Genomic DNA, 41687 nt, shown 5'->3' with positions numbered 1-41687 from the left:
GGGACTGTTCTAAATTTTGTGTAAGTACTTAATTTTCATTTATCCTTCAGAGGATAATTACAAAAGGTACTTCACATGGATGAAGCAACAATCAAAAGTATGGCTGCCGAATTGGCTAAAGGTCTAAAAACACCAGAAGACTTAAACCAAATGACAGCAGTCTTTAAAAAATTCATGATTGAAACTGCACTCAATACTGAACTTTCAGACCATCTCGGTTATGAAAAGCATCAGCCCAAGAAAGGCTCAAATAGCCGTAATGGGTTTAGTTCTAAAACCATTACAACTCAAGATGGACAACTGGCTTTAGATATTCCCCGTGATCGAGAAGGTTCATTTGAGCCACAAATTATCAAAAAGCACCAAACACGCATCACCAGTATGGATGACCAAATCCTCTCACTGTATGCAAAAGGAATGACTAATAGGGAAATTGTAGCCTTCTTCAAAGAAATGTACGATGCCGATGTGTCAGCATCTCTCATCAGCAAAGTTACCGATGCTGTGATTGAGCAAGTGACTGAGTGGCAAAATAGAGCCTTAGATAGCCTTTATCCTGTTGTCTATCTTGACTGTATTGTTGTCAAAGTCCGTCAGCACTCCAATGTGATTAACAAGTCCGTATACCTTGCTTTAGGCATCAATATGGATGGGCAAAAAGAATTACTGGGTATGTGGATTGCTCAGACAGAAGGTGCCAAATTCTGGCTGTCAGTCATGACAGAGCTAAAAAATCGAGGAGTACAGGACATTCTTGTTGCCTGTGTAGATGGATTAAAAGGCTTCCCTGACGCGATAGCCTCTGTTTACCCTCATACTGATATTCAACTGTGTATCGTGCATGTTGTACGCAATAGCCTGAGATTTGTAAGCTGGAAAGACTACAAAGCTGTTACGTCGGGTCTGAAAGCGATTTATCAGGCAAGTACAGAGGAAAATGCTTTAAAATCCCTAGACATCTTCTGTGATCAATGGAATCACCAGTATCCCAAAATTGGAGAATCCTGGCGGGCCAATTGGGAAAATATCCGAACGATCTTTAGCTATCCAGCCGAAATACGTCATGCAATTTATACAACAAATGCGATTGAGTCGTTGAATAGCGTAATACGCCATTCAACGAAGAAAAGGAAAATCTTTTCATCTGATGACTCAGTAAAGAAGGTCATTTACTTAGCAACATCAAATGCTGCGAAGAAATGGACGATGCCAATTCAAAATTGGCGTTTAGCAATGAATTGGTTTACGATTCAGTTCGATGATCGATTAAAAGATCATTTATAAAAAATGGAACTTACACAAAATAATTTACAGGCTCTACGAGTTAGTTCGTAATAAAGATCCTCATCTTCAATAATCTTTTTGGCTAAACCCAAAGTGTCTTTAATTGGCAAACCAAATTGAGAGCTTCTGAACGTGCTGCTTTTAATCCACCTAAGCTATTTACTAAATCAACCGCCTCCACCAGACGCTTGAGTTCTGGATACGTGAACCCATTGCTCGTACGTTGCCACATACCGTTAATTACAGTGATTTTCATATCATCTGGACAGCCAAGCTTATGCAATTGATCCAATAAATCTCTCGCCTTATCCACCCCGTACTCACGAATAAACTGTTCTGGTTTCATACCGCTTCCCTCACATCTAAATGGCGAACATCTCCGCCCCACTGCAAAGCCATTGCTTCAGCAATACCAGGATAAGTTCTTGAACGTTCTTTCCAGCGATTAGGACCAGGTGGCAAGTAATGCAGGCGTTCACGTTGATTCTTTGGCAACAACATCATTTCTTCTTTGACGTTGTTAGTTGGTGTTAATGGCTTTAATCCTTCCAACCATAGGCAAGTAGCTTTCTGCTCTGTGTGGCCAAACATCCACGGCTGAATAACCTGGCTTTGCTGCACACCACCAATTAAAGTTTTTGCATACTTGTGCATGATCGGGTTTTCAATTGCACGCATTGGAATATGAGTTGCATTTAAGAAGAGCTTGAAGAACTCAGCAGCCTCAAAAAGCTTAGGCCAGCGGCTAGGGTCCTTATGCAAGTGACATACGCCTGCATTTGTTAAGTAAGTACATTCCGGATGAGCAATTAATAAATCCCAACCTTCATTAAGTACATCCCGAACATCACCTTGATAGTGATTACCTGGTGCTTCTGTTGGGAGTAAATCACAAGACATAGCATTATGACCAAGAGCGGCAAAAGCATCACGAACACGGCCAGAGTATTCACAAGCAACTAGTACGTTTAATCGTTTCATACCGCCTCCTTGTCATGTCCTGTCATGATTAGCTCTTGCTCTACAAGCGTTGCGTAGCCCGCTATGTCGTGCCAGTTATCGATGTAATTAGGATCACCATTAACGATGCGAGCCATCTTGTTTGTCATCATGACCAAGGCGAAATGCTGCGAGTCAGATAATGATTGGTTGTAGTTAGGAGTAGCTTGAAGTAAGCGCATCAAGTCATTACTCAACTGAGCAACGTCTTTAAACTCCCCGTAACGCTCACCACGTTGTTGCAATGTGTTTTGAATGCTCATGCCGCTTTCCCCTTATACAAACAATTAGCCACTGCCCACGCATCAAGACATGTATCGCCTTTGAACTCTTCATCCATCATTGAGAGCCATTCTTCCTTAGCGCCTTTCCAGCCTTTGGTTTTAAGTCCTTGCCCTTTGTTCACATAGCAATCTGAATAACCATTGATGAACTCTGATAGCTTCATTGGTGTATCGATACGGAAGCCGCGCTCTACAATTCCTTCCTCGCCTGAATCTTTCTTGATTTTTGCGAAGAAAGTCACACCATAAGTCTGATGATTCGGAATAGTCCCGAACTGCAATGCTGTAAGTAATGACCCTTGATAAATCTTCATTAGCACTGGTAAAGGCAATTGACCTGTCGTATCACCTGATTGCTTTTCGTATTGCTCTACGATTTCAACTGCATTGAATACATTCCAAGAGAGTTGATAGTGCTGAGCTTTATTCTGTTTACGCTTTCTCATGCTTTCAGCTCCCCTTTAACATTCAGCAAGTCCTTTGCAAATTGAGTTGCCTTGTAAGTTGCGTATGAGTCCTTTTCCAAGTAGCCGCTTTTAATTAATTCCTGCACATAGCATTGGATAGTGTTGTTAGGTGCATCTAACACATGGTCATGCAAATCCTTCATCGTGAAAGGTTGTGTTGCATGTGTAGCGAATAACAAAATGTCAAAAATGTTTTGGAATGCTTTAACTCGTTTTATTGCTTTCACGCTGCACCTCTCTCTTCCATAGACTGGTAATACTCAGGGCTTAAGTCAGCGAATGTTGCGCGTGACAAGTCTGTAGCTAATCGAACTGTGCCAATTGAGCCGTTACGAGCCTTACCTATGATGATTTCTGCTGTACCTGCTTCTTTAGAATCCTTGTTGTAGATTTCATCGCGGTAAATAAACATGATGATGTCTGCGTCTTGCTCTAAGTCGCCTGATTCTTTTAGATCTGCGTTTACAGGGCGTTTGTTTGGGCGGTTCTCTAAGTTACGGTTAAGCTGTGCTAGTGCGATCACAGGACAATCAAAGTCACCTGCCATACGCTTAAGCTCATTAGATATTTCACCGATATCTTTGTCAGAACGACCAAAGTTGTTTTTAGTGAGTGGTGTTACTTTCTGGATGTAATCAACAAAGATTGCGCCAATCTTTCCGTATTTGGCTTGAACCTTCTTAGCTGATCTGCGGATAGTTGCCACAGTTGCGCGGTTGTTGTCGTCGATCATCAAAGGTGCTTTCTCAAGTACTAGAGCAGCGTTATTGACCTTCTGCGTATCGTCGCTATTTGGGTCGATATGGCCTGTTAATACTTTGCGTAGCTCTACTCCACCAATGCCGCTAATTAAGCGCTGTGCGATCTGTCTACCCTTCATTTCGATTGATATGAATAGAACCGGTAAAGATTGGTTGATCATCATGTCTGCTGCAATGTTTTGAGCAAACGTCGTTTTACCCATTGATGGGCGTGCACCGATGATGACTAGATCACCCTTACTGATTTCACCTAGTTTGTTGTCCAGAGCAGTAAAGCCAGTCTTGATACCGCCCTCATAAGGCATTTGGTTATGAATTGCCATGTGGCGATCAAGGAACTCTTTCACAGCTTGCTTAGAGAATTCATGAGCATGTTTAAGCTTGTCCTCACCTGCACCAAAATCTAAGTTTTGAACTAATGACTGAGCCTTGCTTACAGCAGATTCAGCAGTATGCGTCACCAAGTCATTTGCAATTGAGTTGATCAGCTTACTAGTCTCTTGAAGCTTTCTGCGAGTAGAGAAATCTTTTAGCTTTTTGATGTGAGTAACCAACAAACTTGCATTGCTTACACGGCTCATCAAGTTAACAATGAACTGCTCGTCAATCTGGTTAATCTCTAGGGGATTCGCCTTGATCAATTCAAATACAGTCACTTCATCAAACGACTCACCCTTGCTCAATTGGTTTTTAATGTGTGCAAAAATGATTTGATGTTGTGATGCAAAGAAATCTTGAGCATCGATCTGTGAGATAAACTCATCAGCAGCTTGGTCAATCGTCATGAGCGTAGACAGAATGCTTTGCTCAACCGGAATAGAATATAGTTCGATCATTAATCCATCCCCTTAAATTTCTTAGCAACGCCTTTGAACTGTGTTGCTGGTTGTTCAGGGATGGCTTGATGCTGCTCAACAACTGGATTTTCTAATTGCTCAAGCTCTGCATTTGTCTCCTGCCAATTCCAAGCTGCTTTGAAAGATTCCCAACCACGAACAACGATAATTTGGAATACACGCTCATTACTTAGTTTTGCTTCCTGAGCTTGTTTGAAAACAAGTTGTAAAGCTCGTTGAGTTACTGGTTTTTTCTTCTTGTTGCGAAGATCAATATATTCAGTTGCTGTTTGCTCAGATACTCCGTTTTTCAACAAGAAATCTTTTGCTTTGAATTTTTGTGTTTTTGGTGCTGATTCAGCACAAATAATATCTGTAGTATTCTCTGTGTATTCTCTGTATGTATTCTCTGTATTAGATGGGCGGATTTGTGCATTCAGTGTGGCGGAATTGTGCATACAGTCTGGCGCATTTGTGCATTCAGTATGGCTGTTCTGTGCATTCAGTGTGGCGGAATTGTGCATACTATTAATATCAATGCTTTCAGAGTATTCGATCAAAGCTTGATAAAGGTTTTCATGCTCTACACGGTAGTAAACACGACGAGGCACACCCATCTTTTTTTCAGAGATGAATTTAAGTGATTTAAGTGTTGCTCTAGCCGTATCTTGCTCACGACGAGTAAGACCAGTTTCTTGAGTCCACTCATGATGTGTTTTGAAGATCCAACCTTCACTGTCTTTAGTGCGAGAAGTCCAGTAGACCAATTGAGAGAGCATCAAGGCTCCATTGATCCCACATCCTAAAAATACATAGTGCTTGTTGAATGCTATTGGCTGTTCGTTCATAGCTTCAATCAACTTAATAATTGGAATTGATGCACCCATCAAACACCTCTCAATACAAATGCAGCTAAATCAGCTTTCGCTTTAGCCAATGCCATAGAGTTTTCGAGAGTTCGATTAAGCACATAAGCCTCAACCGCTTTTTGAAACAAACTAATCTTCCGATTTAGTTCAATGTCTGCTAATATTGAATAGTTCATATGACTTACCTCGTTTGAACATTGAGCCTGATTGTCACCATCAGGCTTTTTCTTTATATCCAAGCTCAAAACACATGCCGAAATCTTCAATGTCATCTTGAAAAAGATCGTCAATTGTTTGTTTGCTTTCCATCCACGCTTTTGACATCACAAAAAGCGCATTTAGTTTTTCCTCGCTAATCATTCGATATTTCTTGAGGACAGTCTTAAATCCAAGAATGTCCAACAGCACTAAACAGTTCTCAAGCTCAGTCAAGCCATTGGATTTTCTATCATTTTTCATTCGTGATAATGTGCTTGGATCAATCCCCAACTGTTCAGCAACCTGACTTTGATTGCTTGATGCAAGGGCTTGCAAAACTCTAGAAACTTCATTTCTAGCCCTTGCACTCAATTCGGTTGATACTTTGCTCATGGTTTAGTTCCTAAGCGGTTAATGCTTGGCTGCGGACATAATCGAAATCGACATCAGGACAAAGTTCATCACAAGGAACTTTTCCTTCACTTTCTTTATCAATTCGAATAGCTAATGCAGCACCACATTTTTTGTTGACATAAATAATTTGTTGAAGATTCCCTAAAGTCGTTAGGCATGCTTTTGCAAAGGCTTTTCGTTCTTCAACAGTCATCTTCGATAAGTAAGCTTTAAGCTGTTCTGTGTTTGAAGAAGACATAGTTATCTCCTTTAGTGAATTTATTTAGTAAATACTAATTTTAATCACTAAACAAGTCAACAGATATTTAGCGAATACGAATTTACTTTTTACTAAAAACTATATGAAATAGAGCTTATGGATACTGTTGCAAGAAGACGCAGAAATCTGCGAAAAGCTATTGATGCTTTAATCGAATCTGGGAAATTTAAGAGTGATGCAGCTTTTTGCGAACATTACGACTTAAGTACGAGCCATATTTCACAAATGATTAATGGTCACGGTAGTTTTGGCGAGAGAGCTGCTAGGAACTTAGAGAAAAAAGTAGGCTGGCCTAATGGTTATTTAGATCTTGAAAACCAAGAAGATCAAAGCCCTATTGTGTCTGAAAGTAATGTTGGACCAACCAAGAATAACCTTCGAACAATTCCCCTATTAGATTATGTCCAAGCAGGTCTATTCCATGATGTTGGCTATGATGGAATAAACCCTATTGGAGAAAGCTACACAACATATCAAGGATATAAGCCAGAGTGCGTTTTCTCTCTTAAAGTTGAAGGAAATAGCATGTCACCAGAATTTAAGGCTGGCGATGAAATTGTTGTTGATGCATCTCTTGAACCTAAACCTGGATCGCTTGTAATTGCTCAAGAAGTCCAACATGGAATAGCAAGAACAACTTTCAAAAAGTACAGAGTGATTGGTATTAATGAATTTGGAGTTGATGTTGTTGAACTAGTACCACTAAACCCTGATTACCCAACCTACAACTCAACACAAATTGAAATATCAATTATTGGGGTTGTGGTGAGACACAATAGGGAAATAACTCATTAAAGGATTCGGGACACCTAATCCCGAATTGCAGCCTAGGAAGCTGCTAAAGGTGATCTAAAGATACGTTGCTCAGGGAGCAGGACAAGGTCCAGTGTCAATAGTGAGCTGACGCCCCTACGGTGTGCGCACACTTTCAGGGCAAGCGCTAGGCATAGCGCTATATAAGTTACCAATTATATTGGTAGGTGCCTACCAGCAATTACAAGGTTTATGCCATGTTTTTACTGGAACTGCGAACTAAGAATGGATTTAGATTAAAGATAAAAATCGACTTTTTATCGATATTCAAATTCTTCACTTGGTAAGCACCGAGGGGGAGGTTCGAACTCCCCCTCACCCTTATTTTTAAAAATACATAAACTGATAATTAATAGCAAATACCATGAGCAAAAAATACAAGCCACCGGAACTACACGAATATAGAGGCTTAACAAGCTCTGAGCAGACGGCAATACACCAAATGCTCATCTCCTATGTTCGTGAGGAAAATTGTCGCTTTAACATAATCATGTCTGGCAAAGCAGAACCCTATAATCTGGTAAAACTAACTAGTATTAATTTTGAGAATGAAGCATCAGCAATTTGGGTTAATTTTGAAACCATCACAGGAGAGCAAATAGCTTTACCCATTGGCTTTCTTTCAAGAATTGAGTTTTCAGGGCAGCAAGAAATTTAAACTGTGAACCCGACACAGTCTTAACAACAGATCGGGTGGAGAAATGTAATGACAGATAAAGTAGTTTTAAATGGACCATTGGAATTAAAAAATAACTCTGAAGCTCGTGTTGCTTATGAATTGATGGTATTAATCGCCAATAAGGAAGTTGGTTTTACTATGGCTCAAAATAAAAATGTAGCCGACGAACAGAAGTCTAGAGATTACTGGTTAAAACTTTATTCACAATGCCATAGCGTTGCTAGAGGAAATGAGCACGTTCCTCAGGAAAACTAGAATACTTTTTCTGAAATAGTTTTGATAGTGCTAACTATTTCATCAGGATCTGTGCAACCTTGCTGAATTAAAGCCAGGATAAGCTGGAATACTTGTTCTTGATTCATAATAAACTCCATCTAACCCACCCCGTGTGGGTTTTCTTATTTTTAGTGTATACGAAATTTTTCACCAAATAAATTCACTAAAGTTCTTGACTAAATATTTAGTAAATACTAAATTATATCTCACCAACCAACAAAAAAGTCCCAGACATTCGACCGACGGGACTTTTACTCAATGAGTGAGAAGATTATGACAGAAAAAGCATTAATAGCAAAGCTGATCAAGAATCAGAACCGCAAGCAGACGATTAGACATTCTAACTCTGGCTTGGTAATGGCAAGCGTATTTGTCCTTTTGGCTTTCAGCGCCTTTGGTTACTTCAAATACCTTTCAGATGATGTGCAGAAACATGATGAGTATGTGCGTGTGCAAGTGGAAGGAGATAACTAATGGATACAAAATCAGTTGCAACCGTTTCAGTTGTGGTAATTGAAGCCCTAATGATGCTTGTTGAACATGAAGGCATAGAGCTTCCAAGCATCTCATTGAAGCTTAAATCTGAAGATGGTTCAAGAATTAGTTATGAAGTTGATTTCTCACACTTAGTTGAACAAACCCTTAAAGGACTTAAAGAGCTTAGTGAGGGTGAGCAAGACAAGGAGCTCTCTCATGGATAACTACATAGCACTAACTAGTTTCATTGGGTTCTTCAACCTCATCTTGGCGGTTCACTGGGGGATTATCTAATGAATATGTTGGCCAATATCTCGTTTGATGCTGCTAAATCAAAGCTTTTGAAGGACTTAAGCAAACATCCTGAGCTTCTAGCTGGCGCAGTTGAATATGCCTTCCAACGTGGCGACATCGACTCGAAAGAATACCATTTGTGGCGAAGCAAGATTGCAGAAATGGAGCGCCGACACACTGCAAACCTTTTAGCAACTATTAAAGCGTGAGGTGTGTATGGGCTTTTTCTTCAATGCAGAATTTCTTGAGCAGTTTGGTTTCAGTGTTGGTGAAGAAGATGAAGCAACTCACTACAGCACTTTTGGTGGCAGTGATTGGAAGTTGAAAGCAAATAAAGACCAGTTGTTTTACTGGGATGCCCTCTCAAAGTCTTGGAAAAGATGGGCTTTGACATTGGAGCACTGCACTCCAATCGGTGAGAAAGAACCAAATTACAAATGCGGACCAGTTAATCAAGTCGTAGTTAAGAAAGATCAAACGACTCGTGAATTGTCTCCTATTTATTCAAATTCGAAATATAAAGGTGATTAAAGATGAATGCACAAGTTAATGAATTACAAGTAGTAGAACAAAACATGATTGTGGCAGCATTCGGCAAAGAAAATGGCATTCAAGAACTATTCAATCGTATGGCTGAGCAAGCACGATCAATAGTTCCTGATGTTTCAACTAAAAAAGGTCGTGATGCTATTGCTTCACAAGCTTATAAAGTAAGTAAGTCTAAAACTGCTGTAGATAACCATGGTAAAGATTTAGTTGCTGGCATTAAAGCGCAGGCTGCTGTGATCGATCGTGACCGAAAAGCATGGCGCGATCAATGTGATGCTTTACGTGATGAAATTCGTAAGCCACTAGATGAATGGGAAAAAGCTGAAGAAGATCGAATTCAGTCAATTAAAAATCGAATCTCTAATTTTGATGCTGGTCGCGTTGATACCTTCTCAACTAGCGAGCTTATTCAGACAATCATAAGTGAAGTTGAGGCAACGGCAATTGATGAAAGCTTTGCTGAATTTGCCAATGAAGCAGCAATCAAAAAAGATGCGGCCCTTAGCTCATATAAAAAATCACTTGAAATTGCATTAAAACGTGAAGCTGAACAAGCAGAGTTAGAGCGCCTACGCAAATCTGAACAAGAACGTTTACAACGTGAACACGAAGAACGTATTGCACATGAAGCAGCTGAAAGAGCCCGTCTAGAAGCTGAGCGTAAAGCTAAAGAAGAAGCCGAACGTGTAGAACGTGAAAAGCAAGAAGCTATTGCTAAAGCAGAGCGTGAAAAACGCGAAGCTGCTGAACGTGAAGCCCGTTTAGTTGCTGAAAAAGAAGCTGCTGAATTACGTGCACAACATGCAGCAGAAGCAGAACGTAAACGTATTGAAGCTGAGCAAGCCGCAAAGCTAGAGGCCGAACGCCAAGCAGAAGAAGCGCGCCAAGCTAACCAAGCTCACCGTAAAAAAATATGTAATGAAGCGCTAAAAGGCTTATTAGCTTTGGGTATTGATGAAGCAAAAGGAAAAGAGATTTTGCAAGCCATCAATAAAGGCTTAGTTCCACACGTTTCTATTAAGTTTTGAGGGTTAAGTCATGAATGCTCAAATTAAAATAGCAAGTGTAAATACTGAAGAAAACATGAATTTATGGAATCAGGTTTTCATCACTGATCCATTGGCTGTTAAACCCATCACTGGTAAAGCTTACAAAGGAAGCTCACCTAAACCATATTGGCTTATTGAACAAGCTACTCGTGTTTTTGGCCCTGCTGGTTATGGATGGGGTCATGACATTATCAATCAAGGCTTTCAACAATGTGGGCCTGAGGACATGATTCATTGGGCAATTGTTGAGTTCTGGTACATGAAAGGAGATCAACGCTGTGCTGTTCAGCAGATGGGCGGCACAAAGGCCATGTACAAAACCAATAACGGAAAAATGATTGTTGACGAAGATGCGCCTAAAAAATCAGTAACTGATGCCTTGGTTAAAGCTATGTCATCTATTGGGTTTGCGGGCGATATTTTCTCTGGTCGATGGGATGACAGTAAGTATCAACAAGAAGCCTATGTCCATCACCACAACCCACAACCAACTGATGCTGATTTCCACAGTGCACTGAAAGATATTGAACTTGCTGCTAATAGAAAGGCACTTGGTGAGATATACAAGCGGTTTGTCGGCACTCAATACCAAAAGGAAATCGAAACACAATGTGGTGCTAAGTCTGATAAGGAAGGATGGTCAGCATGATGAAGTTCATACCCGACACAATGTCTTTCCCCTTCACTGTTTGGATGAGTGAAAACGGATTCTATCCATCTCATAAGAAAGGTTTCATTGTGCTTAAGAAAGGCAATGAAGTAGCAAAGATTTCAACTCAAGAAACTAAACATGGCTTTGCAATGAATGAAGTATGTCAAAAGAAATTCGCTTCATTTTGCAGAGCTTGGATGAATCGAGATAAACATTTTGTTGATCAACTGCGTATGCGCGGCATGGCGAAAATGAATCAACTTAGTTATCAGCAGGTGGCAGCATGAAACAAATCGAATTAAACACAATTAGCGGTACTTCTGACCAGATCGCAGAAGAGATTTTTAAGAAAATTATTGGGCCTATGGTTGATGAAATGAATAGCCAAGATAAAGACTCAGCAAAGGTTTTCACATTCTCAGTAATGTGGCTTGGTATGGCTCTATATGCTGCTCAATTTGAACCGCACAATGCCAAGAAAACAATTCAATTTAGTGTTGATCAGTTCATGCAAACGTTCGACAAATTCAATAAAAGACCGAGCTAAGGAGCAGCAGCATGACAGATTTGAATAAGTTAAGAAGTGAGTTTGAGGCTGTAACAGATATCTATCACTGCATTTATAACGCAGATTTAGATTACTACTTTAGTGGTTCTAAATTCGCTTCTGATAAAGCTGAGATCGAAGTAAATGCAGGTTGGAAGTCGTGGAAAAAAGCCAAAGCTCAGGCGGTGCCAGAGGGTTATGTTCTTTTACCAAGAGTACCAACTGAAAAGATGTTCCAAGCATATGAACGATATTCAGTCGCGCCGATGTCGACGCTGAGTAAAACTGGATATAAGGCAATGGTTGAAGCAGCAGGTGATCAAAATGAAAACTCTTAAAATTACTTGGCTTGATGCCTGCTCTAATTGTGGTTTTGGCGACTATGCAGAAGTAACAACTGAACGTGGCATTGGGTGCTACTTGTGGGATGGGGACAAGGTTCAGTGTCCTAATTGCAATCACAAGGGTGAAATAAAATGTGATTCAGGGGTTGCCTTTGTCAATTGGGATGAAGTTGAAGAAGCAAGCGAATCGGGAGCTGAGGGATGAGCATAACTCTTAATGGTCACCAATTAAAAAGCCTTCTCGAATTTGTAAATCCAGATGGTGAAAATGATTTAGATCAACTTGAAACTGAACTAACTATTAAATTTTTTGAAGATGGGCACAGTGGCAAAGGCTATTACTTTTGGATGACCGAATATCCAGAGGAAGGCAGCATGTTGTTGGATGTTGAATCGGGAGCTGAGGAATGAGTGAAAAAGCATTTAAAGATTTAAAAATTCGATTTCATTTAGCTATTGGTTTGGCTAACGCGCATCGTGAGGACATTGGGAAATTATCCGATTGGATCGAAGAGGAATGTTGGGAAGTGATGGATGAAAGAGAGCAAAAAGAGACTCTTTCGGAAATTGCAGAGGAATGGGCACAGCAGTATTTAGATTTAGGAGCGACAGTTGAATGAGTATTTTAGATAAAGAATATGTCGTGACTATGCCAGACGAAAGCAAATGGGCTGTACCAGTTCGCATAATTGCTGAAAGTCGCGCCAAGTATTTTGCAGGTGTTGATGAAGTGTCTTTTGAAGAAAGTCTAAATGATGACACTATCCCTCTCTTTGAATCTGACGATTATGAAATTCATGATTGGGCTGTAAACAATATGAATTGGAGAGATGTTAAAGAACATGCCATCCAAATTGAACGCCCAAGCTTAGATTATGAAGATGGCTGGGTAAATGGAAAATATGAGGTTAAATCGCAAAGTAAGGAGGGGTGAAATGTTATTGACTACTGATGAAGTTGAACTAATCAAAACATGTGATGAAAGCCCTGAACAATATATTGCAGTTTTTCAAGGTCAACAGATTGGATATCTCCGCTTAAGACATGGTGAATTTAGAGTTGATTATCCTGATTGTGGTGATGAGACAATTTACTATTCACAAGAAATGCTTGGTGATGGGAAGTTTGAAGATAGTGAACGTGAACACTTCTTATTGAAAGCTAAAGAGGCAATCGTTAAGAAGTTTAATGAAATGGAGGGGTGAATGGGGATTGATCGTCGTGTACGTGCTAAAGAATTTATGATGCTAATGTCTATTGGCCGGACTAAATTCTATCGCATGATAAAGAATGGTGAAATTCCACAACCTATCAAGGTTAGTGAGAAAGAAGTGTTTTGGCACGAATCTAGTGTTAAGAAAGTTGTCGAAAAACACAAAGATAATTCTGATATGATAGCCTGCTAAATGCAGGCTTTCTTTTAAGTCGAGTGTCTTTTAAAACGGGTAATTAAACGGGTAACAATCCAGCCGTAATAAAATTAATTCATCATTTTCAAAAGGTTAAGATGAACAAGATAGTTGTAAAGAAACATAATGGCGGAACCATCGCACAAAACAAACGTGCCCGTCATGATTATTTTATCGAAGAAAAATTTGAAGCTGGCATGTCTTTACTAGGCTGGGAAGTAAAATCTTTACGTGCCGGTCGTATGAGTTTGACAGAAAGTTATGTCATTTTTAAAAATGGTGAAGCATTCTTATTTGGTGCTCAGATTCAACCACTCCTTTCTGCATCTACACATATTGTGCCGGAAGCTACACGTACACGAAAATTATTATTATCTCGTCGTGAACTTGAAAAGCTTATGGGTGCGGTGAACCAAAAAGGTTATTCGTGCGTTCCATTAGCATGTTACTGGAAAGGTCATCTGGTTAAGCTTGAAATTGCACTCGTGAAAGGTAAACAACTTCACGATAAACGAGCGACTGAAAAAGAACGTGACTGGCAACGTGATAAAGCACGTATATTTCATAAGTAATAGACTAAAAAGCCTCTTTATAGAGGCTTTTTTATTTTTCACTAATGTAATCTATATAAAAGCCCAGCAATATATTCACCAAACCATTTAGCAGTATCTAAATCGCCTTGTGGCGGTGTAATTTCAACAGGTGCATTATCTGATTGAGTCATCAACCCTAAACAGCTCGATAAACGGTTTAAATCGGTTTCAGTATGGCCTGTTGTCATTAAAGGTAAACCTGACCACAACATGCCGTGCTGCATCGCAAAAATGTTAAGTTGTTGCAGAACCGCCAGTTTATCGCCACTTAAACCGCCCGAATTTGCAAAACCCGCTGCTAACTTACCCTGCCATAAACGATTTTTCCAACGTTTGGATGTACTATCCATAAACTTTTTAAAATCGGCAGTTACGCTTCCCATATAAGTTGGGGAACCAAAAATAATGCCGTGTGAGGCATCTAAAACATCCCAATTAATATGCTCAATATTCATCACATGTACTTTGACGCCCATCACTTCGGCGCCACTTGCGATAGCAGACGCTACCTTTGCAGTGTGACCATAGGGACTGTGATAGACAATAGAGAGATGTTTTTCAGGCAAAGACATAAGCTTAATATTTTGAGCGATTTTTTCTATTTTATCATTTTATTAAAACTTGCTAAACCTTCCTCTATAAACATGAAATCTCAGTGCTGGCCTTAATTTCTTGAATAAATATGGAAAATTCAAAATAAAAAACTCTCTTATGCTATTTTGAAATTTAAACAACATAAGAGAGTATTATTACAACAATCATATCCTTAAGAAGAAATATGATTTTTCAAAACTACATAAAAACAAAAGTTGCCATACGGCCAGTTTTAGCATCACGGCGGTAAGAAAAATATTCATCTTGCTGTTGGTATGAACACTGATCTCCCCCTAAAACTTTTTCAACTCCTCGTCTCTGTAAGATAAAACGAGCAATTGCATACAAGTCAGCATGAAATTTATTTGGAGCTGCCCCATCAATAAATGCAGTTTCCAATTCAGGATATTTACTACAAAAAGCAGTTTTTACCTCTGCTCCGATTTCAAAGCAAGGTTGACTAATCGCTGCACCCAACCATGCCCATGTTGGAGGGTTCTGCATTGCAGCAACTGTATTTTCAATAATACCTCCCGCTAAACCTCGCCACCCTGCATGTAAGTTAGCAATTTCTGTACCTTCAGCATTACCAAGCACGACAGGTAAACAATCGGCTGTCATCATCATTAACGCATGACCTTTGGTTTGCGTAATCAAGCCGTCGCCAATTAAAGCTGTAAAAGGAATTTGTTCATTTACTGTATGGCAAATCGTGCTATGTGTTTGGGTCATCCATGTCATTTTTTTAACCCCAAACTGAGCAAATTCATCTAACAGTATCATCCGATGCTGCTGGACACGCTGAGCTTCGTCTTTAACGTGCAAAGCAAGGTTAAAACCTGTTAGCTCTGTTTGCTCTGCTGGTAATGCCAAAGGGTGGTGAACTCGTGTCTGCCCTACGAATACGCCTTGAGGTAAACCCTGAACAAATTCCATATACCAGTCCTTAATATGCAGCGTTTTCTGTACGTAAAACATTAACCAACTGCGTAAAATCTTCAGGCCATGGTGCTTCGAATAACATTTCTTCACCAGTACGAGGATGTTTTAAGCCCAATTTAGCTGCATGAAGTGCTTGGCGTTTAAAACCGCGTAAAGTTTCGATGAGTAACTCAGATGCCCCTGCCGGAATACGTACACGGTTCATATAAACTTGGTCACCGACCAAACCATGTCCAATATAACTAAAGTGAACGCGAATCTGGTGGGTACGGCCAGTCTCAAGTTGCGCTTGTACACGAGTAAAGTCTCTAAAACGCTCTTTCACGTTATAGTGCGTTACAGCATCACGCCCACCCGGCAAAATTGCCATTTTTACACGGTCAACCGGATGTCTTTTAATCGGCTCATCGATTGTGCCACCTGCAATAATATTGCCATAAGTGACTAAGTCATAAATACGATAAACAGATTTATCTCCCAATTGTTTACTCAAAGAAAATTGTGCTTCGAGATTTTTAGCAACAACTAGTAAACCACTGGTATCTTTATCAATACGATGTACTAGACCAGCACGTGAAAGCTCGGCTGACTTAGGTGAATGGTAAAGCAAAGCATTGACTAAAGTACCCGAGGTATTACCTGCGCCAGGATGAACCACCATACCTACCGGTTTATTAATGACTAAAATATCTTCATCTTCGTAAACAATATCGAGTGGAATATTTTCTGGTTGACTGTTGGTCTGTGCTTCAAGCTCAACATTTAAAGTTAGCGTTTCATTGCCTTCGCAGCGATATTTAGGTTTGACAATGTTACCATTTACCAACAGATGACCTTCTTTCATCCATTGTTTAAGTTTTTCGCGTGAAAACTCACTCCACACCATGGCTGCCACTTGGTCGATACGTTGCCCTAAGTAGCTTTCATCTAACTGAACTTGCAACGATAAACGTGTTGCAGTTGTATCAGAAGTATGGTTATCTGCATCCTCAGAATCTTCTAGTAAATTGAAGTCTGTTTCAGAGAAGTTTGTGTTTGAAGATTGTGCTGAAGTCATTTGATCATTTAGATAAAAGTGGTTTAATAGCGCAATTGTAGCTCATTGCCCAACATAACAGAGGAGTTTTTATGTCGCTACCACGTTATAAAATTACGATGCTTGCCTTATCTTTAGGTGTAGCGTCTGCATTTGTGGGCTGTAGCAGCAATCCAAGTAAAAAAGAAGTGGTCGATACTGGCCCTCAATCTAGTGAACAAGCATATTTTGACAAGGCTCAAAAAGCTCTTGATCGTGGTCAATATCTTGACGCTACCAAATCTTTAGAAGCGATTGATACTTATTATCCAACTGGACAATACGCACAACAAGCACAACTTGAACTTCTCTATTCAAAATTTAAGCAAAAAGATTATGAAGGTGCGATTGCACTCGCAGAACGTTTTATTCGTTTAAATCCTCAGCATCCAAATGTAGATTATGCTTACTACGTACGTGGCGTATCTAATATGGAGATGAACTACGATAGCTTGTTGCGTTACACCTCTTTGCAACAATCTCACCGTGATGTGAGTTATTTAAAAGTTGCATATCAAAACTTTGTTGATCTTATTCGTCGCTTCCCAAGTAGCCAGTATTCTGTCGATGCAGCACAGCGTATGAAGTTTATTGGGCAAGAGCTTGCTGAAAGTGAAATGAATGCAGCGCGTTTTAACGTTAAACGTAAAGCATGGATTGCCGCGGCTGAACGTTCACAATGGGTGATTGAACACTACCCACAAACACCTCAAGTACCAGAAGCTTTAGCAACTTTGGCATATAGCTATGACCAATTAGGTGATAAGGCAACTTCACAACAATACATCGAAGTTTTAAAACTTAATTATCCGAGCCTTGTCAATAAAAACGGCACTGTCAACATGCGTGCTGCACGTAAAGAAGGTAACTGGATCAACCGTGCAACCTTAGGTATTCTTGGTCGTGAATCTAAGTCTGTAACACCAGATACGACTACTTCTTCTGAAGCTGAACCAAAACGTAGTCTACTAAACCGCGTAAGCTTTGGTTTAATTGGCAACTCAGGTAAAGAAGAAACTGAAGAAACAACTAACACACCTGTTGAAGCACCAAAAAGTGAACGTAGTTGGACTAATCGCTTAAGTTTCGGTTTACTAGATAAACCTGAGCCAAAAGCAGCAGAAGGCGCAACAATTGCACCAGCAACGTCTTCGAGTGAAGCACCGAGTGCCTCACCAGCAGATAACGAAGCAGATGACGCTGCTCAATAAGCAATAAAAGCTTAAAAATAACCGACAAACAGGCAAGTAATATCACTTGCCTGTTTGTTTTTATAAAATAGTAAAATATTTATCGGGCATATCTCGATTCATCATGTCAGAATAATCTGACCTATCGCATCATTAGTTTAAACACGGTTATCTGAATTATGGCAATTCCACAGCATACAATTGATCAGATCTTAGATCGCACAGATATTGTCGATCTGATTGGTCAACGTGTGAAACTGAAAAAAACCGGACGAACTTATTCTGGTTGTTGCCCTTTTCATCAAGAGAAAACGCCTTCTTTCCATGTTTACCGCGATAAACAGTATTATCACTGCTTTGGCTGTCAGGCGAACGGGAACGCTATTCGCTTCCTAATGGACATTGATAACCGAAACTTTATTGATGTAATGAAGGAATTATCGAGTAATACGGGAGTCGAATTACCAAAAGATAATACTGATAATAAAAAACTGTCTTATACACGCCAAGTTACAAAACCATCAACACCGCCCAAAACGGTTGCTGAACCGACTACACAAGCACCTATAGAAGATCAGTACAATACGTTTGAACCCGTATATTTTGATGATCCCTTTGCCCAGTTTGAACAGCCATTTAGCTTTGATGAGCCAGTACAAGAAGGTAATTTATATGACCTTCTAGAAAATGTTGCCCAGTTTTACGAACATCAATTACCGACTAGTCAAAAAGCTAAAAATTACTTTAAGCAACGCGGTTTAAGTGACCAGACTATTCAGTTCTGGCGTTTAGGTTATGCTCCTGAAGACTGGCAACATCTAGAAAAAGCTTTCCCTTATGATATTGAGGGCTTAAAGCAGCTTGGTCTCATCCGTTCAAGCGACAGTGGTCGTGACTTTGACCTTTTACGTGATCGTGTTATTTTTCCAATTCGGGACCCTAAAGGCCGTGTAGTTGGCTTTGGTGGTCGTGCGCTCAATGATGAAATTAAGCCTAAATACATCAACTCGCCCGATTCGGAAGTATTCCATAAAAATCAATTACTGTATGGGCTATATGAAGGCCGAAAATTAAAAGCAAATGACTGGTTAATGGTCGAAGGATATATGGATGTCATTGCATTACAGCAATATGGCATTACTGGTGCAGTTGCGACTTTAGGAACAGCAAGTAATACCGAACACCTTAATATCTTATTTAAACAAAATAACCGGATTACGATTGCTTTTGACGGTGATGCTGCAGGTCAAAAGGCCGCACGCCGAACTTTAGAAATTGCATTACCTTTACTCAATGATGGTCGCGAGCTCAAATTCTTTGTATTGCCAAATGACCATGACCCTGACTCTTTAATCCGCCGTGAAGGGGTGGAAAATTTCCAAAAGCTTCTACAGCAAGCTCCTTTACTTTCTGACTTTGTTTTTGCTCATCTTACTGGGCAACATGACATTAGTACGCCCGAAGGTAAAAGTCTTGTTATGGGCGAATTAAGAGAATTGACCGAGTTATTGCCAAAACAAGGGTCTTTTCGCTATCTACTAACCCAATCTTTCCGTGAAAAATTAGGCTTAGGTAAGCGCTTCACTCCACAAATTAGCCACGATGCATCCCTATCTTTTAATATTCAAACGAAAGATGAAGACTTTGCAATTGCAATTTTGATGCACCATCCGTTTCTTTATATTCATTTTGAAGGATTACGGGCTTATATTCCGCAAGATGAGTTGTTGGCTAAAATATTAGCAATTTTAAACCGTATATTTGACGAATTGCCTGATGACCAAGAACTAGCTACCTACTATGTTTTAGGTGCTTGTAGCAGTTATTGCCATGAAATTGCAGATATTATGCAAAGGACCAATATTCAAGCCTTAACTCAAGCACCGGAAGTAGCAGATAAACTCGCTAAAGAATATGCTTTAGGCTTACAAGAAAGATATTTACGTCAAAAACTAAAATCTAAAATCTCATTAGTTGAGTCAAGAAACTTAAGACAACAACTCAATGAACTTACCAAACAGATTAGCTTAAGACTTCTTTCTTAACGTTTGGGTTTTCGTTCATGATCAAATACATCCTGTAAATGCTGCTGTAACCATTCAAAATAGTCTGGGCTCTCTGCTTTTGCAGCTTCACGCAACAACATAGAGGTCGGATGTATTAGTTTTTGCGTCAAACGATGGGCAAATTGCTGCAACACTTGCTCAGGATTTCCACCATGATGCAGAGCCTCTAATGCATGGGTAAGCTCTCGCTGGCTAATTTCTTCACTATGTTGGCGATAAGCATGAATTGTACTGCCCGCCTCTTTGACTTTTTGATGCGTAATTAGCTGGGTGGCTAGCTGATTAACCATCACCTCAGCTTCAACAGCCGCTTGACGACGTTGAGCCAAGTTTTCATCAATCACACTTTGTAGATCATCTACGCCGTATAAATACACTCCATCAAGCGACTCTACTTTAGGGTCAATATCACGCGGTACAGCTAAATCGACCATTAACATTTGCTGATAACGGCGTTTTTTTAATGCAGTTTTGACATCTGCATAAGCAATAACCTGATGCAAACTACCCGTACAACTTGAAACAACATCGGCACGATATAGATTCTCAGCCAAATCTGAAAAATCAATAATCTCAACTTCAACTTGATGTGCAATTTCTTGGGCCAATTGATCGGCGCGTTCACGGCTACGATTACAAATAATCATCTTGGCGACGCCCATTTCAGCTAAATGCTTGGCAACAAGGCTGTTCATTTCGCCAGCAGCAACCACCATAACCGTTAGTTTTTCAGGTTTACTAAAAACCTGTAAAGCGAGCTGGGCAACTGCATAACCCATTGAAACAGCATGACTACCTACAGCTGTTTCAGAGCGCACACGTTTAGCGGCGTAAAAAGCGTACTCAAATACACTATTTAATTCTGGAGAAACTGTTTGCGCTTCTTTAGACAATGCTAGAGCACTTTTCACCTGCCCTAAAATTTGCGGTTCGCCCAACATGAGTGAGTCCAAACCACTTGCTACACGCATTAAATGTGTGATGGCTTGAGCATTTTCGTAACGATAAACATGATGAATTAACTGCTTTACATCAATATTATTGGCATCGGCTAACCATTTCAGAAGGCTTTCGGCATCTTCCGCCATGGCGTAGACTTCTGTACGGTTACACGTTGAGACAACCACTAAGTCTTTTAAAGACTCGTGATGACGTTGTTCGGCAAGCAAATTACTTAATCGCTCTGCATTGAAAGCAATTTGCTCGCGGAGTTCTACAGAAGCTGTTTGATGGTTGACACCCAATGCAAAGAAAGACATATCAGATCATCATTTCGCTAAATTTATGCTATTGTGCAACATCGGTGTCATAAAAAGCATTACTTTGGATCAATAAAAATTGCGTCAAATGAATAGCCGTATTAATTTTAACGGTGCTTCGATAAGACAGTATTCTACCACATTCTTATTGTTAGGTAGCATGTCCTCATATGTCTATGCACGTCCAGTGCAAGAGACCTATGCCGTGCATTCATTTGATCAGGCTTTACAGCAGAGTATGGTTGCTGAATTTGCCTTAGCTTATGACGATATTCCCACAGCACTGCACAATTACACAGTGCTTGCGATAAAAAGCAACTCAACAACAATTAAACAGCGTGCATTAGACGTTGCACTTGAATATAACGACTTACAAGCTGCATTAAATATTGCAACACATTGGGTTGTTCAAGAGCCTAAAGATGTCCCTGCTTTATTTTATTTATCGCATATTGCGCTAAAAACACATGAATATCAGCTTGCTGCCGAGACTTTAGATAAAATTTTAAAAATAGATCCAACTGCCGATCTTGAACAAATTTTGGCAAGCATTGCACCTGAAAATGCACAGGATCGAGAAGTTTTATTAACCGCTTTACGTTCTAGTGCAGAGAAAGACAACCCATCCATCTTAGCGCTTATTGCCAACCTAGAAGCACAAAATGGTCAGTTAGAACCAGCCTTAAGTACCATTAATCGCGCACTACGCCGTCGCCCTAAAGTGACCAGCTTTATCTTAATGAAAGCCAATTTACTAATCGCACTCAGTGATCAGGAAGGCGCTTTAAAATGGTATGCAAAATCAAGCCTTAAATATAAGAAAAACCTAGATATTCGCCTAGCCGAAGTACGTTACCTCATCCAGATTAATCAACCCCAGCTTGCTCTTGAAAAATTAGAGAAAATTATTGAAAGCAATCCTCATGCTGAAGAGGCTTTATTTATTGCTGGTTTAACCAGTATTGACCTTAAGCAATATGACAAAGCAGAACAATATCTGGTTGATTTACGCAACTCTGCAAAATATCAAAATGAGGCGTATTACTACTTAGCGATTAATGCTGAAAGAAAACAACATTATGAAACTGCTAAAGCTTACTACCGTTTAGTCGATGGTAGTTTGTATATTGTTTCAAGACGCAATCTCATTGCAATCTATGATAAACAAGAAAACCTACACGATGCTTTACGCTTTTTAACCCAAGAGCGAGTCAATTATCCTCAGCATGCAAGCTTTCTCTACCAAGCTCAAGCTGAAATTTTGAAGAAGATGGGCAATAAAAAAGCTGCATTAAACTTATTAGATGAAGCGATCAAAAACTTACCAGATGATCCGGAACTCATCTATGCAGAAGTTTTATTATTAGACCCTTATACTGACCGCGATAAACTCGATAAAACACTCAAACAATTATTGCAGTTAGAACCCAATAGCCCAACGTATCTAAACGCCTATGCTTATACATTAGCTTTGCAAAATCGTAGGCTTAAGGAAGCACGTCAATATGCTGAACAGGCTTTAGAATATGCCCCTGAACAAGCTTCTATTCTGGATACGCTAGGCTATATCGCATTTTTACAAAATGATTATGAAGCGGCTGCGGAAGCTTTAGGCAAAGCATATGAACTAAGTCATAACATAAATATTGGCATTCGTTACGCTAAGGCACTTTATATGCAAGGATCATTAACTCAGTTCAGTGCCGTGTTACAACAACTGAAACAAAAGCACGCAAATGATCCACAATTACAACAACTTGATGCGTTAATTTTACCTACATCTGCAAAAAAGAGTTAAATTTATGAGCAAACTTGCCCAACTGTGCACAGCGATCTGTGGATCAAGTGTTTTATTTTTAACCGGTTGTCAGCATTTTACTCAACCTAAAGCTGCAGTTACCCACCAAGTACAAGACGAAAAACACTTCAATTTACAAGGTAAAATTGGAGTACGCACCCCCCAACAAACTGGTAGTGCATTCTTTACATGGATTCAACAGCAAGACAATTTCGATATCGAATTAAGCGGTATTTTAGGTGTTGGAAAAACACAAATTCAGGGTAAACCTGGTGAAGTTACTCTAAACAGTGCTAAAACTGGACTGATTACGGCTGCATCTCCTGAAGAACTTTTAGAGCGTGCAACTGGCTGGCAAGCACCAATTACTCATTTAACCAGTTGGATTTTAGCGAAACCTGCAACTTTAAATGCTCAAATTAGTAAAGATAATGCAAATCGTGTGAGCCAACTCATCGAAGATGGCTGGACAGTTAATTTTAGTTATGATGGTGAACAAACTCTACCAAATAAACTGGTTTTAAAGCAGGCTCTTGCTGAAGATAAAGAAAACCGTATTACAATGGTGATCCAAAACCGCTAATCCTTATTATATAAATCTATGATTCGAGTACCTTCTCCAGCTAAGCTCAACCTGTTTTTGCATATCACAGGACGTCGTGAAAATGGTTACCATGAACTACAAACCATTTTCCAACTTATTGATTTATATGACTGGATGACATTTACGCCTATATCTGAAGATGAGATTCAGATTGAAGGTTTAGGTGAGGTTCAACTTGAGCAAAATCTGATTTATCGGGCGGCACAGATATTACGCCCTCACGCTCAAAATCCTTGCGGACTCCATATAAAAATTGAAAAAAATATTCCGATGGGTGCCGGTTTAGGTGGCGGTTCTTCCAATGCAGCAACGACGCTTATTGTCTTAAATCAATTATGGCAATGTGGTCTAACTGAAGAACAATTAGCTCAGTTCGGTGTCAAGCTTGGTGCCGATGTTCCAATTTTTATTTATGGGTTAAATGCATGGGCTGAAGGGATTGGTGAACATTTATCATTCATAGACTTAGATCAAAAACAATTCATTGTTTTAAAACCTGATTGTTTTATCAGCACTCAACTGCTTTTTTCACAAAAAACATTGACAAGAGATTCTAAGCCCACTACATTTTGCGCCTATCAGTTAGAACCTTCTAATTTCGGAAATAACTTTGAGCCTCTGGCTAGAGAGTTATACCCTGAAGTTGAAGAAGCAATGCAATATCTCGACCAGTTTGGTCATGCAAAGCTTACAGGTACAGGTGCTTGTGTTTTTGCTGAGGTAACCGATGAAATGAATGTTGATGACATTCTTAAACATGCACCATGTAAAGCTTACTTGGTACATAGTTTAAAAGAATCTCCTTTACGTCATTTTAAAGTTGCAAGTTAGGGGCGTCGCCAAGTGGTAAGGCAGCGGGTTTTGATCCCGCCATCCGTTGGTTCGAATCCAGCCGCCCCTGCCATTTTCCACCTGTAATGATGATTGTATTAGGGGCGTCGCCAAGTGGTAAGGCAGCGGGTTTTGATCCCGCCATCCGTTGGTTCGAATCCAGCCGCCCCTGCCATCTTAATACAGCATCGAATTTAGGGGCGTCGCCAAGTGGTAAGGCAGCGGGTTTTGATCCCGCCATCCGTTGGTTCGAATCCAGCCGCCCCTGCCATTCTCTTATTTAAAAGACAGACTTAATTGCCTTGCTTTTTGTTGATTAACCTTGACATTGCATTGCAAAAATATTAAAGTTCTGCCGCATTAGGGGCGTCGCCAAGTGGTAAGGCAGCGGGTTTTGATCCCGCCATCCGTTGGTTCGAATCCAGCCGCCCCTGCCATCTACTTCATTACATACCAACCGCCAAGGGTGCTTCATGCCCAATCTTGTCGTTTTTAGTGGAAATGCTCATCCACAGTTCGCTCAAAAAGTCGTAAGTCACTTACATATCCCTCTAGGTGCTGCATCAGTCGGTCAGTTCTCTGATGGTGAAATTTCAGTAGAAATTACTGAAAATGTTCGTGGTAAAGACGTATTTATCGTTCAGCCTACTTGTGCTCCAACCAATGACAACCTTATGGAAATCTTGGTTATGGCAGATGCTTTGCGTCGTGCAAGTGCTGGTCGTATTACTGCTGTTATCCCTTATTTTGGTTATGCTCGCCAAGACCGTCGTCCACGTTCTGCACGTGTGCCGATCACAGCGAAAGTTGTTGCAGACATGCTTACCACTGTTGGTATTGACCGTGTCGTAATGATTGACTTACATGCTGACCAAATCCAGGGCTTCTTCGATATTCCAGTCGACAACATCTACGGTACTCCTGCTTTGCTTGCTGACTTACGTCAACAACAACATGACAACCTTATGGTGGTTTCTCCTGACGTTGGCGGTGTTGTACGTGCTCGTGCCGTTGCTAAACAGATGGGTGATATCGATTTAGCAATCATCGACAAACGTCGTCAAAAAGCCAACGAGTCGCAAGTTATGCACTTGATTGGTGACGTAAAAGATCGTGATTGCGTTATCGTAGACGACATGGTTGATACAGCTGGTACATTGTGTAAAGCAGCTGATGCGCTTAAACAATTCGGTGCACGTCGTGTTGTTGCTTACGCAACTCACCCTGTACTTTCAGGTAAAGCAATTGAGAACTTACGTAACTCTGTTATTGATGAGTTAGTTGTAACTGACACAATTCCTCTTTCTGAAGAAGCATTAAACTTAGGCAAAATTCGCCAAGTTTCTGTTGCCAGCATGGTTGCTGAAACGATTCGTCGTATTAATAACGAAGAGTCTATCAGCGCGATGTTCGATAGTTTATAATATTGCAGCTTTTTTCTTAACCCTAGCTTTGGCTGGGGTTTTCTATCACTAAACTGGTCGCAAGTTTAGTTTATTTAATCTTTAATGAGGATTTATCTCATGGCAAACTTCGTATTAAACGCTCAAGCGCGTGCTGAAGACAAACAAGGGAAAGGTGCGAGCCGCCGCCTTCGTCGCGAATCTTTAGTTCCAGCTATCATCTACGGTGGTAACGCTGAGCCTGTAGCAGTTACTTTAGAACTTCGTGAGCTTGTAAAAGCTTTAGAAAGCAACGCTTTCTTTGAAGAAGTTGTTGAAATCAAAGTAGGTGACAAAGTTGAAAACGTTAAAATCCAAGCGTTACAACGTCACCCAGCTAAAAACACTCCTATGCACGCTGACTTCAAACGCGCATAAGTGTTTAAAGGCGTAGATTAGTGTCAAATATTTCGCTAATTGTTGGTTTGGGCAATCCTGGTTCAGAATATGCCCAAACCCGCCATAATGCAGGTTTCTGGTTCGTCGAACAGCTTGCAGATAAATATGGCATTACATTAAAAAATGATCCAAAATTTCACGGAATCAGTGGTCGTGGTAATATAGAAGGGCATGATGTTCGCTTACTTCTACCTATGACTTATATGAATCGTTCCGGACAAAGTGTTGTTCCTTTCTCAAAGTTCTATCAAATTGCTCCTGAAGCAATTCTGATTGCTCATGATGAACTTGATATGAACCCTGGTGTAATTCGCCTCAAAACAGGCGGTGGACACGGCGGTCATAACGGTTTACGTGATATTGTCCCGCATATTGGCCCAAATTTTCATCGTTTACGTATTGGTATTGGACATCCTGGCTCAAAAGAAAGAGTTTCTGGACATGTGCTCGGGAAAGCACCAAGTAGTGAACAAAGCCTGATGGATGGAGCAATTGATCATGCTCTCTCTAAAGTAAAGTTACTTGTTCAAGGGCAAGTACCACAGGCCATGAATCAAATTAATGCGTATAAACCAGCTTAAATTGTTGAACAATCAAGCTTGCTATCTTGCTTTTTTAGGAGCAAAATGCGCATCAGCCACCTAGCCGGCGGCAAAGGCGAAAGATTTCACCATAAGATCTTCATCTTAGGTCTACTCAGGAGACGCTAGCCATGCTATCTCGTTTATTAAAATGCAAAATTCACCGTGCAGTTGTAACCCATGCTGAACTTCACTATGAAGGTTCTTGTGCAATTGATGGCGTATTGATGGACTTAGCTGGTATTCGTGAATACGAAGAAATCCACGTTTGGAACGTAACTAATGGCAAGCGCTTCACAACTTACGCAATTCGTGGTGAAGATAACTCTGGCATTATTTCAGTAAATGGCGGCGCTGCTCACCAAGCAGATGTGGGCGATTTAGTTATTATTGCTACTTTTGGTGATTTCACAGAAGCTGAAGCAAATACCCATAAACCACGCTTGGTATATGCGAACCCAGATAACACAGTCAATCACACAGCGAACTGTATTCCGGTGCAAGTTGCCTAATTAAAGATTTAAAAATAATAAAAAGCCCGTAAATACGGGCTTTTTTTATAAGACTTTATAAACTTCTGGCAGTTCCCTTCCACCAGCTCTGTTGCTGCTTACAATTTAGAGACTGTAGCTCTTCTCCACGTAAATCAAATAAAATCGCCTCTCCTTTTGCATTTACCTTAAATTCAGCATATTTCGCTTTCTCATAGCAATGAGCTAAGCCTTCGGCAAATAAGAAACTGCGAGAAGCTGGGTACAAAGATTGATAGTGATTGTCCGGATTTTTTAAAATTAAATTCTGCTCATTAGATAAAGAGTTAGGGTCTAAAATAGTACGGATTACTCGATTTCGTGAATCTAAAATAACTTTTGCTGGAACAGAAGCATGATTAAAAATCACCTGATCTAAAGCTTCACTTTCACTTCCTGTCAGAGCTTTGAGAGATTGTAAATTTAATTCATAAGCCAACGCCATGTAGTCTCCTTGTAGAATAGAACGGGGATCAACTGGTTTCAGCTTAATAAAAATACTTTTACTCTGATGCAGGTGCCATTCATTTTTCATGACTAAACCTGCAAAAAATAATACAGTGACTACTGCAAGCATAAGAGAGAAATGCTTTTTCATTACTTTCCCCCCTCAATAAAATTAATTTTAGCTTCTTTCATAAGTAGCCCATATAGAGCCAGCAATATAATGCCTGACACCAAGATTGAGGCACTTTTAGCTAAAAAACTTAATTGTAAACTGTAATAAAGTTGCCAAAGCACAAAGGCAAATACTACGAGCGTAACACCATAAACAATGCGATCTTTATTTTTTAAAGCCCATGTCAAAATAACAAATAAGATGAATACTTCAAAATAGCCGAGTGCAATAAGTAATATGCCAAAAACTAAAAAGGCAAAAAAAGTTATACCGTGAAGTTGCCGATAGAGATAGAAAAAACTAAAGCATAATAACCATACGCACGGCAATGCATAAAGGAACCATAGTGACTGATCAGCCGAATCAACAAGTGCTAATCCTATAAAGGTATCAAAGAATGAACTCACCCAAATTACAACGAGCGTACATAAGAAGATACTCCGCTTATACGATACGACCGCTTTACTTCCTATCAGTAGTACCGAGCTAAAAACCAAATAGTTAAGTAAGACTAAATTTACATAAGTCTGAGTAGAGTTTAAGGACCATAATGAATGATCCATTTGTAGTAGATAGATTACTGCTATACCATAAGTTGCAAGCATTTGAATTAAAATAAAGAACCAGTGAGGCTTAAGAAAATAACTAATACATAAAATAAAGATCTGGGCAATCAATACCCATAAAACTTGATCTGTTTCAGAACCAAGATGGAATAAAAAAGCAGTCTGTCCACTCACAAATAAACAATATGCAAACTGCCGGATGAAATAACTTTGCGATTTTGTTAGTAAAGTTATAGCTACAGCAACAAAGATGATTCCAATAATTAAGGAAATAGTCTCCCAAAACACCAAAGTAAATGCTGCAAGCGCTAGACCAGCAAGCCAAGCACCAATTGCCAAAGGAATGATATAAAAACGGCTTTGACGGAAAATCTTGATTAAGAAATAACTAATGAGTGCAAACCAAGTAAAAATAATCCCCGCGATCAATAAAAAGATGAACTCATTAGAATCTTTAAATAGTTGATTAATACCATCCACAAGCCATATGGTAGCCGTCACACCAAGAACAGCAGCCATTAAACTGGCACACAACTGATCATCTTTATTAAAAAAATAATAAAAAGCGATGATTCCTAGAAAAAAAGCCGAGATCAGATAAGGTAAATTTTCACTTGATAGGAATTGAATCATTCCTGTTATTGAAATAACAGCAAACCAAGCAATAAAAATAAAACGTAAAGCCGTATATTTCTTTTGACAGATCCAAAACTGCACAAGACTGAATAGATTTAGAGCAAAAAGATAAAGATAGGGAAATTTTTCTGCCCAGAAAGTCTGTTTAAAAAATAAAAATAGGGTGAGTTGGCTTGTAATACAAATTAAAGCAAAGATTCCAATATTTGGTCGATATAGCCACGGCAATAAAAGCAAAGTCCAAATCAAGAAAAGTAAATAACTGTCTGCACCAGTTTGATAAACTTGCCCAATTACAGCCAAACTCAAACCGACCATTAAGCCGCAGATGCCATGTAAAGTTTGCCTTACTCCCTCACTTAAAGTCTTTTTGATACTCACCCAAGCTGTCATAAGTAATATAACAGGTGGAATAATGAGTTGAATGCTATCTGGAAGCATCAACCAATTAGCAGCAATTAAGTACAGAATACTGAGCGCCATAAATACATAACTGAAAATATGGAGATGCTGAATAAATAAAGTATTCCTAAAAGGATAATAATCTCTTATCTGCATGAAACACCTGTTTTATTTATAATTTTCTAGAAAAAACATAACATTCACTTTTAAGCTCAACAAGTAAGCTCTTGTTAAAAAGCCTATTTCAATTTATGAAAATACTTATTCATAAAGAGACTTAGCATTCTACAAAAGCATCTAGCCAATTTTGCCAAGCGCGCTATAATAAAACCCATCGCTTCAGGGCGGGGTGTAATTCCCCACCGGTGGTAAAGTTAATTTTTATTGTTAGATTAACAAGCCCACGAGCTTAAATTATGTAATTTGAGCAGATTTGGTGAAACTCCAAAGCCGACGGTATAGTCCGGATGAAAGAAGACGACGAACTGGAATAAATCCGTTTTATTTCAGTACCAGCCTGTTTTTGCATCAGTCCTGAAATGTTCAACCGTATTCTTACGAGAGCGTTTCATTATGTCTAGTTTAATTCAACCAGAACTTTTTTTCTCAGCCCTCTCTCCTGCTGAGCAACGCATCCAACAAGCATTAGAAGATATCCGTCAAGGCAAACCTGTCTTGGTGATGGATGACTTCGACCGTGAAAATGAAGCAGATTTAATTGTTGCAGCGGAAACCCTAACTGTTGAGACCATGGCATGTATGATTCGTGATGGCTCAGGTATTGTATGTTTATGCCTTACTGAAGAGTTAGCTGATCATCTTGAACTTCCACCAATGGTTTCTCAAAACTCAAGTCAGTTTCATACTGCATTTACAGTGACTATTGAAGCTGCTCAAGGCGTTACCACTGGCGTTTCTGCTAAAGACCGTGTAACCACAATTAAAACTGCTATTAAAGATGGTGCTGTTGCAAGTGATCTTAACCGTCCAGGCCATGTTTTCCCATTACGTGCACGTAATGGTGGCGTGCTTACCCGTCGAGGTCATACGGAGGGGACTATTGATCTAGCAAGATTAGCTGGTTTAAAACCTGCTGGAGTGTTATGCGAATTAACCAATCCGGATGGGACAATGGCATCAGGAATTCAAGTTTTAGCATATGCTCAAACTCATCATTTAACCGTGATTACAATTGAAGAGCTTGTACAATATCGTCAACAACACGGTATTTAAAAATAAATAAAAAGGTTTGACTTGTTCACTTGCAGGTCAAACCTCTAAATTATAATTCTTGAAATTTAAGAAACTTTCTTTTGTGCGGCCTGTTCTTCAACATAATCTAAAAGTTCAGAAAATTTTGTAATCTTTGCTTTAGGTTGTGCTTGAGTAAGTTCTTCTGGTGTCCCATAACCATAAGTCACAGCTACCGCTTCAATACCATTATGACGGGCGCCTAAAACATCATATTGACGATCACCCACCATCAAGCATTCTTCTGGGTTTAATTGCTCACGTTCAAGAATATAATGGATAAGCTCAGCTTTATTGGTCCGCTCACCCGTTAATTCACTACCGTAAATTTGTACAAAATATTGGCTTAATTCAAAATGATCTAAAATTCGTTTTGCATAAATCGTTGGTTTAGCAGTAGCAACGAACAACCGATACCCTTCTGCTTTTAAGGCCTTAAGTGTTTCCGCAACAGATGGGTATACTTCATTTTCAAATAAACCAATCACCGAGAAACGCTCACGGTAAGCAAGTAAAGCTTGCTCAGCTAGTGCATCATCTTGAGTAGCTAATAATTTTGCTAATGACGCTTTTAAAGGTGGGCCAATCGTCCAATCAATATTTAAATCGGCAGCTAATGGATAACCTAACTTATCCATTGCATAACGAATTGATGTATGGATACCAACTTTAGGGTCTGTTAAGGTTCCATCTAAATCAATCAAAATATGTTTTATAGCCATTCAATCACTAACCCAGTAAAGTATTTAATTCAATTGGTCGAGAGTTTAATTAAACTCTCTTATACTAACGTAAATTTAAATTGAAAAGGAAATAACCGTGCGTCCAACCGTACTTTGTTTCTCGGGTTTAGACCCTTCAGGTGGTGCAGGTTTACAAGCCGATATTGAAGCGATTGGACAAAGTGGTGCGCATGCAGCAATTGCATGTACAGCCCTCACCATTCAGAATTCTCAACAAGTATTTGGCTTCGAAGCAACCTCAAAAGAACTATTATTAGCCCAAGCAAATGCTGTTGTAGGCGATTTACCCATTAAATGTGTTAAGTCTGGCATGCTAGGCACTACCGATAATATTGCGGCTCTAGCCGAATTTTTACGTGCTCATCCTGACTATCAATATGTACTTGATCCTGTTTTAGTTGCAAACAGTGGCGGTTCGTTAGGAGACCAAGCAACTTTAGTTAAAGCATTTGTGGAGCTTATTCCTCTAGCGACACTCATTACTCCAAATACAGTTGAATTGCGCGCTTTAACAGGCGTTACCGACTTAGATCAAGCAACCCAAAAGTTATTTGAAATGGGTGCCAAGGCCGTATTGGTGAAAGGTGGACATGAAGACACACCTGACTTTATTAAAAATAGTTTATATATTGATGGCGAGCTTGCAGCAAGTAGTACATGTCCGCGCCTTGAAGGTGAGTATCATGGCTCAGGTTGTTCATTAGCGAGTTTTATTGCAGGTCGTTTAGCTCTAGGTGACTCTTTAAAAATTGCAGTTCAACATGCAGAAACATGGTTATTTGGTGTTTTAAAAAATGCTGAAACACCTGTACCCAATGGACAAAAGATTCCAAAACGGTTTTAACCAATAAATAAAAAAGGCGCTTAAAGCGCCTTTTTTATATTCCTATTACTGAGGAATACGTAAAACTTGTCCTGGAAAAATCTCATCTGGATCTTTCAGCATTGGTTTATTCGCTTCAAAGATTTTTTGATATTGATTGGCATCACCATAAAACTCTTTGGCAATTTTTGAAAGATTATCGCCAGATTTCACTGTATAAAATTTGCTTTCTGGCTCAGGAGTTGCAACAGTCATCTGGTCATCTACTTGTGCCACATGATCCACATTGCCCACAATAAGAATGATTTTTTCTTTATCTGCTTGGCTTTGGACTTGCCCTTTAATAATAGCAGTGTCAGTTGAGCCATTATATGTTACAGATAAGCCTTCCACCCCAAGGCCTAAGCTTTTAATCAATCCCAATAATTTATTCGCAATTTCTTGTGCAGAAGGTTCTGCTGGTGTTGCTGGAGCTGCTTGTGGTTCTGCTGGCGCGGTATTTTTCTTACCAATACCTTTTACAAAATCAAAAAGACCCATTTTTTAGTCCTCATATTATTGTTTATAGTAAAGTCATTAAACTGACCCTTATTGTTATACTTGAAAAAAGAGACACCTCTGCTATCAATTGAGGTTGATCTTGTAAAAATATGTATCTCCATCAATTATCTGACTCGTATAAAAAAAGCCACCTTACGGTGGCCTTCTTTTTTAATCAGCAATATGCGAATTAACCAAGTTTTTTAGTTACATAGTCAATTGCAGATTGAACTGTAGTGATTTCGTTTGAATCTTCATCAGGGATAGTGATGTCGAAGTCATTTTCGAAAGACATAACAAGTTCAACTAAATCTAAAGAGTCAGCACCCAAGTCATCCATGAAAGATGCTTCGTTTTTAATCTCTTCAGCTTTAAGACCAAGTTGTTCTGCAACCGCTTGTTTAACGCGTTGTTCGATATCGCTCACAGGAATTCTCCTCATTGCTTGTGGCGTTTGATTTGCCACTAGTTTAATTGAATATAAAAATTTTTAAAAGTTTATACATCGGCGTTAGGCCATGTATAAACCACCATTTACATGTAATACCGTACCGGTAATGTAACCTGCTTTATCACTTGCAAGGAAACTCACCGCATTTGCGATATCTTGTGGCTCGCCTAAGCGATTTAAAGCTACTTGATCACTCATTTTTTTGCGAATGTCTTCACTAAGTGCATCTGTCATTTCTGTTGCAATAAAACCTGGTGCCACACTGTTTACAGTGATTTGGCGGCTACCCATCTCTTTTGCAAGACTACGGCTAAATGCTTCAATACCTGCTTTAGCAGCAGAATAGTTCGCTTGGCCTGGGTTTGCAAAGTGAGCTACAACAGAACTGATATTAATAATGCGACCAAAACGTGCTTTCGTCATACCCTTAAGTACACGTTTAGATAAACGATAAACGGCTTTAAGGTGGATATTGAGGATGTCATCCCAATCATCTTCCGACATACGAAGCAACAAATTGTCTTTCGTAATACCTGCATTGTTAACGAGAACAAGTACAGGACCATAGTTCTGTTCAATATGAGACACGACTGCTTCAATCTCATCGAGATTACGCACATCGAGAGCCAAACCTGCACCTTGTTCACCAAAGCTATCAGTTAGCTTTTGTGCACCAGATTCAGAAGTCGCAGTACCTACGACAAAATAACCGTCTTGAATAAGTTGCTGGGCAATTGCAGCGCCAATGCCCCGACTCGCGCCCGTTACTAATGCAACTTTGCGTTCTTGTGTCATGCAATTTTTCCTTCTGCCACTAAAACAGCATTTAGGGCATCTTCCATTTTGCTCTTACTATCAATAGAAAAAGCTTTTTCAATATTTGGTAAACGCTTTGCGAGATTACTCAATACTGTACCTGGACCACACTCAACAATGTACTGAATACCTTGGTCTTGTAGAGACTGCATGGTACGTGTCCATTGTACAGACTGGTACAATTGTGCTGTTAAAGCCTGACGTAATTGAGCAACATCGGTAGCAATTTCCGCGTTGACATTTTGTATTACAGGAATGGTAGGTAGCTCAATGGCAGTTTGTTCCAAAGCTTCTGCAAATTTTTCTGCTGCCGGCTTCATCAATGAACAATGTGATGGAACAGAAACCGGTAAAGCAATTGCTTTAGCAGATTGTTCTTTTGCCAATGCCATAACTTGCTGTACAGATGCAGTACTACCAGCAATCACAACTTGACCTTGTGAATTATAGTTTGCTGCTTCAACTGAACCTTGGCCTGATGCAGACACGCTCTGGCACAATTCAACTACTTTATCATCAGCTAAACCAAGAATAGCAGCCATAGCGCCTTCCCCTTGAGGAACAGCATTTTGCATGAGTTTTCCACGCAAATTAACTAACTTAACTGCATCCGCCAAACTCATTGAACCTGCTGCAACTAAAGCGCTGTATTCACCTAAAGAGTGACCTGCAAGGTATTTAGGGGCTAAACCACCTAAATCTAACCATAAACGCCATAAAGCAATACTGGCAGTTAATAATACAGGCTGGGTATTTTCTGTTTGGTCTAAACCTTCACCACTTTGTGCAATGTGCCAAAGATCAAATCCTAGCGCGTCTGAAGCTTCGGCAAAAGTTTGCCCAACTCCACTAAACTGTTCTGCGAGTTCAGCGAGCATACCAACTTTTTGTGAACCTTGACCTGGAAACACAAATGCAGTTTTTGTGGCTAAAGCTACTTGTTCAAGACGTTTAGCAGACATAAGAAATCCTTTTTGGGTTTTCACTCATTTCTCTGGAGCGGAAATTTAACATTTAATTTGTATATTTATAATTGCGAAAAACAACAAAAAAAGGGAGCTTTCGCTCCCATTTTTTCTATACTTAAGCATCACGCTTAATGCATATCATGCAATTATTCAGCATCAGCTGCTTTAGCGAATAATTGGCGACCACGGTAGAAACCGTCTTTAGTCACGTGGTGACGACGATGAGTTTCACCAGTTGCTTGGTCTACTGTTAATGCATTCTCGGTTAAAGCGTCATGTGAACGGCGCATGTCACGGCGAGAGCGACTTTTACGGTTTTGCTGAACGGCCATGATGGCTCCTTACAAAGATCGAAAAAATGGATCAGAACAAATTCAGTTGTCTTATCCCATAATCATAACACAAATTATGAGTTAAGTTTACCCTTCAAACCTGCCAAAACATCAAACGGATTATCCCGTTTCTCTTCGACAACGTTCTGAATGGTAGGTTGATGTTTATGTTCACAAGCATCATGCTTGGGAGATAAAGGCATCAACAATAACAGTTCATCTTCTAGTAATGCGAGTAAGTTGATCGAGGCAGGTGTATCAAAATCACCTTTTGTCGAAGACTCACTTTCACCTAAAACGATGAAATCAGCATCCTCATCCAAGCGCTCTATCAGTGACTCATCATCTACAAGTGCAATATGAAAGTCAGAAACAATTGGCATTTCAACAGGTTCCAAACAACGTTGGCACTCCATTGGAACTTTTGTTTCCATGTGACCATCTAACCACACAATGCGATGATAGGCATCCATTGATAGCTTACAGTCTATGTTGATCAATTGGTTATCAATTGACCCAACAGCTTCACGAGCAATACGAGCAAAGCGAGACAATGGCAGTTGACCTGACCATGTAAAGCCTTGTTCAGCCCATTTAAACGGCTCAATCTGTGCCGGAAAGGTATTTGCTGACATAATTAAGGCGGCAATTCTACAAATTCATCGGTACTCTGTCAAAGATTAAGATACAATTTTGTACTTCTTTAGACAGAACTCGGGGTAAATTAAGCAATGCACCTGTTGCAGCCGCAACCTGAAGTTAACACTTCATTACTCGTTTGCACCCATTCAACCCACCAGAACCCTCTTTTACCTGACGTGGTGCAACTCTCACCATGGCCAAGCTCAAAATTAGAGTCTGAGCAAGTTGATTGGCTTATTTTACACTTTAATCACTGGTTTTCCCACCATAATGTGACATTAGTTCGTGGAGAATTTGAACCAGAATATTTCCCAGCGAACGATCATGAGCCAGCGAAAATTCAATTTGCTCATGGTTTTTTCAATAGTGCTCTTCACGAAATTAGCCATTGGACGATTGCAGGTGCAAAACGTCGCCTATTACCCGATTTAGGTTATTGGTATGCGCCAGATGGCAGAACTAAAGAACAGCAAGATTTATTTGAACAAGTAGAAATCAAACCTCAAGCCATTGAATGGTTATTTGCACAGTCTTTTGGCAGAAAATTCAGAGTCTCGCTAGATAACCTTACGGGCGATGGTGGAGATGGCAGAAAGTTTAAAGATAATGTTTATGCCCAAGTTCAACGTTACTTTTCTGGTGAAGCAAAGCTGCCTGCCGATGCAGCAAGATTCATTGAATGTATTTGCCAATGTACGCGAGCAGGTGCAGCATTACAATTAAATGAATTTAAACGTGAACTCCTTGATTAAATGACAAAAAAACTACGTAAGTTACTTGCTTCACAAGTTTGAAAGGTCTAATACTATTTTTAATAATGGCGTGATGGAGTCTCTAAAATATGCTGCATTTACATGTACATCCTGAAAATCCACAGCAACGCCTCATTGAACAAGCGGTTGAGCGTATTCGTGCCGGAGATGTTGTGGTCTACCCTACCGATGCTGCCTATGCAATCGGATGCCAGATTGGTAATAAAAATGCGATGGAACGGATTGCCCAGATTCGTGGTTTAGGTCCTAAGCATCAATATGCAATTATGTGTTGCGATTTATCAGATATCGCGACTTATGCCAAAGTTGATAATGCGACGTACCGTTTATTAAAGGCAAATACACCCGCCATCACTACTTTCATTTTACCGGCCACTAGTGAAGTTCCACGTAGGTTAATGCACCCTAAAAAGAAAACGATTGGTCTACGTATTCCAAGCAATCCAATTTGTCAGGCTTTATTAAAAGAGCTGGGTGAACCTTTACTCACCAGTACATTAATTTTACCGGGGCAAGAAGATCCACTAGATGATCCTTACGATATTGAAAATCAATTAGCTAAGCGTATTGATGTCTTTATTGATGGCGGTTTTGGTACTTTAACAACCACGAGTATTGTCGATTTATCAGGTGAGCATCCTGAAATTATTCGTCGTGGTGTCGGTGATGTAAGTGCTTTTGAATAAGCACTTACTTTTCATTTTTTACCAATAGTTTAAAAAAAAGCATTATCAAGAAAAAAAATACTCTTTATTTAGTTTGGATTTTTTTTACACTTTAGTCGTTAAGCAATTTATTAAAAGTCACAATTCCTTTAGAATGCTTCTCACTATCTGCTGTTCTTCTGCTACAGCTCTTATTGACTTGAAAAACAAGTCTCATGCTTTTGAAAATTCGCGTGGCTTATAATCGTAATGAACCAATCACTTCATCAATCCATGGAAGACGTTCCACACATCCGTGTTTTAGATGAGTGGCACGATACGATTCCTGAGGATCTTTATATTCCTCCAGCTGCCTTTGAGATTTTGCTCGAACAGTTTGAAGGACCACTCGACTTTTTAATTTATCTGATTCAAAAAAACGGTTTTGATCTCATTCAGCTTGATATTGCTCCTATTGCAACTCAATATTTGGCTTATATGGATAGTATGAAATCCTTAAACATTGAGCTGACTGCCGACTATATGGTCATGGCTGCTTTATTGGCTGATTTGAAATCTCGTTTACTTTTACCTAAGCCTACTGTAGTAAGCATCGAAAAAGATCCTAAACAAGATCTTATCGATCGACTCGAAACTTATTTACGTATTAAACAAGCCGCTGAACGTTTAGGTCAAATGCCAGTTCTTGACCGTGATACATTCAGTGCCAATGTAAGCTTAGGTCATATTGCACCTGTTTATGAAGGTTATGATGTTTCAGCATTACACGATGCTTTGTTCTGTGTATTTAACCGTCCGGAACCTGTAACACACACAATTGCGCAAGAGCCTGTACTGTTAGAAGAACGTATTGCTTATATTGAAGAGAAATTAGAGTCAGGCGACGTGTTAAGTTTTAAAGAATTACTTAATCCCCAACAAGGCCGTATGGGAATGGTTGTACTTTTATGGCTGTTTTAGAATTGACCCGACAACAAAAGATTAAGATTATTGCTACAGGAGTTGAAGCTCCACTAGCTATTCAAGGGTCTTCAATATGAGCAGTTTTGAACAAAATAATAATGATTTGTCATTAGCCGATATTCATCATGAAGTTTTATTACAGCTTGAAGCCATTATTTTTGCTAGTGAAGCGCCTGTCTCAATTGCCCGTTTAAAAGAAGCATTTAATAATCAATATAACAAACAACAGCTTCGTCAGCTTTTACAACAGCTTGCCCTTTTACAACATGGCCGTTCCATTGAGTTGATTGAAACTGCGCAGGGCTTTCGTTTTCAGGTAAGATCCAAATATCGCAATATCATTGCGCAGATTTGGCCAGAGCGACCAACAAAACTGTCGCCATCATTACTAGAAACGTTGGCTGTCATTGCGTATCATCAACCGGTCACACGTGCTGATATTGAACAAATTCGTGGTGTATCTAATAATAGTCAGATTCTCAGAACGCTATTTGACTGGAACTGGATTAAAGAAGCCGGTTTTAGAGATTTACCCGGAAGACCTGCGTTGCTAATTACAACGCCTCAATTTCTGAATGCTTTTGGTCTAGCCTCTCTAGGCCAATTGCCTCCCCTGCAGAACGCCAAGGAAGCATTTATGGCTCTCGATGCAAATGCACCGAAGTCATAAATAGGTGGACTGTTGATCATTATGTCTAAGGTTGTGCTGTCATGAGTGAAAAATTGCAAAAAGTATTAGCGCGAATCGGATTAGGTTCTCGCCGATATATGGAAGAGGTTATTGCCGCAGGACGCGTGAGTGTGAACGGCCGCGTTGCCCAAGTTGGCGAGCGCATTGAACCAGGCGATGAATTACGCATTGATGGCCGTAAAGTTCAGTTCCAGATCGAAGATGAAATTCGTCGTCGTGTACTGATTTATTATAAACCAGAGGGTGAAATCTGTTCACGTAATGACCCTGAAAAGCGTCCAACCGTATTTGATCATTTACCACAAATTGCAAATGACCGTTGGGTAATGGTAGGCCGTCTAGATATTAACAGTACAGGTTTATTACTTTTTACAAACGATGGCGAGCTTGCTAACCGCTTAATGCATCCATCTAATGAAATTGAACGTGAATACGCTGTACGTGTAATGGGTGAAGTAACACCACAATTACGTCAAAACATGGTCAATGGTGTAGAGCTTGAAGATGGCCCTGCCAAATTCGAATCTTTCTCTGAAATTGGTGGTGAAGGTATTAACCGCTGGTATCAAGTTGTGGTGAAAGAAGGCCGTAACCGTGAAGTACGCCGTATTTTTGAATCACAAGGCCTTAAAGTAAGCCGCTTATTGCGTACTCGCTACGGTACTGTCATTTTACCACGCGAATTACGTACTGGTCGCTGGATGGAACTCGACAAAACTGACATCGACAACTTGGCAAAATCTGTTGAGTTAAAACCACGTCAAGGTACAGGCTTATTTGGTATGGCAAAACGTCGCACCGAACGTATGACAGAAAAGCCAATGGCAGCACGCCGTGGTGGTTACTTACGTCAGCAACGTCGTGATGATGAAAAAGAAGCACCAGCTAACACAGGTAATCAGCGCAAATCGACTGGTTTTAACCGTGGATTTAAAAAGTTCTAAGTAAAGCTTTTAAATCAAAAAAACCGCTCAATTTTGAACTGCACCCCGAAAGTTGGACACATTCAGTCTAACTTGGAGGGTGCTTTTCTATGGCTAAATATTCTCAAGAATTTAAACTTGAGGTTGTCCAATATTACTTATCTGGTTTTGGCAGACACCAAGTAAGTCATAAATTTGGAATACATCATAGCGATGTTGCTAAATGGGTAGCCAATTATAATAATCATGGTGCTGAGGGTCTGAGCAGGAAAAACACAAATACTGTATATACTCCTGAATTTAAATTTAAAGTTATTCAGTCTGTTCTTGAACAAGGTTTATCTGTACGTGAAGCTACAAATCAATTTAATCTGAAATCACACACACAGTTATTAAGTTGGTTGCTCCAATACGAAGAACACGGTATAGATGGCTTAAAAGCTAAGCCGAAAGGACGACCTAAATCCGTGCCAAAGCCTAAGATAAAAAAAGTCAAAAATGCTCTGAATGATAGAGACAAAACCCAAGAACAGCTACTAGAAGAACTTGCATATCTACGAGCTGAGAACGCTTATTTAAAAAAGCGGAGAGCCTTGATTCAGAAGCAGAAAGAACAGGAACAAGCCGAACAGCAACGGTTACAAGATTCATTTCTGAATTAAGGCAAAACTATAAATTGAAATATCTATTACGTGCATCACAGATGGCTCGAAGCACGTACTTTTATCATGAGCAGCGATCAAAGCTTAACGACAAATACAGTGACCTTAAGCAGCAAATTAAGATGATCTATCATAAGCATAAAGGTCGGTATGGCTATCGTAGAATTACTCTTGCTTTAAAGAATATGGGATTAACAATTAACCATAAATGTGTACAAAGACTCATGCAGTCAATGAAACTTAAATCACGCATTAGAATCGCAAAATATCGTTCTTACAAAGGGGACATCGGGCAAGTTGCAGATAATGTACTACAGCGCCAATTTAAAGCTGACAAACCAAATCAGAAATGGGTAACGGATGTAACCGAGTTTAATATTCGAGGAGATAGGCTTTACCTATCACCAATTATGGACTTGTTTAATGGGGAAATTATTGCCTTCCAAACCCACCGTAGACCAATGTATGAGTTAGTAAAAAATATGTTGAAAGATGCACTTACGAAGCTTGCAGATCATGAAAAGCCTATCATCCATTCAGATCAGGGATGGCAATATCAAATGCGTCATTATCAGCGAGAACTAGCAGAAAATGGTTTAACCCAAAGTATGTCTCGTAAAGGAAATTGCTTAGATAATGCATCAATGGAGAGTTTCTTTGGAATACTTAAATCAGAATGTTTCTACGGTGAAAAATTTAATTCTGTTGAGGAATTAGAGAAAACTGTGAAAGAATACATTCATTATTACAACCATGAAAGAATCAAGGTTAAATTAAAAGGACTAAGCCCTGTACAATACAGAACTCAGTCCTTAGAAGCTGCTTAATTAATTGTCCAACTTTATGGGGTCAGATCA

General features: G+C 39.7%; 59 protein-coding genes, 4 tRNA genes, 1 pseudogene and 1 riboswitch. Of the genes and pseudogenes, 41 read left to right on the top strand and 23 right to left on the bottom strand.

Annotation, left to right across the window (positions count from 1 at the left end):
- Positions 1–75: 75 nt before the first annotated feature.
- On the top strand, positions 76–1284 hold the full coding sequence (locus tag MKL62_RS12425) for an IS256-like element ISAba26 family transposase (protein ID WP_000343018.1): 1209 nt from the start codon (positions 76–78) through the stop codon (positions 1282–1284).
- Positions 1285–1366: 82 nt separating this feature from the next.
- On the opposite strand, the gene MKL62_RS12420 is transcribed toward MKL62_RS12425, so the two are convergent.
- Genes MKL62_RS12420 through MKL62_RS12375 form a run of 10 tightly spaced genes read right to left on the bottom strand, consistent with a single transcriptional unit; the run spans position 1367 to position 6350 of the window.
- Positions 1367–1630 carry a hypothetical protein gene (locus tag MKL62_RS12420; protein ID WP_270899773.1) on the bottom strand — a complete coding sequence of 88 codons (264 nt, stop codon included), beginning with the start codon at positions 1628–1630 and terminating at the stop codon, positions 1367–1369.
- A complete protein-coding gene (locus tag MKL62_RS12415; protein ID WP_188200022.1) occupies positions 1627–2265 on the bottom strand; it encodes a hypothetical protein in 639 nt (212 codons plus the stop codon). The genes MKL62_RS12420 and MKL62_RS12415 overlap by 4 nt, the downstream gene beginning before the upstream one ends.
- On the bottom strand, positions 2262–2546 hold the full coding sequence (locus MKL62_RS12410) for a DUF6378 domain-containing protein (protein WP_188200023.1): 285 nt from the start codon (positions 2544–2546) through the stop codon (positions 2262–2264). The genes MKL62_RS12415 and MKL62_RS12410 overlap by 4 nt, the downstream gene beginning before the upstream one ends.
- Positions 2543–3013, bottom strand: a complete 471-nt coding sequence (locus MKL62_RS12405; protein ID WP_230258763.1) for a hypothetical protein — start codon at positions 3011–3013, stop codon at positions 2543–2545. The genes MKL62_RS12410 and MKL62_RS12405 overlap by 4 nt, the downstream gene beginning before the upstream one ends.
- Entirely contained in the window at positions 3010–3261 is a 252-nt protein-coding gene (locus MKL62_RS12400) for a hypothetical protein (RefSeq protein WP_000644293.1), read from the bottom strand. Before MKL62_RS12400 ends, MKL62_RS12405 begins: the two co-directional genes overlap by 4 nt.
- Positions 3258–4631: a replicative DNA helicase gene (locus MKL62_RS12395; protein ID WP_188200065.1), complete on the bottom strand. Its 1374-nt coding sequence runs from the start codon at positions 4629–4631 to the stop codon at positions 3258–3260. Before MKL62_RS12395 ends, MKL62_RS12400 begins: the two co-directional genes overlap by 4 nt.
- Complete coding sequence (locus tag MKL62_RS12390; RefSeq protein ID WP_270899772.1) at positions 4631–5518, bottom strand: DNA-binding protein; 888 nt, start codon at positions 5516–5518, stop codon at positions 4631–4633. Before MKL62_RS12390 ends, MKL62_RS12395 begins: the two co-directional genes overlap by 1 nt.
- Positions 5518–5676 carry a hypothetical protein gene (locus MKL62_RS12385; protein WP_001109646.1) on the bottom strand — a complete coding sequence of 53 codons (159 nt, stop codon included), beginning with the start codon at positions 5674–5676 and terminating at the stop codon, positions 5518–5520. Before MKL62_RS12385 ends, MKL62_RS12390 begins: the two co-directional genes overlap by 1 nt.
- 40 nt (positions 5677–5716) lie before the next feature.
- A complete protein-coding gene (locus tag MKL62_RS12380; RefSeq protein WP_000049342.1) occupies positions 5717–6091 on the bottom strand; it encodes a helix-turn-helix domain-containing protein in 375 nt (124 codons plus the stop codon).
- A 10-nt stretch (positions 6092–6101) separates the two neighbouring features.
- Positions 6102–6350 carry a helix-turn-helix domain-containing protein gene (locus MKL62_RS12375; RefSeq protein WP_000099229.1) on the bottom strand — a complete coding sequence of 83 codons (249 nt, stop codon included), beginning with the start codon at positions 6348–6350 and terminating at the stop codon, positions 6102–6104.
- Between the two features lie 117 nt (positions 6351–6467).
- On the opposite strand from MKL62_RS12375, the gene MKL62_RS12370 reads away from it, so the two are divergent.
- The 19 genes from MKL62_RS12370 to smpB all read left to right on the top strand — a co-directional run bounded on the left by MKL62_RS12370 (position 6468) and on the right by smpB (position 14032).
- On the top strand, positions 6468–7166 hold the full coding sequence (locus MKL62_RS12370) for a LexA family protein (protein WP_000381818.1): 699 nt from the start codon (positions 6468–6470) through the stop codon (positions 7164–7166).
- A gap of 382 nt (positions 7167–7548) precedes the next feature.
- Entirely contained in the window at positions 7549–7842 is a 294-nt protein-coding gene (locus MKL62_RS12365) for a hypothetical protein (RefSeq protein ID WP_024436197.1), read from the top strand.
- 48 nt (positions 7843–7890) lie between these two features.
- Positions 7891–8118 carry a hypothetical protein gene (locus tag MKL62_RS12360; protein ID WP_000130515.1) on the top strand — a complete coding sequence of 76 codons (228 nt, stop codon included), beginning with the start codon at positions 7891–7893 and terminating at the stop codon, positions 8116–8118.
- 294 nt (positions 8119–8412) lie between these two features.
- Positions 8413–8613 carry a hypothetical protein gene (locus tag MKL62_RS12355; protein WP_270899771.1) on the top strand — a complete coding sequence of 67 codons (201 nt, stop codon included), beginning with the start codon at positions 8413–8415 and terminating at the stop codon, positions 8611–8613.
- The gene (locus tag MKL62_RS12350; RefSeq protein ID WP_038349510.1) at positions 8613–8840 is read left to right on the top strand and encodes a hypothetical protein; all 228 of its coding nucleotides are present in this window, start codon (positions 8613–8615) and stop codon (positions 8838–8840) included. The genes MKL62_RS12355 and MKL62_RS12350 overlap by 1 nt, the downstream gene beginning before the upstream one ends.
- Positions 8841–8909: 69 nt before the next feature.
- A complete protein-coding gene (locus tag MKL62_RS12345) occupies positions 8910–9119 on the top strand; it encodes a hypothetical protein (protein ID WP_017394215.1) in 210 nt (69 codons plus the stop codon).
- 7 nt (positions 9120–9126) lie between these two features.
- Complete coding sequence (locus MKL62_RS12340; protein WP_038349509.1) at positions 9127–9441, top strand: hypothetical protein; 315 nt, start codon at positions 9127–9129, stop codon at positions 9439–9441.
- Between the two features lie 2 nt (positions 9442–9443).
- Positions 9444–10487 carry a hypothetical protein gene (locus tag MKL62_RS12335; RefSeq protein ID WP_038349508.1) on the top strand — a complete coding sequence of 348 codons (1044 nt, stop codon included), beginning with the start codon at positions 9444–9446 and terminating at the stop codon, positions 10485–10487.
- Between the two features lie 10 nt (positions 10488–10497).
- Positions 10498–11157: a hypothetical protein gene (locus tag MKL62_RS12330; protein WP_052210408.1), complete on the top strand. Its 660-nt coding sequence runs from the start codon at positions 10498–10500 to the stop codon at positions 11155–11157.
- Positions 11154–11447, top strand: coding sequence for a hypothetical protein (locus tag MKL62_RS12325; RefSeq protein WP_171195220.1), 294 nt, complete (start codon positions 11154–11156; stop codon positions 11445–11447). Before MKL62_RS12330 ends, MKL62_RS12325 begins: the two co-directional genes overlap by 4 nt.
- Complete coding sequence (locus MKL62_RS12320; RefSeq protein WP_038349506.1) at positions 11444–11707, top strand: hypothetical protein; 264 nt, start codon at positions 11444–11446, stop codon at positions 11705–11707. Before MKL62_RS12325 ends, MKL62_RS12320 begins: the two co-directional genes overlap by 4 nt.
- A gap of 11 nt (positions 11708–11718) precedes the next feature.
- A complete protein-coding gene (locus MKL62_RS12315) occupies positions 11719–12045 on the top strand; it encodes a hypothetical protein (RefSeq protein WP_038349505.1) in 327 nt (108 codons plus the stop codon).
- A complete protein-coding gene (locus tag MKL62_RS12310) occupies positions 12032–12256 on the top strand; it encodes a hypothetical protein (RefSeq protein ID WP_038349503.1) in 225 nt (74 codons plus the stop codon). The genes MKL62_RS12315 and MKL62_RS12310 overlap by 14 nt, the downstream gene beginning before the upstream one ends.
- Positions 12253–12462 (top strand): hypothetical protein, encoded by a 210-nt coding sequence (locus MKL62_RS12305; RefSeq protein WP_031995404.1) that lies wholly within the window; start codon positions 12253–12255, stop codon positions 12460–12462. The genes MKL62_RS12310 and MKL62_RS12305 overlap by 4 nt, the downstream gene beginning before the upstream one ends.
- Entirely contained in the window at positions 12459–12671 is a 213-nt protein-coding gene (locus tag MKL62_RS12300; protein ID WP_001290364.1) for a DUF7167 family protein, read from the top strand. Before MKL62_RS12305 ends, MKL62_RS12300 begins: the two co-directional genes overlap by 4 nt.
- Complete coding sequence (locus MKL62_RS12295; protein WP_270899770.1) at positions 12668–12985, top strand: hypothetical protein; 318 nt, start codon at positions 12668–12670, stop codon at positions 12983–12985. The genes MKL62_RS12300 and MKL62_RS12295 overlap by 4 nt, the downstream gene beginning before the upstream one ends.
- Position 12986: 1 nt before the next feature.
- Positions 12987–13256 (top strand): hypothetical protein, encoded by a 270-nt coding sequence (locus MKL62_RS12290; protein WP_000927771.1) that lies wholly within the window; start codon positions 12987–12989, stop codon positions 13254–13256.
- Positions 13257–13457 (top strand): helix-turn-helix transcriptional regulator, encoded by a 201-nt coding sequence (locus tag MKL62_RS12285; RefSeq protein WP_104039212.1) that lies wholly within the window; start codon positions 13257–13259, stop codon positions 13455–13457. It abuts the gene before it with no gap.
- A gap of 101 nt (positions 13458–13558) precedes the next feature.
- On the top strand, positions 13559–14032 hold the full coding sequence (smpB, locus tag MKL62_RS12280) for an SsrA-binding protein SmpB (RefSeq protein ID WP_001033994.1): 474 nt from the start codon (positions 13559–13561) through the stop codon (positions 14030–14032).
- Between the two features lie 41 nt (positions 14033–14073).
- Here smpB and MKL62_RS12275 read toward each other — a convergent pair whose 3' ends face one another.
- The 3 genes from MKL62_RS12275 to rluD all read right to left on the bottom strand — a co-directional run bounded on the left by MKL62_RS12275 (position 14074) and on the right by rluD (position 16646).
- Positions 14074–14625, bottom strand: coding sequence for a flavodoxin family protein (locus tag MKL62_RS12275; RefSeq protein WP_005129467.1), 552 nt, complete (start codon positions 14623–14625; stop codon positions 14074–14076).
- A 220-nt stretch (positions 14626–14845) separates the two neighbouring features.
- The gene (gene pgeF / locus MKL62_RS12270; protein ID WP_000397510.1) at positions 14846–15583 is read right to left on the bottom strand and encodes a peptidoglycan editing factor PgeF; all 738 of its coding nucleotides are present in this window, start codon (positions 15581–15583) and stop codon (positions 14846–14848) included.
- Positions 15584–15593: 10 nt separating this feature from the next.
- The gene (rluD, locus tag MKL62_RS12265) at positions 15594–16646 is read right to left on the bottom strand and encodes a 23S rRNA pseudouridine(1911/1915/1917) synthase RluD (RefSeq protein ID WP_000199621.1); all 1053 of its coding nucleotides are present in this window, start codon (positions 16644–16646) and stop codon (positions 15594–15596) included.
- A gap of 71 nt (positions 16647–16717) precedes the next feature.
- Between rluD and MKL62_RS12260 the strand changes: the two genes are divergently transcribed.
- Together MKL62_RS12260 and MKL62_RS12255 are read left to right on the top strand one after the other, a co-directional pair.
- On the top strand, positions 16718–17875 hold the full coding sequence (locus tag MKL62_RS12260) for an outer membrane protein assembly factor BamD (protein WP_000056813.1): 1158 nt from the start codon (positions 16718–16720) through the stop codon (positions 17873–17875).
- A gap of 158 nt (positions 17876–18033) precedes the next feature.
- Positions 18034–19899: a DNA primase gene (locus MKL62_RS12255; RefSeq protein WP_001007229.1), complete on the top strand. Its 1866-nt coding sequence runs from the start codon at positions 18034–18036 to the stop codon at positions 19897–19899.
- Here the strand turns inward: MKL62_RS12255 and hemA are convergent.
- Positions 19896–21179 carry a glutamyl-tRNA reductase gene (hemA, locus tag MKL62_RS12250; RefSeq protein WP_000007423.1) on the bottom strand — a complete coding sequence of 428 codons (1284 nt, stop codon included), beginning with the start codon at positions 21177–21179 and terminating at the stop codon, positions 19896–19898. The two genes, MKL62_RS12255 and hemA, sit on opposite strands and share 4 nt — an antisense overlap.
- A gap of 88 nt (positions 21180–21267) precedes the next feature.
- Between hemA and MKL62_RS12245 the strand changes: the two genes are divergently transcribed.
- The 11 genes from MKL62_RS12245 (at position 21268) to panD (ending at position 27346) form a co-directional block, all read left to right on the top strand.
- On the top strand, positions 21268–22977 hold the full coding sequence (locus tag MKL62_RS12245) for a tetratricopeptide repeat protein (protein ID WP_005129468.1): 1710 nt from the start codon (positions 21268–21270) through the stop codon (positions 22975–22977).
- 4 nt (positions 22978–22981) lie between these two features.
- Entirely contained in the window at positions 22982–23560 is a 579-nt protein-coding gene (gene lolB, locus MKL62_RS12240; RefSeq protein WP_000039821.1) for a lipoprotein insertase outer membrane protein LolB, read from the top strand.
- Positions 23561–23578: 18 nt separating this feature from the next.
- Entirely contained in the window at positions 23579–24412 is an 834-nt protein-coding gene (ispE, locus tag MKL62_RS12235; RefSeq protein ID WP_000621866.1) for a 4-(cytidine 5'-diphospho)-2-C-methyl-D-erythritol kinase, read from the top strand.
- A tRNA-Gln gene (locus MKL62_RS12230) sits at positions 24411–24485 on the top strand. The genes ispE and MKL62_RS12230 overlap by 2 nt, the downstream gene beginning before the upstream one ends.
- Before the next feature lie 27 nt (positions 24486–24512).
- A tRNA-Gln gene (locus MKL62_RS12225) sits at positions 24513–24587 on the top strand.
- 21 nt (positions 24588–24608) lie between these two features.
- A tRNA-Gln gene (locus tag MKL62_RS12220) sits at positions 24609–24683 on the top strand.
- A gap of 91 nt (positions 24684–24774) precedes the next feature.
- Positions 24775–24849 (top strand) — tRNA-Gln (locus MKL62_RS12215).
- Positions 24850–24885: 36 nt separating this feature from the next.
- Positions 24886–25836: a ribose-phosphate pyrophosphokinase gene (locus MKL62_RS12210; protein WP_001133287.1), complete on the top strand. Its 951-nt coding sequence runs from the start codon at positions 24886–24888 to the stop codon at positions 25834–25836.
- Between the two features lie 99 nt (positions 25837–25935).
- The gene (gene rplY, locus MKL62_RS12205) at positions 25936–26232 is read left to right on the top strand and encodes a 50S ribosomal protein L25 (RefSeq protein ID WP_001273421.1); all 297 of its coding nucleotides are present in this window, start codon (positions 25936–25938) and stop codon (positions 26230–26232) included.
- A gap of 20 nt (positions 26233–26252) precedes the next feature.
- Positions 26253–26834 (top strand): aminoacyl-tRNA hydrolase, encoded by a 582-nt coding sequence (pth, locus tag MKL62_RS12200; RefSeq protein ID WP_000065594.1) that lies wholly within the window; start codon positions 26253–26255, stop codon positions 26832–26834.
- A 131-nt stretch (positions 26835–26965) separates the two neighbouring features.
- Positions 26966–27346: an aspartate 1-decarboxylase gene (panD, locus tag MKL62_RS12195; RefSeq protein WP_005129474.1), complete on the top strand. Its 381-nt coding sequence runs from the start codon at positions 26966–26968 to the stop codon at positions 27344–27346.
- Between the two features lie 55 nt (positions 27347–27401).
- Here the strand turns inward: panD and MKL62_RS12190 are convergent, their stop codons facing one another.
- Together MKL62_RS12190 and MKL62_RS12185 are read right to left on the bottom strand one after the other, a co-directional pair.
- Positions 27402–27962 carry a GDYXXLXY domain-containing protein gene (locus tag MKL62_RS12190; RefSeq protein WP_005129476.1) on the bottom strand — a complete coding sequence of 187 codons (561 nt, stop codon included), beginning with the start codon at positions 27960–27962 and terminating at the stop codon, positions 27402–27404.
- Positions 27962–29743, bottom strand: a complete 1782-nt coding sequence (locus tag MKL62_RS12185; RefSeq protein WP_005129478.1) for a DUF2157 domain-containing protein — start codon at positions 29741–29743, stop codon at positions 27962–27964. Before MKL62_RS12185 ends, MKL62_RS12190 begins: the two co-directional genes overlap by 1 nt.
- A gap of 176 nt (positions 29744–29919) precedes the next feature.
- Positions 29920–30070: riboswitch (FMN riboswitch) on the top strand.
- A 90-nt stretch (positions 30071–30160) separates the two neighbouring features.
- Between MKL62_RS12185 and ribB the strand changes: the two genes are divergently transcribed.
- A complete protein-coding gene (gene ribB / locus MKL62_RS12180) occupies positions 30161–30820 on the top strand; it encodes a 3,4-dihydroxy-2-butanone-4-phosphate synthase (protein ID WP_005129481.1) in 660 nt (219 codons plus the stop codon).
- A 65-nt stretch (positions 30821–30885) separates the two neighbouring features.
- Here ribB and MKL62_RS12175 read toward each other — a convergent pair whose 3' ends face one another.
- Complete coding sequence (locus MKL62_RS12175; protein ID WP_000985175.1) at positions 30886–31560, bottom strand: HAD-IA family hydrolase; 675 nt, start codon at positions 31558–31560, stop codon at positions 30886–30888.
- A 97-nt stretch (positions 31561–31657) separates the two neighbouring features.
- Between MKL62_RS12175 and MKL62_RS12170 the strand changes: the two genes are divergently transcribed.
- Positions 31658–32425, top strand: coding sequence for a hydroxymethylpyrimidine/phosphomethylpyrimidine kinase (locus MKL62_RS12170; protein WP_001247940.1), 768 nt, complete (start codon positions 31658–31660; stop codon positions 32423–32425).
- A 45-nt stretch (positions 32426–32470) separates the two neighbouring features.
- Here MKL62_RS12170 and lysM read toward each other — a convergent pair whose 3' ends face one another.
- The 6 genes from lysM to MKL62_RS12140 form a co-directional block, all read right to left on the bottom strand.
- Positions 32471–32944 carry a peptidoglycan-binding protein LysM gene (gene lysM / locus MKL62_RS12165; RefSeq protein WP_000522216.1) on the bottom strand — a complete coding sequence of 158 codons (474 nt, stop codon included), beginning with the start codon at positions 32942–32944 and terminating at the stop codon, positions 32471–32473.
- 190 nt (positions 32945–33134) lie between these two features.
- Positions 33135–33371: an acyl carrier protein gene (gene acpP / locus MKL62_RS12160; RefSeq protein WP_001279871.1), complete on the bottom strand. Its 237-nt coding sequence runs from the start codon at positions 33369–33371 to the stop codon at positions 33135–33137.
- 84 nt (positions 33372–33455) lie between these two features.
- Positions 33456–34190, bottom strand: a complete 735-nt coding sequence (gene fabG / locus MKL62_RS12155; RefSeq protein ID WP_000191300.1) for a 3-oxoacyl-ACP reductase FabG — start codon at positions 34188–34190, stop codon at positions 33456–33458.
- Positions 34187–35173, bottom strand: a complete 987-nt coding sequence (gene fabD / locus MKL62_RS12150) for an ACP S-malonyltransferase (RefSeq protein ID WP_001274817.1) — start codon at positions 35171–35173, stop codon at positions 34187–34189. Before fabD ends, fabG begins: the two co-directional genes overlap by 4 nt.
- A gap of 152 nt (positions 35174–35325) precedes the next feature.
- The gene (gene rpmF, locus MKL62_RS12145) at positions 35326–35511 is read right to left on the bottom strand and encodes a 50S ribosomal protein L32 (protein WP_000290730.1); all 186 of its coding nucleotides are present in this window, start codon (positions 35509–35511) and stop codon (positions 35326–35328) included.
- A 74-nt stretch (positions 35512–35585) separates the two neighbouring features.
- The gene (locus MKL62_RS12140; RefSeq protein ID WP_001275712.1) at positions 35586–36146 is read right to left on the bottom strand and encodes a YceD family protein; all 561 of its coding nucleotides are present in this window, start codon (positions 36144–36146) and stop codon (positions 35586–35588) included.
- A 96-nt stretch (positions 36147–36242) separates the two neighbouring features.
- Here MKL62_RS12140 and MKL62_RS12135 point away from each other — a divergent pair, with 96 nt between their 5' ends.
- The 6 genes and pseudogenes from MKL62_RS12135 to MKL62_RS12110 all read left to right on the top strand — a co-directional run bounded on the left by MKL62_RS12135 (position 36243) and on the right by MKL62_RS12110 (position 41657).
- A complete protein-coding gene (locus tag MKL62_RS12135; protein WP_000550438.1) occupies positions 36243–36905 on the top strand; it encodes an elongation factor P hydroxylase in 663 nt (220 codons plus the stop codon).
- Between the two features lie 89 nt (positions 36906–36994).
- Positions 36995–37612 (top strand): L-threonylcarbamoyladenylate synthase, encoded by a 618-nt coding sequence (locus MKL62_RS12130; protein WP_000902820.1) that lies wholly within the window; start codon positions 36995–36997, stop codon positions 37610–37612.
- Between the two features lie 228 nt (positions 37613–37840).
- Positions 37841–38631 (top strand): annotated as a pseudogene (locus MKL62_RS12125) (segregation and condensation protein A).
- The gene (gene scpB / locus MKL62_RS12120) at positions 38628–39224 is read left to right on the top strand and encodes an SMC-Scp complex subunit ScpB (RefSeq protein ID WP_000093856.1); all 597 of its coding nucleotides are present in this window, start codon (positions 38628–38630) and stop codon (positions 39222–39224) included. Before MKL62_RS12125 ends, scpB begins: the two are co-directional and overlap by 4 nt.
- Before the next feature lie 41 nt (positions 39225–39265).
- Positions 39266–40189 carry a 23S rRNA pseudouridine(2605) synthase RluB gene (rluB, locus tag MKL62_RS12115; RefSeq protein WP_001291249.1) on the top strand — a complete coding sequence of 308 codons (924 nt, stop codon included), beginning with the start codon at positions 39266–39268 and terminating at the stop codon, positions 40187–40189.
- 89 nt (positions 40190–40278) lie between these two features.
- Positions 40279–41657 (top strand): IS3-like element ISAba45 family transposase gene (locus MKL62_RS12110; RefSeq protein ID WP_094081405.1). Its coding sequence is split into 2 segments (ribosomal slippage): positions 40279–40753 and positions 40753–41657, totalling 1380 coding nucleotides; the frame shifts between segments, so codons are not numbered across the junction.
- Positions 41658–41687 lie beyond the last annotated feature (30 nt).

Source organism: Acinetobacter sp. AOR01_HL, assembly GCF_027855455.1.
GTDB lineage: Bacteria > Pseudomonadota > Gammaproteobacteria > Pseudomonadales > Moraxellaceae > Acinetobacter > Acinetobacter baumannii.
This window is presented reverse-complemented; position numbering and strand designations above follow the sequence as displayed.

Excerpts from the sequence above, each read along its gene's own strand:
- MKL62_RS12190 (WP_005129476.1), bottom strand. The coding sequence starts at position 27,962 with ATGAAAAAGCATTTCTCTCTTATGCTTGCAGTAGTCACTGTATTATTT.
- MKL62_RS12315 (WP_038349505.1), top strand. The coding sequence starts at position 11,719 with ATGACAGATTTGAATAAGTTAAGAAGTGAGTTTGAGGCTGTAACAGAT.
- MKL62_RS12345 (WP_017394215.1), top strand. The coding sequence starts at position 8,910 with ATGAATATGTTGGCCAATATCTCGTTTGATGCTGCTAAATCAAAGCTT.
- lolB (WP_000039821.1), top strand. The coding sequence starts at position 22,982 with ATGAGCAAACTTGCCCAACTGTGCACAGCGATCTGTGGATCAAGTGTT.
- MKL62_RS12185 (WP_005129478.1), bottom strand. The coding sequence starts at position 29,743 with ATGCAGATAAGAGATTATTATCCTTTTAGGAATACTTTATTTATTCAG.
- MKL62_RS12135 (WP_000550438.1), top strand. The coding sequence starts at position 36,243 with ATGCACCTGTTGCAGCCGCAACCTGAAGTTAACACTTCATTACTCGTT.
- rluD (WP_000199621.1), bottom strand. The coding sequence starts at position 16,646 with ATGACTTCAGCACAATCTTCAAACACAAACTTCTCTGAAACAGACTTC.
- MKL62_RS12415 (WP_188200022.1), bottom strand. The coding sequence starts at position 2,265 with ATGAAACGATTAAACGTACTAGTTGCTTGTGAATACTCTGGCCGTGTT.
- ribB (WP_005129481.1), top strand. The coding sequence starts at position 30,161 with ATGTCTAGTTTAATTCAACCAGAACTTTTTTTCTCAGCCCTCTCTCCT.
- pgeF (WP_000397510.1), bottom strand. The coding sequence starts at position 15,583 with ATGGAATTTGTTCAGGGTTTACCTCAAGGCGTATTCGTAGGGCAGACA.
- MKL62_RS12425 (WP_000343018.1), top strand. The coding sequence starts at position 76 with ATGGATGAAGCAACAATCAAAAGTATGGCTGCCGAATTGGCTAAAGGT.
- MKL62_RS12365 (WP_024436197.1), top strand. The coding sequence starts at position 7,549 with ATGAGCAAAAAATACAAGCCACCGGAACTACACGAATATAGAGGCTTA.
- MKL62_RS12140 (WP_001275712.1), bottom strand. The coding sequence starts at position 36,146 with ATGTCAGCAAATACCTTTCCGGCACAGATTGAGCCGTTTAAATGGGCT.
- MKL62_RS12300 (WP_001290364.1), top strand. The coding sequence starts at position 12,459 with ATGAGTGAAAAAGCATTTAAAGATTTAAAAATTCGATTTCATTTAGCT.
- MKL62_RS12405 (WP_230258763.1), bottom strand. The coding sequence starts at position 3,013 with ATGAGAAAGCGTAAACAGAATAAAGCTCAGCACTATCAACTCTCTTGG.
- MKL62_RS12355 (WP_270899771.1), top strand. The coding sequence starts at position 8,413 with ATGACAGAAAAAGCATTAATAGCAAAGCTGATCAAGAATCAGAACCGC.
- ispE (WP_000621866.1), top strand. The coding sequence starts at position 23,579 with ATGATTCGAGTACCTTCTCCAGCTAAGCTCAACCTGTTTTTGCATATC.
- MKL62_RS12255 (WP_001007229.1), top strand. The coding sequence starts at position 18,034 with ATGGCAATTCCACAGCATACAATTGATCAGATCTTAGATCGCACAGAT.
- MKL62_RS12275 (WP_005129467.1), bottom strand. The coding sequence starts at position 14,625 with ATGTCTTTGCCTGAAAAACATCTCTCTATTGTCTATCACAGTCCCTAT.
- MKL62_RS12320 (WP_038349506.1), top strand. The coding sequence starts at position 11,444 with ATGAAACAAATCGAATTAAACACAATTAGCGGTACTTCTGACCAGATC.
- fabG (WP_000191300.1), bottom strand. The coding sequence starts at position 34,190 with ATGACACAAGAACGCAAAGTTGCATTAGTAACGGGCGCGAGTCGGGGC.
- MKL62_RS12290 (WP_000927771.1), top strand. The coding sequence starts at position 12,987 with ATGTTATTGACTACTGATGAAGTTGAACTAATCAAAACATGTGATGAA.
- MKL62_RS12330 (WP_052210408.1), top strand. The coding sequence starts at position 10,498 with ATGAATGCTCAAATTAAAATAGCAAGTGTAAATACTGAAGAAAACATG.
- panD (WP_005129474.1), top strand. The coding sequence starts at position 26,966 with ATGCTATCTCGTTTATTAAAATGCAAAATTCACCGTGCAGTTGTAACC.
- MKL62_RS12395 (WP_188200065.1), bottom strand. The coding sequence starts at position 4,631 with ATGATCGAACTATATTCTATTCCGGTTGAGCAAAGCATTCTGTCTACG.
- MKL62_RS12130 (WP_000902820.1), top strand. The coding sequence starts at position 36,995 with ATGCTGCATTTACATGTACATCCTGAAAATCCACAGCAACGCCTCATT.
- MKL62_RS12360 (WP_000130515.1), top strand. The coding sequence starts at position 7,891 with ATGACAGATAAAGTAGTTTTAAATGGACCATTGGAATTAAAAAATAAC.
- MKL62_RS12295 (WP_270899770.1), top strand. The coding sequence starts at position 12,668 with ATGAGTATTTTAGATAAAGAATATGTCGTGACTATGCCAGACGAAAGC.
- MKL62_RS12325 (WP_171195220.1), top strand. The coding sequence starts at position 11,154 with ATGATGAAGTTCATACCCGACACAATGTCTTTCCCCTTCACTGTTTGG.
- scpB (WP_000093856.1), top strand. The coding sequence starts at position 38,628 with ATGAGCAGTTTTGAACAAAATAATAATGATTTGTCATTAGCCGATATT.
- MKL62_RS12245 (WP_005129468.1), top strand. The coding sequence starts at position 21,268 with ATGAATAGCCGTATTAATTTTAACGGTGCTTCGATAAGACAGTATTCT.
- MKL62_RS12390 (WP_270899772.1), bottom strand. The coding sequence starts at position 5,518 with ATGGGTGCATCAATTCCAATTATTAAGTTGATTGAAGCTATGAACGAA.
- MKL62_RS12410 (WP_188200023.1), bottom strand. The coding sequence starts at position 2,546 with ATGAGCATTCAAAACACATTGCAACAACGTGGTGAGCGTTACGGGGAG.
- MKL62_RS12310 (WP_038349503.1), top strand. The coding sequence starts at position 12,032 with ATGAAAACTCTTAAAATTACTTGGCTTGATGCCTGCTCTAATTGTGGT.
- MKL62_RS12340 (WP_038349509.1), top strand. The coding sequence starts at position 9,127 with ATGGGCTTTTTCTTCAATGCAGAATTTCTTGAGCAGTTTGGTTTCAGT.
- MKL62_RS12335 (WP_038349508.1), top strand. The coding sequence starts at position 9,444 with ATGAATGCACAAGTTAATGAATTACAAGTAGTAGAACAAAACATGATT.
- MKL62_RS12175 (WP_000985175.1), bottom strand. The coding sequence starts at position 31,560 with ATGGCTATAAAACATATTTTGATTGATTTAGATGGAACCTTAACAGAC.
- MKL62_RS12305 (WP_031995404.1), top strand. The coding sequence starts at position 12,253 with ATGAGCATAACTCTTAATGGTCACCAATTAAAAAGCCTTCTCGAATTT.
- MKL62_RS12375 (WP_000099229.1), bottom strand. The coding sequence starts at position 6,350 with ATGTCTTCTTCAAACACAGAACAGCTTAAAGCTTACTTATCGAAGATG.
- MKL62_RS12210 (WP_001133287.1), top strand. The coding sequence starts at position 24,886 with ATGCCCAATCTTGTCGTTTTTAGTGGAAATGCTCATCCACAGTTCGCT.
- hemA (WP_000007423.1), bottom strand. The coding sequence starts at position 21,179 with ATGTCTTTCTTTGCATTGGGTGTCAACCATCAAACAGCTTCTGTAGAA.
- MKL62_RS12350 (WP_038349510.1), top strand. The coding sequence starts at position 8,613 with ATGGATACAAAATCAGTTGCAACCGTTTCAGTTGTGGTAATTGAAGCC.
- MKL62_RS12385 (WP_001109646.1), bottom strand. The coding sequence starts at position 5,676 with ATGAACTATTCAATATTAGCAGACATTGAACTAAATCGGAAGATTAGT.
- rplY (WP_001273421.1), top strand. The coding sequence starts at position 25,936 with ATGGCAAACTTCGTATTAAACGCTCAAGCGCGTGCTGAAGACAAACAA.
- lysM (WP_000522216.1), bottom strand. The coding sequence starts at position 32,944 with ATGGGTCTTTTTGATTTTGTAAAAGGTATTGGTAAGAAAAATACCGCG.
- MKL62_RS12370 (WP_000381818.1), top strand. The coding sequence starts at position 6,468 with ATGGATACTGTTGCAAGAAGACGCAGAAATCTGCGAAAAGCTATTGAT.
- MKL62_RS12260 (WP_000056813.1), top strand. The coding sequence starts at position 16,718 with ATGTCGCTACCACGTTATAAAATTACGATGCTTGCCTTATCTTTAGGT.
- fabD (WP_001274817.1), bottom strand. The coding sequence starts at position 35,173 with ATGTCTGCTAAACGTCTTGAACAAGTAGCTTTAGCCACAAAAACTGCA.
- MKL62_RS12285 (WP_104039212.1), top strand. The coding sequence starts at position 13,257 with ATGGGGATTGATCGTCGTGTACGTGCTAAAGAATTTATGATGCTAATG.
- MKL62_RS12420 (WP_270899773.1), bottom strand. The coding sequence starts at position 1,630 with ATGAAACCAGAACAGTTTATTCGTGAGTACGGGGTGGATAAGGCGAGA.
- smpB (WP_001033994.1), top strand. The coding sequence starts at position 13,559 with ATGAACAAGATAGTTGTAAAGAAACATAATGGCGGAACCATCGCACAA.
- rluB (WP_001291249.1), top strand. The coding sequence starts at position 39,266 with ATGAGTGAAAAATTGCAAAAAGTATTAGCGCGAATCGGATTAGGTTCT.
- rpmF (WP_000290730.1), bottom strand. The coding sequence starts at position 35,511 with ATGGCCGTTCAGCAAAACCGTAAAAGTCGCTCTCGCCGTGACATGCGC.
- MKL62_RS12380 (WP_000049342.1), bottom strand. The coding sequence starts at position 6,091 with ATGAGCAAAGTATCAACCGAATTGAGTGCAAGGGCTAGAAATGAAGTT.